Below are 54,946 nucleotides of genomic sequence, written 5' to 3'. Positions count from 1 at the left end.
GGGAGCGCGGCATTGAGCCGGGTGGCACAATCTACCGCCTGACCCCTCTCGGCCTCTCCGTCCGCGCCTCTCTCCACGACACGGTGCGGGGGGAGGGGGAGAATGTCTAGCGTCTACAGCGTGGCCGCGCTGGCCGAACATTGGGGCTGCGGCACCGACACCGTTTACTCGCTCATCAAGAGCGGCGATCTACCGGCGTTCAAGCTGGGCGGCCGGCTTCTCCGGGTCCGCGGCGACGAAGTGGAGAAGTTTGAATGCCGGACGACTACCGCCTCCAACGATACAGAGGCAAGCTCGCCATCGTCTGGGACAAAGACGGACGACGCCACCGACATTCGCTTGGAACGGCTGATCGAGCGTCCGCGGAAGCCGCAGCTCGTTCATTCTGGCAGCGACGCTCGGTAGGCGGCGATTACAGCAACGTGGGGTCCGTCGTGGAGGCTTACCTGACGGCGAAGTCGGAGATGGTGTCCCATCACAGGGCTGAAACGGCATGGAAGGCCGCAAAGCCGTTCTGGGACCGCCTGCCGATCGTGCGGGTCGATGAGACTGCCGCCCTCGATTACCGGAAGCGCCGGGCTCACTGTGCGGCCATAACCGTCCGGAATGAGTTGGCCGTAATACGGGCAGCGTTGAACTGGGGTGAGAAAAAGAAGCTGATCGACAAAGCCCCTTTCATCCAGATGCCGAAGCTCACGTCAAAGCCTGTCGGCCACCTCTCCAAGGCTCAATTCCGACAAGTGCTGGCAAAGGCCATAGCGCCCCACATTCAGCTATTCTTGAAGCTTGCGGTAGGGACGGGCGCACGAACCAACGCGATCCTCGATCTGACCTGGGACCGCGTGAACTTCGAAACCGGCCTGATCGACCTCAACCCCCGCGATCGCGTTCAGACATCGAAGTATCGGGCCACCGTTCCCATGAACGAGCAGCTACGCGAAAGCCTGATGGCCGCGAAGGAAGGCGCGATGAGTGACTATGTGATCGAGCATGGCCGTGGGAAGGTGCTGTCGATCAAGAAAGGCTTTGAGGCCGCGTGCCGTCGTGCCGGGGTGCAGGCCACGCCGCACATGATGCGTCATAGCGCCGCGGTGTGGATGGCGGAGAATGGCACGCCGATGTCGCAGATCGCGCGTTTCCTTGGCCACACCGACAGCGCAATTACAGAGAGGGTCTATGCGAGGTTCAGCCCGACCTTTTTGGCCAACGCGGCCGAGTCGCTGACGTACTAAAGGTTCACTTGGGCCTTGGAGCGCTGCACCGTTCGTGCTATCCAAGGTAGAAGAAATGGCGGAAATCCGCGGGTAATTACGGTGCCGGTTGCAGGAATCGAACCCGCGACCTTCGGTTTACAAAACCGCTGCTCTACCAGCTGAGCTAAACCGGCGTTGGCTCGCCCCATGCGACAAGCGGGGCGACTAGTCCAGAGGGGTCGTGCCGAGCGGGCGTCAGGGTCGCCGTTCGCGGCGCAGGCCGTCCCAATGCGCCAGCCGCTCCTTCAGCCGCGCCTCGAAACCACGCCCGGTCGGCTCGTAGAAGCGCTGCGGTTCGAGTTCGTCGGGCCAGTAGTTTGCGCCCGAAAAGGCATCCTCGGCATCGTGGTCGTAGGCATAGTCCGCGCCATAACCGATCTGCTTCATCAGCTTGGTCGGGGCGTTGAGGATGTTCGCGGGGGGCATCAGCGATCCCGTCTCCTTCGCCGACCGCCACGCCTTCTTCTGCGCCATATAAGCGGCGTTCGATTTGGGGGCGGTGGCGAGATACAGGCAGGCCTGCGCGATCGCGAGTTCGCCCTCGGGGCTGCCGAGGAAATCGTAGGTGTCCTTGGCGGCGATGCACTGGACCAGCGCCTGCGGGTCGGCGAGGCCGATATCCTCGACCGCGGCGCGGGTAAGGCGACGCAGCAGATAGAGCGGCTCTTCCCCCGCGGTCAGCATCCGCGCCAGATAATAGAGCGCAGCCTGCGGGTCCGAGCCGCGGATCGATTTGTGGAGCGCGCTGATGAGGTTGTAATGCCCCTCGCGATCCTTGTCGTAAATCGCGACGCGGCGCTGCAGGAAGTTCGACAGGCCGGCGGGATCGAGCGGCTCGGGCAGGTCGACCGAGAACAGCGTCTCCGCCTGGTTGAGTAGAAAGCGCCCATCGCCGTCGGCGCTGGCGAGCAGGGCGTCGCGCGCCGGCGGGGTAAGCGGCAGCGGGCGATCCTCCAGCACCTCCGCCCGGTCGATCAATTGTTCGAGCGCGGTGCGGCCGAGACGTTCGAGAATGAGCACCTGCGCGCGGCTGAGCAACGCGGCGTTGAGCTCGAACGAGGGATTTTCGGTGGTCGCGCCGACCAGCGTCACCGTGCCGTCCTCGACATAGGGCAGGAAACCGTCCTGCTGCGCGCGGTTGAAGCGGTGGATCTCGTCCACGAACAGCAAGGTGCGCTTGCCGATCCGGGCATGGTCGCGCGCTTCCGCGAATGCCTTCTTGAGTTCGGCGACGCCGGAGAACACCGCGGAGATCGCGACGAAGCGCAGGTCGACCGCATCGGCGAGCAGGCGGGCGATGGTGGTCTTGCCGGTGCCGGGCGGTCCCCAGAGGATCATCGACGACAGCCGCCCGGCGGCGACCATCCGCCCGATCGCGCCGTCCGGGCCGGTGAGATGCTCCTGACCGACGACGTCCGCCAGCGCGCGCGGGCGCAGCCGGTCGGCGAGCGGGGCATTGGCGCCGGGGGCATCCGGCACGGGGTCGGGCTCCAGCCCGGTCAGCAGATCTGCCATGCGATGCAGATAAGCGGAGCGGCCCGCTGCGTCACCCCGTCGCAGGGGATGGGTGACGCAGCGTTCCCGGATCAACGCAAGATTGCGCCAAGATATATCTCGAAAGCTCTTGCATTGATGTCGTTGCGATATATCTTGTGCGTATCGAGATAGAAAAAGGACTCACGATGTTTGGACATATGCACGGCCGCGGTGGACGCGGCTGCGGGCCGCGCGGCGGCTGGGAACATTGGGCGGCGCGTGCCGAGGGACGCTTCGAGGCGTTTCGCGATCATGGCCGCGGTGGCGGCGGCGGCGGCGGGCGCCGACGGATGTTCGATGGTGGTGAGCTGCGGCTGGTGCTGTTGAAGATGATCGCCGACGAACCGCGCCACGGCTATGAGCTCATCAAGGCGGTCGAGGAACTGACCGGGGGCGCCTACGCGCCGAGCCCCGGCATGGTCTATCCGGCGCTGACGATGCTCGCGGAGATGGAGCTGATCGCCGAGCAGCCGTCGGAGACGACGCGCAAGCGGTTCGGGGTGACCGAGGCAGGTACCGCGCATCTGGCGGAGCAGGCGGAACTGGTCGCGGCAATGCTGGCGCGGCTGGCAGCGGCGGGCGAGCATCGGGCGCGTAGCGACCGCGCGCCGATCCGGCGATCGATGCGCAATTTGCGCGACGTGGTCATGCAGCGGCTGGAGAGTGGGGAATTGTCCGACGACGCGGTGCACGAGGTGAGCGCGATGATCGACGCGGTCGTCCAGAAGATCGAGCGGCTCAAGTGAGCGTCTCCGTCGCACGGGTGCCGACCGGATCGGCGAGCCGCTACCTCCAGCAGTTGGCCAAGCACTGGAGCCACAAGATGGAGGTGGCCTTTACCGCGGAGGAGGGGACGATCGCCTTCCCCAACGGATCGCGGCTGGAGATGAAGGCGGACAGCGCGACGCTGGACGTGGTGCTGCACGTCCCGGACGGCGAGGACGTCGAGCGGATGCGCGGCGTGGTGGCAAGCCACCTCGACCGGTTCGCGTTCCGCGAGGCACCGCTGACGTTCGACTGGCGGGAGGGGTAGGGGCGTTTCCGCCTATCAGACGGATCCCGGTATCCGTCCGATAGGTGCGGCACCCGGTGACCGTGCGACACGGTGGACCCCGGTACAGACATCTGGCGCTCGCGCCGGCGCGCCCGCCTAGATCGGGATGACGTTAAACTGACGGACATTCGGATCAATCCGATGTCATCCTATTCTAGCGGCCGGCGTGTAGCTCCAGATACGTATCCAGCACGGTCTGGTTGGCCGTGTCCCAGCGATAGCCGTCCGCCCGTGCGGCACCGGCGGCGGCCATGGTGCGCTTGAGGGTGGGGTTGGCGACGATGCGGGCGATGGCGTCGGCATAGCCGGCGACGTCGGTGGGCGCGACGAGGAAGCCGGTGACGCCGTCCTCGACCAGATCGACCGCGCCGGTCGCGCGTGCGGCGACGACGGGGACACCGGCCGCCATCGCCTCGGTTGTCACGTTGCCGAACGTCTCGGTGATCGAGGGGTTGAAGAACACGTCCATCGACGCGACCGCGCGGCCGAGGTCGTTCCCCGACTGGAAGCCGGCGAAGATCGCACCGGGGGCCTGCTGCGCGAACCAGTCCTGTGCCGGCCCCTTGCCGACGACGAGCACCTTGTGCGGTACGCCGCGGCGGGTGAGCTGCTTGACGACCTCGGCGAAGACGTCGAGGCCCTTTTCCTTCACCAGCCGGCCGAGGAAGCCGATCGCGATCTCGTCGTCGGCGATGCCGAGGCCGCGGCGCCACGCATCGTCCCGCCGCGCCGGTGTGAAGCGGTCGTGATCGATCCCGCGCGACCAGATGGTGATCGGCGTGGTGACGCCCCAGTCCTGCAACAGCGTGCCCATGCTCGGGCTCGGCGGCATGACCCGGTCGACCCGGTTGTAGAAGCGGGTCATGATCGCCTTGATGACCGGTTCCAGAAAGCCGATGCGATAATAGCGGAAATAGGTTTCGAAGCGCGTGTGGAACGAGGCGACGCTGGGGATGCCCTGCCGGCGTGCCCAGCTGACCGCGCCATGGTTGAGCAGGTCGGGGGCGGAGACGTGGACGATGTTGGGCGCGAACGCCTCCAGATCGGCGCGGGTGGCGGCGGGCAGATAGCGCGCCAGCCGATATTCCTCTCGCCCCGCCGGCATCGGGATCGCCGGGACGGAGACGAGGTCGCCGACCGGGGCGAAGGCCGGGCGTTCGGTGGTCGGCGAATAGACGCGCACCGCGACGCCGTGGGCGAGCAGATGGCGCACGAGCAGGTTCAGCGCCTGATTGGCGCCGTCGCGGGTGTAATTGTAATTGCCGCTGAACAGCGCGACACGAAGGTCTGAAGGTTGCATGCTGGCGCGGGCCATAGCGTCGCGAATGTGGCGTGGCTATGTCGTGCGCTTCCACGACGGAGGCTATATTTATGACCGATGTGTCCGCCTTTCCGATCAGCACGCGCTGGCCGGCGCAGCATCCCGACCGCCTGCAACTCTATTCGCTGCCGACGCCCAACGGGGTGAAGGTGTCGATCATGCTGGAGGAGACCGGGTTGCCGTACGAGGCGCACAAGGTCGACTTCGCGCGCGACGACCAGAAATCGCCGGCGTTCCTGTCGCTCAACCCCAATGGCAAGATTCCCGCGATCGTCGATCCCGACGGGCCGGGCGGTGTGCCGTTCGGCCTGTTCGAAAGCGGCGCGATCCTGTTGTACCTGGCGGACAAGACGGGCCGGTTCGTGCCGATCGATCCGGCGGGACGCTGGCAGGCGATCCAGTGGCTGATGTTCCAGATGGGCGGCGTGGGGCCGATGTTCGGGCAGGTCGGCTTCTTCCACAAGTTCGCCGGCAAGGACTTCGAGGACAAGCGGCCGCGCGACCGTTACGTGGCCGAGGCGGCACGGCTGCTGGGGGTGATGGACGCGGCACTGGACGGGCGCGACTGGTTCCTGGGCGACGATTATTCGATCGCCGACATTGCGATGCTGGGCTGGGTCAACGGATTGACCGGCTTCTATGGCGCGGGCGATCTGGTCGGGTTCGAGCGGTTCGGCAATGTGAGGGCGTGGCTGGCGCGCGGACTGGCGCGGCCGGCGGTGCAGCGGGGGCTCAAGATCCCGGGGTGACGGCGACGCCGCTCGACCGTGCCGCGGCAGGCGCAGCATAGCCCGAAGTCGCATTTTCTGTTCCCCTCCCGTTCTCTTTCGGTTAGGGCGTTCCGCATGGCGAAACCCCAGAAGCGTTACGTGTGTCAGGCATGCGGATCGGTGTCGCCGCGCTGGGCGGGGCAGTGCGGCGATTGCGCGGAATGGAACACGATGGTCGAGGAGGCGGGGGCGGTGGTGACGCCGTTTCAGGCCAAGCACGACCTGCGCACCGGTGGGCGCACCGTGCAGCTGGTCGGGCTGGACGCCGACATCGTGCTGCCCGAGCGGATGGCGACGGGGATCGCCGAACTCGATCGGGCGCTGGGCGGCGGCTTCGTCGAGGGGTCGGCGACGCTGATCGGGGGCGATCCCGGGATCGGCAAGTCGACCCTGCTGCTGCAGGCGGCGGCAAAGCTGGCGTTGGCCGGGCGCAGCGTCGCCTATGTCTCGGGCGAGGAGGCGGCGGATCAGGTGCGGCTCCGTGCGCGGCGGCTGGGGCTGGGCAACGCGCCGGTGCAGCTCGCCGCGGCGACCTCGACCCGCGACATCCTGACGACGCTGTCGCTGGGGCCGCCGCCGGCGCTGCTGGTGATCGATTCGATCCAGACGATGCATTCCGACCTGATCGAGGGCGCGCCCGGGACGGTGAGCCAGGTGCGCGCGTCGAGTCAGGAGCTGATCCGCTTCGCCAAGGAGCGCGGCACCGCGCTGGTGCTGGTGGGGCATGTCACCAAGGACGGGTCGATCGCCGGGCCGCGCGTGCTCGAACATATGGTCGACACGGTGCTGGCGTTCGAGGGCGAGCGCAGCCACCAGTATCGCATCCTGCGCGCGATCAAGAACCGCTTCGGCGGGACCGACGAGATCGGCGTCTTCTCGATGCAGAGCGAGGGGCTGGAGGAGGTGTCCAACCCGTCCGCGCTGTTCCTGACCCAGCGCGACGAGGGGGTGACAGGGACGACGGTGTTCCCCGCGCTGGAGGGGACGCGACCGGTGCTGGTCGAGATCCAGGCGCTGGTCGTGCGGCTGGCGAGCGGCGCGACGCCGCGGCGCGCGGTGGTCGGCTGGGACAGCGGGCGGCTGGCGATGATCCTCGCCGTGCTCGAGGCGCGCTGCGGGCTGAGCTTTTCCAGCGCCGAAGTCTATCTCAACATCGCCGGCGGCTATCGCGTGCAGGACCCGGCGGCGGACATGGCGGTGGCGGCGGCGCTGATCTCGGCGCTGTCCGAGCGGCCGGTGCCGGTCGACGCCGTGGCGTTCGGCGAGGTGGCGCTCTCGGGCGAGGTGCGTCCGGTCGCGCATGGCGCGCTGCGGCTGAAGGAGGCGGCGAAGCTGGGGTTCGAACGCGCGCTGGTGCCGGCGGCGGTGGCGAAGGACGACAGCCCGTTGCGGCTGACGGGGTTCCGCACGCTGGGGCAGTTCGTGGACCATATGCTGGGGCGGGGCTGAGGCGCACCCTCACCCTTCCGGCGCTACGCGCCTCCCTCCCTCTCCCGACGGGAGAGGGACGAGACGGCGAAGCCGGCGACAGGCTGAGGGCGGGGCCCGCGGCGATCTGCATGCGCGGGACTAGCCGCAGGCCCCGCGCATCCCTATTCCCCCATCATGGGGCTGACCGCACTGGACATGATCGTACTCGTCGCCGTGGGCGGCGCCGCTTTGATGGGGTTGAAGCGCGGCTTCGTCACCGAGGTGTTGTCGCTGTTCGCGTGGATCGCGATCGTCGCGATGCTCAAGCTGTTCCACGTCGCGCTCGCCGCCAAGCTGGCCACCGTGATCGGCACGCCGTCGGGCGCGGCGGTGGGGGCGTTCACGGTGATCGCCGGCGGCACCTATCTGGGCGGCAAGCTGGTCGCCAATGCGATCGGCAAGCGGACGCGGCAGTCGATCCTGGGGCCGGTCGACCGCGCGCTGGGCTTCGGCTTCGGCGCGCTGAAGGGGCTCATCATCGCCAGCCTCGGCTTTCTGGTCGCCGCGCTGCTGGTCGATACCGCGCGCGGCGGGCCGGCGCAGCGACCGGCGTGGATGACCGATTCGCGCAGCTACAATCTGCTCAACGCGACGAGCGCGGGGATCGCCGATTTCGTCGACCGCCGCCGTCGCGGCCAGCCGGTGTTCGGCTCGCGGCAGAGCCTCGAGCGACCCGACAATGCGAGTGGCCAGCCATGAACGCCCCCCTGTACAATGCCGAGATCCTGCGGCTGGCGGCGTCGATCCCGCATCATGCGCGGCTCGAACATGCGGCGGCGACCGCCGAGAAGCGCTCGCCGATCTGCGGCAGCCGGGTGACGGTGGACGTCGGCGTCGACGACGACGGCCGGGTGAGCGAGGTCGGGCTGCTGGTCCGCGCCTGCGCGCTGGGGCAGGCGTCGTCGTCGCTGCTCGCCGCGCAGATCCTCGGCAAGACGCCCGAGCAGCTGGCCGACGCGCGCGATGCGCTGACCGCATGGCTGGCGGGCGAGGGCGTGATGCCGGACTGGCCGGGGATCGGCGTGTTCGAACCGGCGCTGACCTATAGCGCGCGCCATCCCTCGATCCGGCTGGCGTTCGAGGCGGCGGCCGAGGCCGCATTCGCCGCCCGCGAGGCCCGCGCGCATGCATGAGGCGGCCGAGGGCGTGTCGATGCTGCGCGACGGGATGATCCTGCTCGGATTCGGCCTCGCTTCCGTCCTGCTGTTCCGCAAATTGGGGCTGGGTGCGACGCTGGGGTTCCTCGTCGCCGGCGCGGTGGTCGGGCCGCATGTGCTCGGCCTCGTCGGCGATGCCGAATCGAAGATGGGAATCGCCGAGCTCGGCATCACCTTGCTGCTGTTCGTCGTCGGGCTGGAGCTCAATCCGACGCGGCTGTGGCGGATGAAGCAGGAGATTTTCGGCCTCGGGCTGTTGCAGGTCGTCGCCTGCGGCCTCGCGATCACCGCGGTGGTGTGGGGGCTGGCGCGCTTCTCGGTGCCGGCGGCGTTCGCGCTCGGCCTGCCGCTGGCGTTGTCGTCGACCGCGCAGGTGCTGCCGATGCTGCAATCCTCGGGCCGGATGCGGACACCGTTCGGCGAGCGGGCGTTCTCGATCCTGCTGTTCCAGGACCTGTCGATCGTGCCGCTCATCACGATCGTCGCGGCGATGAGCCGCAATCCCGCCGACGCCAACGGCCCGCCGGGATGGCTGCTCGCGGTCTATACCCTGCTCGCGGTGGCGGGGCTGATCCTCGCCGGGCGGTTCCTGCTGCGGCCGTTGTTCCGGCTGATCGGTAATCTCGGCGAGCGCGAGATGTTCGTGTTCGCCGCGCTGTTCACCGTCATCGCCAGCGCAGCGCTGATGGAATCGCTCGGGCTGTCGACCGCGCTCGGCGCGTTCATCGCGGGCGTGATGCTGGCGGACAGCCCGTACCGGCACGAGCTGGAGGCGGATGTCGATCCGTTCCGGTCGATCCTGCTCGGCCTGTTCTTCCTCGCGGTCGGCATGCTGCTCAACCTGCAGGCGATCGCCGACCGGCCGCTGCTCGTGCTGTCGATGGCGCTGGCGCTGATCGCGACCAAGACGGCGGTCATCACCCTGATCGGCATGGCGTTCAAGATGACGTGGCGCAGCGCGCTGGCGCTGGGGCTGTTGCTCAGCCAGGGCGGCGAGTTCGGCTTCGTGCTGTTCGCGCAGGCGCAGGCCGGGTTCCTCGTCGCGCCGGAGGCGGCGAGCCTGTTCGGGGCGATCATCACGCTGTCGATGGCGACGACGCCGTTCCTGATGGGCGCGACCAGGCGGTTCCGCGAGGAGCCGGTCGCCAAGGACCAGGCGCGCGACGGGCCGAAGGCGGACGGGGCGAATGCGATCATCGTCGGCTACGGCCGGTTCGGCCAGACGGTCGGGCAGATGCTGCTGGCGCAGGACATTCCGGTGACGCTGATTGACACCGATATCGAGATGATCGACATCGCCGGCGAATTCGGCGCCAAGGTCTATTACGGCGACGGCACCCGGGTCGACCTGTTGCGGCAGGCGGGCGCGGCGGAGGCGGAGCTGATCCTGTTCTGCATCGACGGCGACCAGATCGAACCCGACACGCTGGAGGGCGTCCACGAGGCGTTCCCGGATGCCGCCATCTACGTGCGCGCCTATGACCGGCGCGCGCTCATCAAGCTCAAGAAGACGTCGGCGGTCTATGTCGTGCGCGAGGTGCTCGAATCGGCGGTGAAGATGGCGCGGGTCGCGATGCGCGACCTCGGCATCGCCGGCGCCGACATTGATCGCGCGGAGGAAAAGTACCGGTCGCGCGACAAGGAACGGCTGCGCATCCAGATCGAGGCGGGCGACATTCGCGCGGCGCGATCGATGGTGGCGGAGCAGCAACCCTGGGGGAACGACCCGCGATGATCCTCGGCATCCTTGCGGCGCTGTCCGGCGCCATCGCGGTCGCGGCGGGCGCATTTGGCGCGCATGGCGCGAGCGGCGTCGCGCAGGAATGGCTGAAGACCGGCGGGCAATATCAGCTGGTCCACGCGGTCGCGGCGCTGGTGGCTTTGCGCATGAACGCGCCCGGGCCGGGCTGGCTGTTCGTCGTCGGCGGCACAGTGTTCGCGGGGACGCTCTATGCGATGGCGCTCGGCGCGCCGCACTGGTTCGGCGCGATCACCCCGATCGGCGGCGCGGCGCTGATCGGCGGGTGGCTGTGGCTGGCCTGGACGCTGCGCCACTGATCCTGCCGTCAGACGCGGAGATGCAACCGCGTCATCATCAGCATCACCGCATCCGTATCGCGCCCGAGCTTTTCGGCGATCCGGCCGACACTGTCCCCGCCGCCGAGCGCCTGACGCAGCGCGGTGATGTCGCCCTGCGTCCAGCGGCGATGGGCGGGCAGGGGATCGGCCGGCTCCATCCGCCGTCAGGCCTGCGCGCCGGTGGCCAGATCGGCCAGCGCGCGTTCGACCCGGGCCAGACCCACGTCGCTCGCGATCGCCAGATCGAGCGGGCGGGCGCCGAGCTGCGGATGATCCGCATTCAGGAACGCCATCACCCGGTCGCGATCGCCCAGCGCCGTCCAGGCGAGCGACATGACGCGCGCCTGACGTGCGGCGTCGAGCCGCGGCATCGGCGGGCGCGATTTGCGGAAGACGCGGCCGGGCTTGGTCCGGGTCGCGGGAACGGCGTCGTCGAGGGGCGCGCTCAACTGACGCGCGCCGACGACATGGGGGTGCCGCCGCCCGCCGCGCGCAGGCGGGCGATTCGGGTCGCATAGCCAAGGGTCAGGCCGCGATGCGCGGCGCGCGCTTCCCGCGACGCTGCGTCGGTCGACGCGGCCAGCGACAGCTGATGGCGATGGAAGAGATAGTTGAGATCGATGATGCGTCTCCGGCCGTAAGCGGGAGCACGATGGTCTCTCAGCCGGAGGCGCCTACGATCGGTTGCCTGCGATGGATCGCATATAGGCGCGGACGGGGTCGATGATAAGGGTGCGATGCGGGTGCGCCGCGGGGAGGCGACGCACGCGGATCGTCATTTGCGGATCGTGACCATCGCGACGGGATTGTCCTTGGTCGAGGCATTGGCGGCGATCGTCTTCGCCTTTTCCGCTTTGGGTTTGCGGACTTCCTTGTTCGACTTGCGCTGGCTTTTGGCCATCGGCTTCATCCTTCGGGGCGGTACGCCCGCACCCGGTCTACACCCGCGCAGCGCGATCACGGCACGAATAGCGCGCGGCTACCGCTTCCGCCGGCACGCGTCCGAGCAATAGACGACATTGTCCCAGTCCTTCGCCCATTTCTTGCGCCATGCGAACGGCCGTTCGCAGGCGGGGCAGATCTTCGTCGGCAGGTTTTGCTTGGCGATGCCGTTGGGCATCAGCGTGGCTGCGCGTCGAGGAAGGTCTGGACGTCGGCGAGGTCGACGTGTCTGTCGAGATAGGTTTGGCCGATGCCGCGGGCGAGGAGGAAGGGGAGGGTGCCCGCCGCCATCTTCTTGTCGTGGCGCATATGGTCGACCAGCGTCGCGCCTGCTGCGGCGATGCCGGCCGCGGCGAGGCCGTCGGGCAGGCCGACGTGGCGCCAGTGCGCGGCGACGCGATCCGCGTCCGCAGCGGGGCAGATGCCGTGCGCGACGGAGAAGGCGAAGGCGAGCGCGCAGCCCGCCGCGACGCCTTCGCCATGGATCAGCCGTTGCGAAAAGCCAGCCTCCGCCTCCAGCGCATGACCGAAGGTGTGGCCGAGGTTGAGCAACGCGCGCGTGCCGTTGGTTTCGTGTTCGTCGGCGGCGACGATCCGCGCCTTGGCGGCGACGGCGTGCGCGATAGCATGCTCGCGGGCGGCCGGGTCGCCGGCGATCAGCGCGGCACCGTTGGCCTCGCACCAGACAAAGAAGGCGGGATCGTCGATCAGGCCGTATTTGACGACCTCGGCATAGCCGGCGCGGACCTCGCGCGGGGGCAGCGTGTCGAGCACGTCCGGGTCGATCAGAACCATGGCGGGCTGATGGAAGGCACCGATCAGATTCTTGCCGGCCCGTGTGTTGATCGCGGTCTTGCCGCCGACCGAGCTGTCGACCTGCGCGAGCAACGTGGTCGGGATCTGCACGAAGCCGCAGCCGCGCTTGAGGATGGCGCAGGCGAAGCCGACGAGGTCGCCGACCACGCCGCCGCCCAGCGCCACGACATGATCGCCGCGTTCGATCCCGAGGTCGAGCAGGCGATCGCAGAGCGCGGCGAGCTGGCTCCAGCTTTTGGTCGCCTCGCCCGGCGGCAGCACGATCGCCTCGCTGCGGACGCCGGCCTCGGCCAGCGCGGCCTGCAGCGTCGCGCAATGCGGGCGGACGTTCTCGTCGGTGACGATCGCCATCGTGCGGCCGCGGGCGAGCGGGGCGAGGTGATCGGCGGCGCGGGCGAGCAGGCCCGCCGCGATCAGGATCGGATAGCTGCGGTCGCCGAGCGCGACCTCGATCTGGCGGGTCATGACCCGGCGACGTCCCCGGCGATATCGGGCGCGCGGTCGAGGCCGATCGCCGTCAGGATGGCGTTGACCGTGGTTTCGTGCGGCGATTTGTTGCTGGTGATGTGGATATGCGCCTCGGCGTAGATCGGGTTGCGGATGGTGGCGAGCTCGGCGAGCACCTGGCGCGGGTTGCGGCCGCGCAGCAGCGGGCGGGTATCGCGGCGGCCGACGCGCTCGGCGAGCACGTCGGGATGCGCGTGCAGCCAGACCGCGGTCGCCTCGGCGAGGATCAGCGCGCGCGTGTCGTCGTTGATGAAGGCGCCGCCGCCGGTCGCGATCACCTTTGGCCGGCCGTCCATCAGCCGGGCGATGACGCGGCGCTCGCCGTCGCGGAAATAGGGTTCGCCGAACCGTTCGAAGATCTCGGCGACGGTCATGCCGGCCGCCTCCTCGATCGCGGTGTCGGCATCGACGAAGGGCAGGCGCAGCCGGCCGGCGAGGCGGCGGCCGACGGTCGACTTGCCGACGCCCATCAGCCCGACCAGCACGATGGGCCGTTGCTGCGCGGACCGGTCGGGGCCGGCGATGGGGGGATGAGCGCTTTGCAACATGGACAGGGGCGCTATACAGCGGGTGAGGACGGGGCAAAAGCTCCGGTCGCGTTTTCGTCTTCCAAGGTACGCTATGTCCCGCTTGCTGCTCTCCGTCATCGTGCTCCTCGTGGTGGTGGTCGGCGGCCTGTTCCTGCTCGCCGGGCGGGCATCGGAACGGCCGCAGACCCATGTCGAGAAGGCCGTGACGCTTGCGAACCTCAGCTAAGGCGCGGGGGACGCTCTTCCTGCGCTGCGGCGTCGCTGCGGTCGCCCTGATCGCGGCGGGCCTGTCGGCCTATGGCCCGGCGACCGGGCAGGAACGTCCCGAATCGATCCTGCCGCCGGGCTTCGGCGAACCGGCGAGCCAGCCGACGCCGCGCACGACCGCGACGCCGCGCCCCGGAGCCAGCGCTCCTGTCGCAGCCGGTACGGCCGTACCGGCACCCGCCGCGACCGGCTTCGTGCAGCCGCTGCCCGGCGACAGCCCGACGCCGGTGGCGACCACGACACCCAGCCCGACCCCGACGGTCGATCCCGCGGTGCTGGCGCAATATGAGATGCCGGACTTCGCGCGCCGGTCGCTCGATCAGGTCGGTCCCGCCGGTCCGCGCGAGGGCGCGCTGTCCACGGACGCGTTCCGCGATGCGGATGGTCCGTACGTCGAGGCGCTGATGCGCCGCGTCGCAGCGCCGTTGCCGTCGCGCTGGTTGTCGATCCTGCTGCGGCGGACGCTGGTGGCGCGGCTCGATACGCCGCTGCACGTCAACGGTGCGGATTTCGCCGCCGAGCGGGCGTGGCTGCTGCTGCGGATGGGCGAGGCGGTGGGCGCGCGTGCGGTCGTCCAGAGCGTCGACAATGTTCATTACACCCCGAAACTGTATCAGGTCGCGATGAACAGCGCGCTGGCGACGGGCGATCCGGCGGAATTGTGCCCGATCGCCGAGGCCGGGCTGGCGGTGACGCGCGAGCGCGGCTGGTCGCTGGCGCAGGCGATGTGCGCCGGGCTTGCGGGCGAACCGGCGCGGGCGAAGGCCCTGATAACCAGCGCCCGCCGCCGCAAGCTGGCGACCGGCATCGACCTGCAACTCGCGCAGAAGGTGGTCGGCGCCGGCCCCGGCGGCGGGCAGGCGGTGACGATCGAATGGGCGGGCGTCGATACGCTCAACGCGTGGCGGTTCGGGCTGGCGGCCGCGACCGGCGTCACCATCCCCGATTCGATGCTCGCCACCGTCGGGCCGCAGACGCGCTACTGGTACGCGCTGTCGCCGGGCATCCCGCTCGCCGACCGGCTGGTGTCGGCGGAGGCGGCGGCGGCGCAGGGCGTGCTGTCCGCGGCGGCGCTGGTCGACCTGTATGGCGCGGTCGATGCCGCGAACGACATGCCGGGTACGGCGACCAGCACCGCGAACGACCTGCAGACGGCCTATACCGGCACGGACATCAACGCGCGGCTGACCGCGATGCGCAGCCTGTGGGGCAAGGCCGATCGCGCCGCGGACAAAGAGCCGGCCTATTCGCGGCTGGTGCTGACCGCGCGGGCGGCGGCGCGGTTGCCGGCGCGGCTGGGCGTCGAGGACGCGCGCTATCTGGTCGCATCGATGCTGACCGCGGGGCTCGATCGCAGCGCGGCGCGCTGGCGGGCGGCGGTGGAGGAAGGCGGCGATGCCTGGGCGATGATCGCGCTCGCCGATCCCGATGCCGGCGGCCGGATGAGCTATCGTGCGCTGTCGTCCTATACCGGGCGCGGCGATGCGGCGCTGAAGCAGCGGCTGTTCTTTGCCGGGCTGGCGGGGCTGGGGCGGTTGTCGGCCGAGGATATCGAGCGCGCGGCGGCGGCTCTGGACGTGCGGATCGGCGCGCAGAACAGCTGGACGCGGGCGATCGACCGCGCCGCGGCCGAGGGACGGCAGGGGACGGTGGTGCTGCTCGCGGCGATCGGCATGCAGACGCCGGCATGGCGCGGCGTGCCGCCCGCGATGCTCTACCGCATCGTCGGCGCGCTGCGCGCGGTCGGGCTGGAGGGCGAGGCGCGGATGATTGCCGCCGAGGCGCTGGCGCGGGTGTGACGATGGCCGCGGACCGCACGGCGATCGAGCGGTTCCTCGAGATGATGGCGGCGGAATCGGGTGCGGCGGCGAACACGATCGCGGCCTATCGCAGCGACCTGACGCTGGCGTCGGTGGCGCTGGACGGCGGGCTGGTCGCGGCGGATGCGGCGCGATTGCAGGCGCTCGCCGAGGACTGGCGCGCGCTGGCGCGCACCACGGTGGCGCGCAAGTCCGCGGCGTTGCGGCGGTTCTATGCCTTCCTGATGGACGAGGGGCATCGCGCGGACGATCCGGGCAAGGCGCTGCCGCGGCCCGGCACCGCGCGCGCGCTGCCCAAGGTGCTGAGCCATGCCGACGTCGACCGGCTGTTCGCGGCGATCGCGGAGCGGTCCGCGGGGGCGCAGCCGTTGCCGGGCGACCTGCGGCTCGCGGCGCTGGTCGAGCTGCTCTACGGATCGGGGTTGCGCGCGACCGAGCTGGTCAGCCTGCCGCGCAACGCCATCCATCCCGACCGGCCGTATCTGATCCTGAAGGGCAAGGGCGGGCGCGAGCGGCTGGTGCCGATCTCCGATCGCGCGCGCGCCGCGGTCGCGGCATGGCGGGCGCATGTCGCCGCCGACCGCGCCTGGCTGTTCCCGTCGGGCAAGGGCCACCTGTCGCGCATCCGCCTGTATCAGCTGATGAAGGCGCTGGCGGCGGACGCGGGCATCCCGCCCGACCGGGTCAGCCCCCACGTCCTCCGCCACGCCTTCGCGACGCACCTCCTCGCCGGCGGCGCCGACCTGCGCGCATTGCAAAACATGCTCGGCCACGCCGACATCGCCACCACCGAAATCTATACGCATGTCGACGCCAGCCGGCTGGTCGAGCTGGTCAACACCCGCCATCCGCTCGCCGACACGCCCTTGCGTTGACGCGACGCCGCGGCGCCCGTAACCGGCGCATCATGGCGAGCTTTCTCGAATTTGAAAAACCGATTGCCGAGCTGCAGGGGCGGATCGACGAACTCCGGGCGACCGCGGCGGACGGCACGATCGATATCGGCGCGGACCTCGCGCGGCTGCAGGCGAAATCGGACAAGCTGCTGCGCGATACCTTCGCCAAGCTGACCCCGTGGCAGAAGACGCAGGTCGCACGGCATCCCGAACGGCCGCACTTCAAGGATTATGTCGCCGGGCTGTTCGACGAGTTCGTGCCGCTGGCGGGCGACCGCGCCTTTGCCGACGATCAGGCGATCATGGGCGGCTTCGCGACGTTCCGTGGGCGCAAGGTCATGGTGCTCGGCCATGAAAAGGGCTCCGACACCGCGACCCGGCTGCGCCACAATTTCGGCATGGGCAAGCCCGAGGGCTATCGCAAGGCGATCCGGCTGGTCGAACTCGCCGACCGGTTCGGTCTGCCGGTGGTGACGCTGGTCGACACGATGGGCGCCTTTCCCGGCATCGAGGCCGAGGAACGCGGTCAGGCGGAAGCGATCGCGCGCTCGACCGAGGCATGCCTCGCGGCGGGCGTACCGGTGATCGCCGCGATCGTCGGCGAAGGCGGATCGGGCGGCGCGGTCGCGCTGGCGGCGGGCAATCGGGTGCTGATGTTCGAACACGCCATCTATTCGGTCATCAGCCCGGAAGGCTGTGCCTCGATCCTGTGGCGCACCGCCGACAAGGCCGCCGATGCGGCGGAGGCGATGCGGGTGACCGCGCAGGACCTCAGGACCTTCGGCGTGATTGATACGATCGTGTCCGAACCCCTGGGCGGCGCGCACCGCGATCCGGCGGAGGCGATCCGCCTGCTCGGCGATGCGCTGGCGACCGCCCTCGATTCGCTCGACCATCGCGACGCCGGCACGCTGCGGCAGGAACGGCGCGAGAAGTTCCTGGCGATGGGCCGCCTGTAACGGCCACGAAAAAGGGCGACGGAACCGAAGTTCCGCCGCCCGTTTCTCGTATCGATCGTGTCGGCGATCAGGTTGCCGACATGTTCGACGACACGTTGGTGAAGGTGGTCTTGAGCTTGTTGCCCAGGCCCTGCATCGCAGCAATGGCGGCGACGGCGATCAGCGCGGCGATCAGACCGTACTCGATGGCGGTCGCGCCCTTGCTGTTCTTGATGAACTTGCGAATCGTCTGCATTCCGGTCTCCATGTTCGAAACTTCAGTCACCCGGCTGAACCGGTGAACCGGAGCAGCGACGGCAGATGTACGAGGCCAAGGTTTCCAAAGATTTAAGCCGGGTAAGGTTTTTTGCCGGTCGCCCGCGGTCAGCCGGCGGCCTCGACCTTGCTGCTGACGTTGTTCCACACGTTGCTGTTGGCGCTGGCGACCTGTTTCAGCGCGACGACCATGACGATGACGATCAACGCGACGATCAGTCCATATTCGACCGCAGTGGCACCGCGCGAATCGCGCAATGCGGGGCGCAACCGGCCGGACAGGCGACGGAGGATCGAACGCGGGATCATGATCGTGCTGAATAACCGGGAAGGCTTAAGGAATGGCTGACGACACAACAGCTTGGTCGACGGTGGATGGGGTGCGATTGCTGCCGGTGGTGGCTGCGGCGCTGGTCGACCGACAGGGCCGGGTGCTGCTGCAACGCCGCCCGCCGGGCAAGCAGATGGCGGACCTGTGGGAATTCCCCGGCGGCAAGATCGAACCGGGCGAGGCGCCCGAGGCGGCGCTCGTGCGCGAACTGGCCGAGGAACTCGCGATCGGCGTCGATCCCGCGACGGTGACGCCGCTGACCTTCGCCAGTGCGGCATTGGGCGACCGGCATCTGCTCCTGTTGCTGTATCTGGTCCGCGACTGGCAGGGCGAGCCGCAGCCGCTGGAGGCGAGCGCGCTCGCCTGGGTGCATCCGTCGGCGATGCACGAGCTCGCCATGCCGCCCGCCGACGTGCCGCTGGTCGCCATGCTGGAGCGGCTGTTGTGAAATTCCGGGTCCGGATCGCGACAATCGGCGGTTGACGGGTCGCGCAAAACCGATCATCTGCGCGCCTCCCGACGTCGAGGCCCGATGGCGGAGTGGTGACGCAGAGGACTGCAAATCCTTGCACCCGGGTTCGATTCCCGGTCGGGCCTCCATTTTCCTCCGCGATATGCCTAGGCGTCGTTCTCCGGGCGGATCGTCACGCGATTGCGGTCACGATGGAGCAGCATCGGGCGCATCCGGATGCCGAGGCAGATCACCGTCGGCCAGAACAACGTGTTGAGGATATCCATCGTGGTATCCTCCCACCGCCATGAGCCGAACTGCAGCCGGTCCATCACCTCGTTGAACGCTTCGGCCAGGACGACGATCGACCAGGGGACGAAGCTGCCCAGCGAGCGCCGGGTGAGGATGCGGGCGATCATCAGCACCGCCATGCCGGCGTGGATGTGCAGGATGGTATCGGGCAGGCCGGTGCCGTCGCCGATCCAGTCGATGAATTGGTGATAGGTCGCAGGAATCATGCGCGCCCTTTAGGCGGTGGCGGCGGCGCTGGCCATCCGGACCGTTCCTGCGCTTGGCGCGGGACGATGCGCGCGATACAAGCCGCTTTGTCACGAAGTGTATTGCGCAGCTAATACGGTTGTGCGAGAGGGGTCATCATGAACATCAGCCTCGATAACAGCAATCTGGACCGCGCGGCGTCGGAGACGATGCGCCACGCGATGGTGTCGAGCCAGTTGCGCACCAATGCGGTCAGCGACCAGCGCATCCTGGTCGCGATGAACACGCTGCCGCGCGAGGATTACGTGCCCGCCGACGTCCGCAGCATCGCCTATCGCGATACGGCGCTGCCGGTCGCGGGCGGTCGGGCGATTAACCTGCCGATGGTTACCGGCCGGCTGCTGACCGAAGCCTATCTGGAACGTGGCGACCGCGTGCTGCTGATCGGCGCCGCGGGTGGCTATACCGCCGCGATCCTTGCCGAGATCGTCGCCGAGGTGGTCGCGGTCGAGGAGGATGCTTCGCTCGCGGCGCTGGCGCGCGAGGCGCTGGCCGGCACCGCGAACGTCCGCGTTGTCGAGGCGCCGCTCGCCGCGGGGGCCGCGGATCATGGTCCCTATGACGTGCTGGTGATCGACGGTGCGATCGAGCATGTCCCGGACGCGCTGGTCGGTCAGGTGAAGACCGGCGGCCGCGTCGTCACCGGGCTGGTCGAGAATGGCGTCACCCGCCTCGCCACCGGTCGCAAGACCGATGGCGGTTTCGGCCTGTCGGCGTTCCTAGACAGCGACTGCATCGTGTTGCCGGGCTTTGCGGTGCCGCAGGGTTTCAGGTTCTAGTTCATGCGTAACGGGGGGATGATGCGGGGATTGTTGCTGGGCGGTGCGGCGCTGCTGGGGCTTGCCGCGCCCGCGGAAGCGGAGACGCTGCGCGAGGCGCTCGCCAAGGCCTATGCATCCAACCCGACGATCACCGGGCAGCGCGCGGCCCAGCGCGCCACCGATGAGACGGTGCCGATCGCGCGTGCCAACGGCCTGCCGGGGGTCAACGCGACCGGATCGGTGACGGACAATTTCCTGCAGGCGAACAACAACTTCCTCAACCCCGAGCGCAATGCGGCCGGCGGGCTCAACCTGTCGGTGCCGATCTTTCAGGGCGGCGCGGTGAAGAATGCGGTGCGTGCGGCGGAAACGCGCGTCGATGCCGGTCGCGCGACGCTGCGCGGCACCGAGGCGACGACCTTCACCAACGTCGTCGCGGCCTATATGAACGTGATCCGCGACGAGGCGATCACCTCGCTCAACCAGCAGAACGTTCGTGTGCTCGAAGTGAACCTGCGCGCCAGCCGCGACCGGTTTCAGGTCGGCGACCTGACCCGGACGGACGTCGCGCAGTCGGAGGCGCGACTGGCGCTGGCGCGCGCGCAATTGCAGCAGGCCGAGGCGCAGCTGATCTCCAGCCGCGAGAATTACATCCAGATCGTCGGGACGCCTCCGGTCGCGCTCGAAGAGCCGCCGGTCCTGCCCAACCTGCCCAATTCGCCCGCCACCGCGGTCAGCGTCGCGCTCGACAACAATCCCAATCTGATCGCCGCGCGCCGGCAGGCCGATGCCAGCCGCTACGATATCAACGTCGCGCGGGCGAATCGCCTGCCGCGCGTGTCGGTCGTCACCGGCGCCAATTACTTCAACTATCTGGGGTCGCTGCCGGTCGCCAGCATCGCGCCCAATGCGGGGACCTCGGCGCAGGCCGGCGTGCAGCTGACGCTGCCGCTGTTCCAGGGCGGGCGGCCGGCGGCGCAGGTGCGGCAGGCGCAGGCGCAGCGCAGCGAGGCACTGGAGAATGCGACCGCGACCGAACGTGCCGTGATATCGCAGGCACGATCGGCCTATGCGATTTGGCAATCCTCGCAACAGGTGATCGCCTCGTCGGAGACGGCGGTGAACGCCAACAAGCTGAGCCTGGAGGGCGTGCGCGCCGAGAACAGCGTCGGCACGCGGACGATCCTCGACATCCTCAACGCCGAACAGGAATTGCTCAACAGCCAGGTGACGCTGGTGACGGCGCGGCGCGATGCCTATGTCGCCGGTTTCGCATTGCTCGCGGCGATGGGCAATGCCGAGGCGCGCGATCTGGGGCTGGACGGCGGCGCGCTCTACGATCCGGTGGCCAATTACCAGCGCGTGCGCCACCGTATCAACGATTTCGACAGCGATCCGGAACCGGTGCCGGTGGCGGTCACGACCGCGCAGACGCCGGCGCAAACCGCTGCGGTGTCGCGCCCGCTTGACCCGATGCTCGATACGCCGGTTGACAGGAGCCCCGGGTTAACCACAGGTGCGTCTTCGCCGAACCGACAGTGATCTGCCGGGACCGGTTACGGAAAAGGGCAGGGACGTCAGGGCAATGGGGGATATGAGCGCCGAGCCGTCGATGGAGGAGATCCTCTCGTCGATCAAACGCATCATCGCCGAGGAGGGGGAGGGCACGCAGGCGCGCAGCCGCCGTCCGCGCGCCGTGCCGCAGCCGATCGAGCCCGAGCCCGAAGAGGTGCTGGAGCTGAGCGACCCGATTCCCGAACACCGTTTCGAACCCGAGCCGGAGCCCGTCGCGCCGCGTGTGCAGGCGCCCGCGCCGCAGCCCGCCGTCCATAAACCGGCAGCGCCGCAGCCGATCGCAGCGCCGGCCGAAGCCGCGCCGCAACCGACGCGCGCGGCACCCGTTCAACCCGCGATGACCGAAGAACCGATCCTGTCCCAGCGTACCGCGGCCGCCAGCCTCGGTTCGCTGGAAACCCTGAGCAAACTGCTCGTCAAGCCGGAGCCGGAGAGCGACGGTACGCTCGAGGGGCTGGTGCGCGAGATGCTGCGCCCGATGCTGCGCGACTGGCTCGACACGCACCTGCCCGACATGGTGGAGACGCTGGTCGCGCGCGAGATCGCGAAGATTACCTCGCAGATGCGCTGAGCGGCCGATAGTCGCGCACCCTCGCCTGGCCCACGCCGGGCGGGCGGTGCGCGGCGCCACGGCGTTGCCCCATGCCGGCCGACGTGCTTAACCTGTCGCGCATGAAGACCTTTCTCGTCGCGAGCCTGCTCGCCACCGCCGCGCTGTCCACCGCGCCCGCCGCCGCCCGCCAGCTGACCATCGACGACGTTTCCATGCTCAGCCGCGTCGGCGCGCCGGGCGTGTCCGCGGACGGCCGGTGGCTGGTCTGGGCGCAGCGCGAAACCGACCTCGCCGCCAACCGCGGTCGCTACGACCTGTGGCGGCTCGACCTGTCGCGCAAGGGCGCCCGCCCCGAACCGTTGGTGGCCGAGGCCGAGGTCAATGAGAACGATCCGCAGATCGTCGGCGCGACCGTCTATTTCAGCTCCGACAAGGGTGGCGACGATGCGATCTGGTCGGTCCCCGTCACCGGCGGCGCGCCGCGCAAGCTGACCGGCTTTCAGGGCGGCTTCGGCGGGTTCAAGGTTGCGCCCACCGGTGACCGCATCCTCGTCTGGGCGGATCGCAAGCCCAATGCACCGAGTCTCGCGCCGGCGCTGGAGAAGAAGGACCCCAATGCCGGCGAGGGCCGCGTCTACGACCGGATGTTCGTGCGCCACTGGGATCGCTGGGTCGACGGCACGCATGCGCAGCTGTTCGTCCTGCCGCTGACCGCGGCGGGGGCGCCGGGCGACGGCGTTGCGATCGGCCACGGCCTCGACGGCGACGCGCCCTCGCGGCCGTTCGGCGGCGGCGAGGAGGTGTCGTGGAGCGCCGACGGCAAGACCGTCTATTTCGCGCTCCGAATCGCCGGGACGACCGAACCGCTGTCGACCAATCTCGACATCTGGTTCGCCCCCGCCGACGGATCGGCCGCGCCGGTCAACCTCACCGCCGCCAACCCGGCGACCGACAATCTGCCGACCGTGTCGCCGGACGGGCGCAGCCTCGCCTGGTTCGCGATGAAGCGGCCGGGGTTCGAGGCCGATCGGCAGGTGCTGATGCTGCGCGATCTCGCCACCGGGCAGGTGCGGGCGCTGACCGAGGGATGGGACCGGTCGGTCGGATCGATCGCCTGGTCGCCCGATTCGCGGCGGATCTACGTCACCGCGCAGGACACGCAGGAGAACCCGCTGTTCGCGGTCGATCCGGCGAGCGGCAAGGTGACGCGGCTGACGCAGGCGGGCCACGTCTCCGCGGTCGCGCCGACGCCGAAGGGCGTGGTGATCGCGATGAACAGCCTGACCGCGCCCGACGATTTCTATGCCGTCTCCGCCCGGGGCAAGGCCGCCCGGCTGACGCAGGTCAACGCCGCGAAGCTCGCTGGGATCGACATGCCGACCGTTTCGCGGTTCAGCTTCGCCGGTGCCAACAACGATACCGTCCGGGGCTATGCGGTGAAGCCCTATGGCAGCACCGGCAAGGTGCCGGTCGCCTTCATGGTCCATGGCGGGCCGCAGGGATCGAGCGACAACAGCTGGTCGTACCGCTGGAACCCGGCGGTGTTCGCGGGCGCCGGATACGGTCTAGTCGCGGTCGATTTCCACGGCAGCACCGGCTACGGACAGGCGTACACCGACGCGATCAGCAACAATTGGGGCGGCTGGCCGCTCGACGATCTGAAGGCCGGGCTGAAGGCGGCGACCGACCGGTTCGGCTGGCTCGACGGCAACCGTGCATGCGCGCTCGGCGCATCCTATGGCGGCTATATGATGAACTGGATCGCGGGGCAGTGGCCCGACCGGTTCGACTGTATCGTCCAGCATGACGGCGTCTTCGATGCGCGCGCCATGGCGTACGAAACCGAGGAATTGTGGTTCGACGAATGGGAGCATGGCGGCAAGGCCTATTTCCAGGACCCCGCGGCCTATGAAAAGTGGAACCCGGTTCTTTACGTCCAGAACTGGAAGACGCCGATGCTGGTCATCACCGGCGAAAAGGACTTCCGCATCCCCTATACGCAGGGGCTTGCCGCCTTCACCGCGTTGCAGCGGCGCGGCATCCCGTCGCGCCTGCTGGTCAACCCGAACGAGAACCATTGGGTGCTCAAGCCCAAGAATTCGCGGCAATGGTATCGCGAGGTGATCGGCTGGATGGACCGGTGGACCGCGGCGCAGTGACGATGCGCAGGGGGTGACGAACCGCACGCACCCCCGCTAAGGGGCGGGGATGACCGAGCTCGCTAAGACCTTCGACCCCGCCGCCATCGAACAGCGCTGGTACGACCATTGGGAAACCGAGGGGCTGTTCCGCCCGGACCGACCGGGCGCGGAGCCGTGGACGATCGTCAACCCGCCGCCCAACGTCACCGGCTCGCTCCACATCGGCCATGCGCTCGACAATACGCTGCAGGATATCCTGACGCGGCACGCGCGGCTGAAGGGCAAGGACGCGCTCTGGGTGGTCGGCACCGACCATGCCGGCATCGCGACGCAGATGGTGGTCGAGCGGCAGATGGCGCTCCGCCAGCAGAAGCGCACCGACTTCACCCGCGAGGAATTCGTCGCCAAGGTCTGGGACTGGAAGGCGGAAAGCGGCGGCGAGATCACGCGCCAGCTCCGCCGGCTTGGCTGTTCGATGGACTGGGCGAACGAGCGGTTCACGATGGACGAGGGCTTTTCGAAAGCGGTCCTCAAGGTGTTCGTCGAGCTGCACCGCCAGGGGCTGCTCTATCGCGACAAGCGTCTGGTGAACTGGGACCCGGGCCTCGGCACCGCGATCAGCGACCTCGAGGTCGAGACGCGCGAGATCAAGGGCCAGTTCTGGCATCTGCGCTATCCGCTCGACGACGGATCGGGCTTCATCGAGGTCGCGACGACGCGGCCCGAGACGATGCTCGCCGACATGGCGGTCGCGGTGAACCCGGAGGATGCGCGCTACACCGCGCTGATCGGGCGACACGTGCGGCTGCCGATCACCGGCCGGTTGATCCCGATCGTCGCCGACGAGCATGCCGATCCCGAACTGGGGTCGGGCGCGGTGAAGATCACGCCGGGGCATGACTTCAACGATTTCGAGGTCGGCCGCCGCGCCGGGATCGAGGCGCGCGACATGCTCAACATGCTCGATGCGAGGGCGCAGGTCGTCCAGACCCGCGACGGCCTGATCCCCGACGATCTGCTCGGCCTGACGACCGCGGAGGCGCGCAAGGCGGTGGTCGCGCGGCTCAAGGCGGACGGCGTCCTGATCCCGCACGTCGACAAGGACGGCGCGGAACATGACGCCGAGCCGCGGACGATCCAGACGCCTTATGGCGACCGGTCGGGCGTGGTGATCGAACCGTGGCTGACCGATCAGTGGTATGTCGATGCGGCGACGCTGGCGAAGCCCGCGATCGAGGCGGTGCGTTCAGGCGCGATCCAGATCGTGCCCAAGACGTGGGAGAAGACCTTCTTCAACTGGATGGAGAACATCCAGCCGTGGTGCGTCAGCCGGCAATTGTGGTGGGGCCACCAGATCCCGGCATGGTTCGCTGACGACGGCCGCATCTTCGTCGCGGAAACCGAGGCGGAGGCGCAGGCCGAAGCCGGCCCGGGCGTCGCGCTGGTCCGCGATCCCGACGTACTCGACACGTGGTTCTCTTCGGCGCTCTGGCCGTTCGCGACGCTAGGCTGGCCGGAGAACGGCGATGCGGCGCTCGGCGGACGCTACCCGAACGACGTCCTGATTTCAGGCTTCGACATCCTGTTCTTCTGGGATGCGCGGATGATGATGCAGGGCATCCACTTCATGAAGGACGTGCCGTTCCGCACGCTCTATCTGCACGGGCTGGTGCGCGCGGCGGATGGCGCCAAGATGTCCAAATCGAAGGGCAATACCGTCGACCCGCTCGGGCTGATCGACACATACGGCGCCGATGCGCTGCGCTTCTTCATGGCGGCGATGGAAAGCCAGGGCCGCGACATCAAGATGGATGAGAAGCGGGTCGAGGGTTATCGCAACTTCGCGACCAAGCTGTGGAACGCGAGCCGCTTCTGCCAGGCGAACGGCATCGGCGGGTCGACGACGCTGGAGGCGCCGGCGGCGTCGCTGGCGGTCAACACATGGATCATCGCCGAGACGGTCCGGACCGTGCAGGCGGTCGACCTTGCGCTCGCCGACTACCGGTTCGACGGCGCGGCGAATGCGATCTACCAGTTCGTCTGGAGCCGCTTCTGCGACTGGTATCTCGAGCTCATCAAGCCGGTGTCGGTCGGCGAGGAGCGCGGGGTGATCGATCCCGAGAGCAAGGCGGTCGCCGGCTGGGTGCTCGACCAGATCCTCGTGCTGCTCCACCCGTTCATGCCGTTCATCACCGAGGAACTGTGGCATGCGATGGCGCCGCGGAGCCACGACCTGATCGTCGCGCAATGGCCGATGGCGGATGCGCGCAGCCTCGATCCGGCGGCGGAGCAGGAGATCGACTGGCTGATCCGGCTGGTCGGCGAGATCCGCGCGGCACGCACCGAGCTGAACGTCCCGCCGGGCGCGCGCCTGCCGCTGCATGTGCGCGACGCGGGCACGCAGACGGCGGAACGTCTGGCGCGCCAGTCGACGGTGCTGGCGCGGCTCGCCCGGGTCGAGCGCGCCGACGGCGACGCCACTGGCGGCGCGGCGCAGGTCGTGGTGGACGAGGCGACCTTCGTGCTGCCGCTGGAGGGCGTCATCGACCTCGATGCGGAGCGCACGCGCCTGACCAAGGCGATCGCCGCGGCGGAGAAGGAGCGTGACGGCCTCGCCGGCCGCCTCGGCAATCCGAGCTTCGTCGAGCGCGCCAAGCCGGAAGCGGTCGAGAAGGCGCGGGCCGACCATGCCGACAAGGCGGCGGAGGCCGAACGGCTGTCGGCGGCGCTGGCGCGACTGGGGTAGCCGGCGCGCTCGGCCGCGGATCGCGCGGGCCGAGATTTCCGACCCTTGCGCTCTGACCGATAGGATGCCGACGTGCCGAAACCGCAGCGCGACCTGACCTCCGGTGCGATCGGCGGCACCTTGCTGGCCTTTGCGCTGCCGACGCTGGGGTCGAACATCCTCCAGTCGCTCAACGGCTCGATCAACGCGATCTGGGTCGGGCGCTTCCTCGGCGAGGGCGCGCTGGCGGCGACGTCGAACGCCAACATCATCATGTTCCTGATGTTCGGCGCGGTGTTCGGCTTCGGCATGGCCGCGACCATCCTCGTCGGGCAGAGCTTCGGCCGCCGCGATGTCGAGGGCGGGCGCCGCGCGTTCGGCGCCGCGATCGGGCTGGTGCTGGCGGGATCGGTCGGGATCGCGATCCTCGGCTGGCTGTTCTCGGCGCAGATCCTGCGCCTGCTCGCCACGCCCGGCGATGCGATGGCGCTGGCGGAGGCGTATCTTCAGGTCATCTTCCTCGGCCTGCCCGCCTCGATGCTGCTCGTGCTCGTCATGATGGGATTGCGTGGCACCGGCGATTCGCTGACGCCCTTGTGGTTCATGGCGCTGAGCGTGCTGCTCGACAGCGGTCTCAACCCGTTGCTGATCGCCGGGATCGGGCCGTTCCCGCGGCTCGGCATTGCCGGCTCGGCCTGGGCGACGCTGATCGCCAACCACCTCGCGCTCGCCGGCCTCGTCGCCTATGTCTATGCGAGGGACCTGCCGATCCGCCTGCGTGGCCACGAGTTCGGCTGGATCCGGCCGGGACGCGAACTCGCGGGCACGATCGTCCGCAAGGGCCTGCCGATGGGTGCGCAGATGCTGGTGATGTCGTCGGCGGGGCTGACGATGGTCGGGCTGGTCAACCGGCAGGGCGTCGACACCGCGGCGGCCTATGCGGTGTCGCAGCAATTGTGGACCTATATCCAGATGCCGGCGCTGGCGATCGGCGCCGCGGTCAGCGCGATGGCGGCGCAGAATATCGGCGCGAACCGCTGGGATCGCGTCGCCAGCATCACCCTCTTCGGCGTGCTCTACAATATCGCGCTGACCGGCGTGATGGTCGCGATGGTCATCCTGTTCGACCGGCAGGTGATGACGCTGTTCGTCCCCGATACCAGCCCGGCGCTGCCGATCGCGCGCCATATCCAGCTGATCGCGAGCTGGAACTTCGTCGTCTTCGGCGTGACGATGGTGCTCTTCTCCACCGTGCGGGCGAACGGCGCGGTGCTGGCGCCGCTGCTGTTCCTGTTCATCTCGATGTATCCTGTCCGCATCGGTTTCGCGCTCGGCGCGCGCGGCTGGCTGGGGGTGGATTCGCTCTGGTGGAGCTTTCCGGTCGGATCGGTGGTCAACCTCGCGATGGCCGGGCTCTACTATCGCTACGGCAACTGGCGGCGCGGCAACCTGGTCGTCGCGCCCGATGCCGAGGAGGCGCACGAGCACAGTCATACGGTGGCGGAGCCGGGCGGGCGGTTGCAGCCGAGCGGCTGAGCGCGGTTGTCCTCGACCTCCTGCCGGGAGAGGATGCGTCCCGTCAGGCCGGGACCATCACCTCGATCACCCCGGCGGCAACCTTCGCGGTGACCGGTGTGTGCGCCAGCACCTCACCGTCGATCGAGATCGGCATCGACGGCCGCGTATCGATCTTGAGCGACTTGCCTGCGAAGGTGACCGTGTCCTGATGCCGCGAATCGTGGCCGAAGAAGCTCGCCGCCCAATTCTTCGCCAGCGTTCGCTTGTAGCGGCCGGTCACCGCCTGCACGACGATCTCGCCCGAATTGATGCTCGCCTCGTCCACCAGCCAGGTGCCGCCGTGATAGGGGCCGTTGCTGATTCGCACCTCGACCACCCGCATCGTCTTCACCGCGTTGCCGTCGTCGACGGTGAGGATGAACGGCTTGAACCGCGCGAACTGCCACGTCGCCCAACCGAGATAGCCGATCCGCCCCAGCACCTTCTTGAGGCCGTGCGGCACCGTCTCGGCGATCTGCGGGCTGATTCCCATCGCGGCGCAATTGGCGAAATAATCGCCATCGATCATGCCGAGGTCGATGCGCTTGGGCCGGCCGGTGCGGATCGCCTCGACCGCGCCCTCGACGTCGAGCGGTAGCCCGAGCGTCCGCGCGAAGCTGTTGGCGGTGCCGAGCGGCAGGACGCCCAGGACGACGCCCTTGCCGACGAGCAGGTCGACGAGGCCGCTGACCGTGCCGTCGCCGCCGCCCAGGATCACCAGTTGCGGCTTTTTCGCCAGCGCGGCGTTGACCGTCCGTTCCAGATCCTCGGGATCCTCGACCGCATGCGCGTCCACCGGGAAGGGCAGGCCCTTCATTGCCGCGCAGGCGCGCTTGAACAGCTTCTGTCCCCGGCGCGACTTGGCGTTGACGATCAGAGCGGCAGACGTGAATTGGGTCATGGGGTTCCGATCGGTTACGCCTGCGCAACGCTTGGCAAGTGCGCTGCGATCCCTCAAAGCCGCCGCACATCTTTAAGTGGATACGTCATGACCGCTGCCTATCCCGCGCTGCGCCTGCGCCGCACCCGCGCCTCCGCCTGGAGCCGCCGGATGCATGCCGAAACCGTGCTGACGCCGGCGGACCTCATCTGGCCGCTGTTCATCGTCGAGGGCGAGGGCGTGGAACAACCGATCGCCAGCCTGCCCGGCGTATCGCGCTGGTCGGTCGACCAGATCGTCGCCCGGGCCAGGGAGGCGCGCGACCTCGGGATCCCGTGCGTCGCGCTATTCCCGTACACACCGGCGCACCTCAGGACCGAGGACGGACGCGAGGCGCTCAATCCCGACAATCTGATGTGCCGGGCGACGCGCGCGATCAAGGATGCGGTGCCGGAGGTCGGCGTGCTGACCGACGTCGCGCTCGACCCCTATACCAGCCACGGCCATGACGGTCTGGTCGATGCGGCGGGCTATGTCGTCAACGACACGACCGCGGACCTGCTGATCCATCAGGCGGTCAACCAGGCGCGCGCGGGCGCCGACGTCATCGCGCCGTCCGACATGATGGACGGCCGCATCGGCATGATCCGCGCCGCGCTGGAAGGCGAGGGCGCGCATAACGTCCAGATCATGAGCTATGCGGCGAAGTACGCGAGCGGCTTCTACGGCCCGTTCCGCGATGCGGTCGGCAGCCGGGGGCTGCTCAAGGGCGACAAGAAGACCTATCAGATGGACGCCGCCAACTCCGAGGAGGCGCTGCGCGAGGTTGCGCTCGATCTGGCCGAAGGCGCGGACAGCGTCATGGTCAAACCGGGGCTGCCCTATCTCGACATCATCCTGCGGGTGAAGCAGCGGTTCGAAGTGCCGGTGTTCGCCTACCAGGTGTCCGGCGAGTACGCGATGCTGGAGGCATCGGTCGCGGCGGGCGCCGGCGAGCGCGACGCGCTGGTGCTCGAAACGCTGATGGCGTTCAAGCGCGCCGGCTGTTCGGGCGTGCTCACCTATCATGCGGCGCATGCGGCGCGACTGCTGAACGCATGATCGCGACCGCGCGCCTGATCCTGCGGCCGTGGCGCGATGCCGATCGCGCGCCGTTCGCCACGATCAACCGCGATCCGGCGGTGACGCGGTGGCTCGGCGGCCCGAAGGACGCTGCGGACAGCGATGCGATGATCGAGCGCCAGCGGGCGATGCAGGCCGATCGGGGCCATTGCTTCTGGGCAGTCGAACGTCGCGACGACAGTCGGCTGATCGGCTTCTGCGGGCTGCGGATCGGCGGTCACGCCGGCACCCCCGTGCATGACGAGCTGGAGATCGGCTGGCGCTTCGCGGCGGATTGCTGGGGGCAGGGCTATGCCCGCGAGGCGGCCGAGGCGTGCATCGCCTGGGGATTTGCCAACACGGATCGTAACCGGATCGTCGCCTGGACCGTTCCCGGCAATGCGCCGTCTTGGGGCCTGATGCTGCGGCTGGGCATGACCCCGCGGCCACAGCTCGATTTCGATCACCCGCAATTCGCCAGCGATCATCCGCTCTGCCGCCATGTCGTCTATGCGATCGACCGCGCCGGATGAGCGCGACGATGTCGACCCGTGCCTGCCGGATCACGTTCGTCGGCACGATCCTGACGGGATCGTTCCTGCTGTTCCTCGTCCAGCCGATGGTCGCGCGGATGGCGTTGCCGCGGCTGGGCGGGGCGCCGGCGGTGTGGAATTCGGCGATGCTGGTCTACCAGACGCTGCTGCTCGGCGGATACGCCTATGCCCATGCGCTGGCGCGGATACGGCCGTGGGTGCAGGCGGCGGTGCATCTCGGCGTGCTGCTGCTCGGCGTGATCTGGTTGCCGATCGGGCTCGCGCTCGGCGACGGGCCGCCGGCGGTGACCCCGGCGCTGTGGGTGCCGTGGCTGTTTGGCGCGTCGATCGGGCCGCTGTTCTTCGCGGTGTCGGCGCAGGCACCCCTGGTGCAACGCTGGTTCAGCATCGCCAGCCGCGGCGGCGATCCCTATGCGCTCTATGCTGCGTCCAACCTCGGCAGTTTCGGCGGGCTGATCGCTTACCCCCTGCTGGTCGAGCCGCTGCTGCCGCTGCGCCAGCAGAGCTGGCTGTGGACCGGCGGCTATGTCCTGCTGATCGCGCTCGTCGCGCTGTGTGCGCTGCGCCTGCCCCGCGCCGCGACCGGCGAAACCGCGCGGCCGACCAGCGTGCCGGCGACGCGCGCCCGGGTGCTGCACTGGATCGCGCTCGCGCTGGTGCCGTCCGGGCTGATGCTGGCGACCTCGACCTATATCACCACCGATATCGTCGCGATGCCGCTGCTGTGGGTGCTGCCGCTCGGCCTGTACCTGCTCAGCTTCACCATCGCTTTCGCCGCCAATCGCGAGATCGCCGACCTGCTGACGCGGATCGCGCCGATCACCATCCTGCTGTTCGGCGGGATCATGATCGGCGGCGTCAGCCAGATGCCGATCGCCAACCTCGGCATCGCGCTCATCCTGCTGTTCATGGTGTCGGTCGCGCTGCACACCCGGATGTACCGGCTGCGGCCCGATCCCGACCGGCTGACCGGATTCTATCTGGCGATGGCGTTCGGCGGTGCGCTGGGTGGGGTGTTCGCAGGGCTGGTCGCACCGGTGGTGTTCGACTGGACCTATGAATATCCGATCCTGATCTTCGCGGCGGGGCTGCTCGTGCCGCAGGTCTATCTGACCGCCGGTATCCGCCGGCTGTGGATGACGCCGTCGCGGCGGCGGAGCGCGCAGGGCGTGATCGTCGCGGTGCTGCTGCTGTTCGCCGGCCTGACCTTTTGGGGGCCGGCGGAGATGTTCGGCGACGGTCATCAGGGGCTGACCTTCATCGCCATCGCGGCGATCGGGATCGTCTCGGTCGGTGCGCGCTGGACCTATGCGCTGATCCTCGCGGTGACGCTGGTGATCTTCGGCGGCTGGCGTGCGGTCGAGCTGTCGCTGGAAACGGGCGCGCGGACGCGGAGCTATTTCGGCGTCTACACCATTCGCGACCGCACCGGCGTACGCGAGCTCGACCATGGCACCACCGTCCATGGCATCCAGTTCACCGGCAATCCGGTGCTCGAACGGCTGCCGACCACCTATTATGCGCCACCGTCGGGCATCGGTCAGGCGATGGGGGCGCTCGACCGGCTGTACGGCCGCGGCGCCCGGGTCGGCGTCGTCGGGCTGGGGACGGGGACGCTCGCCTGCTATGCGCAGCCGGGGCAGCACTGGCGCTTCTACGAGATCGACCCGGCGGTGATCCGCATCGCGCGCGACACCGGCCAGTTCACCTATCTCAAGAACTGCCTGCCCGATCCGGTCATCCGGATCGGCGACGCCCGCCTCAGTATCGAGCGCGATGCCCCCGCGAGCCTCGACCTGCTGACGCTCGACGCCTTTTCGTCCGACGCGATCCCGATGCACCTGATGACCCGGGAGGCGTTCGCGGCCTATGCATGGGTGCTGCAGCCGCGCGGGCTGCTGCTGGTGCATATCTCCAACCGCTTCCTCGATCTGGAGCCGGTCGTGGCGGCGCTCGCCGCGGACGGTGGCTGGCAGGCGACGAAGCTCTACTACCAGCCGCCGAAATATACCGCGGTCGCCTCGGCGAGCCAGTGGATCGCGGTATCGCGCGATCCGGCGACGCTCGCGGCATTGACGGCCGGCGACCCGCAATGGGCGGCGCTGACCCGCCGGGCGGGGCTGGAGGCGTGGACCGACGATTATTCGACGATCCTGCCGCTGCTGAAGTGGAAACCCTAGGCGGCGGGGAGCGCGGCCTGCAGCCGGTCGATCGTCGTGCTTTGCCGCTGCGTCTCGGCGGCGATCCGGTCGTGCAGGGCGGCGAGCGACGGATAGGGGGGCAGGAGCTGCGCGGCGCGGTCGCTGGCGAGTCCGTCGGCATCGGTCAACAGCGACGACGTCTGCGCCCGCCAGTCGTCGAGCTGCGCCAGCGCGGTTTGCGCATCGAGCCATGCATCGCTACCGACCGGCTTGCCGCGCGCGCGTGCACCCGCAGTCTCCGCCTTGGCGGCGTCGGCGGTGAACCCGGTGGTCGTGCCGTCCAGCGACCGGCCAAGCGCGACGATCCGTGCGTCGAGCGCCGGATCGGGCTTGGCTTCGACGATCGGCACCTCGGGTTCGGCGAAGCCAAGTTGCTCGACCGCGCGCGGGGCGAGCGAGGGATAGGCCGTCGTGTCGCGCGTGCACCCGGCGAGCGAGAGGGCGACGAGGGCGAGCGCGGCGGCGGTTTTCATGCATATGCGTCTATGGGAGCCAAGAAAATGACGCAACGCACTTGCGCCTTCCCAAGCGTCTGCTATCAGCGCGCCTCCGATGTGCGCCCGTAGCTCAGCTGGATAGAGCATCAGACTACGAATCTGAGGGTCGGACGTTCGAATCGTTCCGGGCGCACCAGGAATTCCCCCGCTTCAAGCCTTTCGCTTGGCGGGGGTTTTCGTATCCGGCTTACGCGGCGCGCAAGCGGTCCGACGATTTTTGCACGGGCGACGGGGTGGCATCGCCGGTTGGGCACGTTAGACCATCGCCATGATCCGACGCATCCTCTCCTTCTTCGAACCCTTCATCCTGATGCTGCTCGGCACGGTGGTGCTCGCCAGTCTGTTGCCGGCGCGGGGCCAATGGGCGGTGATCGCCGGCTATGCCGCCGACATCGGCATCGTCCTGTTGTTCTTTCTCCACGGCGCCAAGCTGTCGCGCGCGGCGATCTGGGAGGGCGCACGCAACTGGCGGCTGCATGCGGCGGTGTTCGCGACGACCTTCGTCGTCTTTCCGCTGCTCGGCATCGCCTTGTCCAACATGCCGGGGCTGGCCGCGCCGGTCGCGTCTGGGCTGCTGTTCCTGACATTGCTGCCGTCGACCGTGCAATCCTCGATTGCCTTCACCGCCATCGCCCGCGGCAACGTCGCCGCGGCGGTGTGCAGCGCATCCTTCTCCAACCTCATCGGTATCATCCTCACCCCCGCTCTCGTCGCGCTGCTGATGCAAGGGGTCGGCGGGCAGGGGGGCGGCATCTCGCTGTCGGCGGTCGAATCGATCGTGCTGCAACTACTGGTGCCGTTCGTTGCAGGACACCTGCTACGGCCGTGGATCGGCGGTTTCGTGGCACGGCAGAAGACCTTGCTGACCTTCGTCGATCGCGGTTCGATCCTGCTGGTCGTCTACACCGCCTTCGGCGCGGCGGTGGTCGAGGGCCTGTGGTCCCGCGTATCGGGGTTCGACCTCGCGCTCATCTCGATCGTCTGCACGCTGCTGCTCGGGATCGTGCTGGCGATGACGTGGTTTGCCGGGCGCGCGCTCGGCTTCACCCGCGAGGATGCGATCGTGCTGCTGTTCTGCGGGTCGAAGAAGAGCCTCGCTTCGGGCGTGCCGATGGCTGGCGTGCTGTTCCCGGCGGCGCAGGTCGGTGCGGTGCTTCTGCCGGTGATGCTGTTCCACCAGATCCAGCTGATCGCCTGCGCGGTGATCGCCCGCCGCTATGCCGATGCGGCGAGCGTCGCCGAGGGCGAGGCTATCGCGTAGCGGCGATCGCGGCGAGGACCTGTTCCGCCAGCTCGGGGCGGCAGATCAGCAGGTCGGGCAGCAGCGGGTTGGCGCAATTGTAGACAAGCGGGCTGCCGTCGATCCGCGAGGCGTGGAGGCCGGCGGCGAGCGCCACCGCAGCCGGCGCGCAATTGTCCCATTCATACTGGCCGCCGTCGTGCAGGTAGATGTCGGCGCGGCCGTCGACCACCGCCATCGCCTTGACCCCGGCCGATCCCATGCCGACCCGCGTCGTCGCCAGCGCCACCCCGACGCGCTCCACCATGTCGGTCGCGCGGGTGCGGCTCACCACCATCCGCGGCGGCACCGCGCAGGCACGCGTACCGCAGGCAGCATCGGCCGTCGTGTAGATCCGCCCGGTCGTCGGCACCGCGACCGCGCCCACCGCCGGCCGGCCGCCGATCGCCAGCCCGATGTGGACCGCCCAATCGTCCAGCCCCTCGGCATAGTCGCGCGTGCCGTCGAGGGGATCGACGATCCACACCCGTTGCGCCGCGCAGCGGGCGGTGTCGTCGATCGATTCCTCGGACAGGATGAAATCGTCCGGCCGGGCGGCGCGCAGGCGGTCGAGGATCAGCGCGTTCGCCTCGCGGTCGCCAGCGTCGCCCAGCGCCTTGCCCTGCTCGGTGCCGCGGTCGCGGATCGCGAGCAGCAGCGCACCGGCTTCCTGCGCGACGGCACGCGCCAGATCGACGTCGCTCTGCTCAAGGGCGGTCACAGTTCGAAACTCCACACGCCAAGCACATGCTCGACGATCCGTTCGGCCGCAGCTTCGGCGGTTTCGGACCGCGTGTCGATGCGGATCTCGGGCCGCTCCGGCGCTTCATACGGACTGGAGATGCCCGTGAAATGCGCGATCTGGCCGGCGCGTGCCTTGGCATACAGGCCCTTCACGTCGCGCGCCTCCGCCGCCTCGATCGGCGTATCGACGAAGATTTCGACGAATTCGCCCGCGGGCATCAGGCCGCGTACCATGTCGCGCTCGGCACGGAATGGCGAGATGAAGGCAGTCAGTACGATCAGCCCGGCATCGGTCATCAGCCGCGCGACCTCGCCGACGCGGCGGATATTCTCGATCCTGTCGGCGTCGCTGAAACCCAGGTCCCGGTTGAGGCCGTGACGCACGTTGTCGCCGTCGAGCAGGAAGCTGTGCCGGCCGAGCGCGTGCAGCTTCTTTTCGACCAGATTGGCGATCGTCGACTTGCCCGAGCCCGACAGGCCAGTGAACCAGAGCAGGCGGGGCGACTGACCCTTCTGCCGCGCATGCGCCTCCCGCGTGATGTCGACCGATTGCCAATGGACGTTCTGCGCGCGCCGCAGCGCGTGGTGGATCATGCCCGCCGCGACGGTGGCATTGGTCTCGCGGTCGATCAGGATGAAGCCGCCGAGTTCGTGGCTGTCGGCATAGGGCGCGAACACCAGCGGTGCGTCGGTATAGACCTCCGCGACACCGATGTCGTTCAGCGCCAGCGTCTTGGCGGACAGATGCGCCTGCGTGTTGACGTCGACGACATGGCTTGGCGGCTGGACGGTCGCGCCGACCGTGCGCGCGCCGAGCTTCAGCCAATAGCCGCGGCCCGGCACCAGCGCGGTGTCTGCTAGCCAGACGATCGTCGCCTCGAACTGGTTGGCGGCCTCGGGCGGGGCATCGGCGGCCGCGATCACATCGCCGCGCGAACAATCGACCTCGTCGGCAAGCACCAGCGTCACCGCCTCGCCCGCCACGGCGCCATCGCGGTCGCCGTCCAGCGTGACGATCCGCGCGACCGTCGTCGTCCTGCCGGACGGGACGATGCGCACCGTATCGCCGACGCGGACCTGCCCGCCGGCGATCGTGCCGGCGAAACCGCGGAAATCGAGGTCGGGGCGGTTAACCCATTGCACCGGCAGCCGGAACGGCCCCGCCGCGGCGCGATCGGTATCGACCGGGATCGTCTCCAGATGCGGCAGCAGCGCTGGGCCGTCATACCAGGGCATCGCGTCCGACCGCGTCGTAACGTTCGCACCGCTCAGGCCCGACAGCGGGATGGCGGTGAAGGCGGCGATGCCGATGCTGGCGGCGAAATCGGCATAATCGTCGACGATCGCATCGAACGTCGCCTGATCGTGCCCGACCAGATCCATCTTGTTCACCGCCAGCACGATCTGGCGGATGCCGATCAGGTGCGCGAGGAACGAATGGCGCCGCGTCTGCGTCAGCACGCCCTTGCGCGCGTCGATCAGGATCACCGCGCAATCGGCGGTCGAGGCGCCGGTAATCATGTTGCGGGTATATTGTTCGTGGCCGGGGGTATCGGCGACGATGAACTTGCGCCGGTCGGTCGCGAAGAAGCGATAGGCGACGTCGATCGTGATGCCCTGTTCGCGCTCGGCGGCAAGGCCGTCGACCAGCAGCGCGAAGTCGATATTCTGGCCCTGCGTGCCGACGCGGCGGCTGTCCGCTTCCAGCGCGGCAAGCTGGTCCTCGAAGATCGTCTTCGAATCGTACAGCAGGCGGCCGATCAGCGTCGACTTGCCGTCGTCCACCGACCCGCAGGTGATGAAGCGCAGCATCGTCTTGTGTGCATGCGTATCGAGATAGGCGTGGATATCCTCGGCGATCAGCGCATCTGGAGTGTAGGCGGTCATCAGAAATAGCCCTCGCGCTTCTTCTTCTCCATGCTCGCCGCCTGATCGTGATCGATCGCGCGGCCCTGCCGCTCGCTGGTGGTGGTCAGCAGCATCTCCTGGATGATCGCGGGCAGCGTCGCCGCCTCGCTCTCGACCGCGCCGGTGAGCGGGTAGCAGCCGAGCGTGCGGAAGCGGATCGAGCGTTCCACCGGCACCTCGCCCGGATGGAGTCGGAAGCGGTCGTCGTCGACCATCAGCAGCATACCGTCGCGCTCGACCGTCGGCCGTGGCGCGGCGAAGTAAAGCGGGACGATCTCGATCCCCTCGGCAAGGATATATTGCCAGATGTCGAGCTCGGTCCAGTTGGAGATCGGAAAGACGCGGATGCTCTCGCCGCGGTGGATGCGGGCGTTGTAGAGGTTCCACAATTCGGGGCGCTGCGCCTTGGGATCCCAGCTCTGGCTTGCCGAACGGAACGAGAAGATGCGTTCCTTTGCCCGGCTCTTCTCCTCGTCGCGGCGGGCGCCGCCGAAGGCGACGTCATAGCCGCCCGCCTTCAGCGCCTGCTTCAACCCCTCGGTCTTCCACAGGTCGGTGTGGCGGCCGCCATGATCGAACGGGTTGATCCCCGCGGCCACCGCGTCCGGGTTCTTGTGGACGATCAGGTCCATGCCGGCGTCCGCCGCCGCCTTGTCGCGCAGGTCGTACATCGCGCGGAATTTCCACGTCGTATCGACATGGAGCAGCGGGAAGGGCGGCCTGGCGGGAAAGAAGGCCTTCTTGGCGAGGTGCAGCATCACCGCCGAATCCTTGCCGACGGAATAGAGCATCACCGGGCGTTCCGCCTCGGCGACGACTTCGCGCAAAATGTGAATGCTCTCGGCCTCAAGCCGCTGCAAATGGGTCAACCCGGTCATGACGTTGCAGATAAGCACCCCGACGGGGGATGCGACGAACTTATCCTTGGGGGCGCTTCTAGTCTTCCTGCCGCCGCTCGACCGCGTCGAGCAGCACGCCGCCGACCATGAACACCGCGACCGGGCAGCAGGCGAAGAGCAGCCAGCCGCCGACGCCGGGATATTGCTGGAGGTAATGCACGCCGCGTTCCACCGCGCCGAGACCGAGGCCGTAGATGATGAGGAAGGCCTCGAACTTGGTCTTGATGGTGAAGAGGCGCTTGATCCGGGTCCACATACGCAAAAGTTAAGCAAGCTGTGGACCAGTGGCGGAAAACCGCCATTCCCCGGTTACCCGACGTGGTTAACTGTCAGGTAATCCGACAGATCGAGCGCCTCCAGCAGGTGGGCATGCGCCGTCTCGATGGCGCGGACCAGCGCCGGATCGCCGAGGGCGGCCGGATCGATCGTCTCGGGCCACGATTGCCGCACCACCGCGCCGATAGCATCGAGCCGTGCCGCGTCGACGAGGAAGCGCCGATCGATCGTCGCGGGGTCGGCGACGACGCGCAGGCGCAGGCAGGCGGGGCCGCCGCCGTTCGCCATCGACTGGGTGACGTCGACCGTTTCGACCCGACGGATCGGCCCGTTGCCGGCGAGATGCCGTTGCAGCCAGCCCCAGACCGCGGCGTTGGCGCGCGCTTCGGTGGGGACGATCAGCGTCGGTCCGGCCGCGGTCGACACCAGTTGCGCGTTGAACAGATAGGAGGCGATGGCATCGGCGAGGCTGACTGCGCTCGCCGGCACCTCGACGATCTCGACCTCGGGCAGCAGCCGGACGAGGTCGGCATAAAACCCTGCCTTGTCGGCAAAGGCCTGTTCGTGCGCGAACAGCACGCGTTCGTTGGCGACCGCGACGACGTCGTTATGGAACGCGCCCGCGGCGATGGCGTCCGCGGATTGCTGGACGAACAGGGTGCGGGCCGGATCGAGCCGATGCGCGCGGGCGATCGCCTCGCTCGACTGCGGGTGCTGGCGGGCAGGGAACGGCCCGCCGGGAAGGGTGTAGACGAACACCTCCACTCCTGGGGCATCGTGCGAGGCGGCGAGCCGCATGTGGTTGGCCGCCCCCTCGTCACCGAACGGCGCTGGCACCGGGCCGTGGACCGCGAAGGCGTCGTCGGCGAAGGCGGTGCGCAATTGCGCCAGCGTCTCCGGCCATTCGTGGCTGCGGTGCGGCATCGTCATCAGATTGGCGACAGAGAGATGGCAGCGCCCGTCCGCGGTATCCGGCGCAGGCGAGACGGTCGCGGCATTCGCCGCCCACATCGCCGAGGCCGACATCGCCTGCGCTCGCAGCAACGGCGGTGCCTCGGCGTGCGTCGTGGCGAGCGCCGCGAGCCAGCGATGGTCGGGCCGGCGGTGCGGCAAGAGGATCCCCTGCACCAGCCCGAGCGCCAGATTGGCCCGCATCTTGTCGAGCCCCTGCAGCGCCGCGGCGCGCGGCTGCGACACACGGCCGGCATGCGCGGTCGCAGCCAGATTGCCCGCCGACAGGCCGGCATAGTTGTGACTCGGCCCGACGATCCCGTCGAAATTGATCTCGGTCAGCATGGCCGTCACCAGCGCGGCACGTGGAGGACGACGTCGTCCTCGGCCACCGCCAGCGTGTCGGCGCAGCCGCGCGAGAGGACGATGCCGTCACCTACTTCCCGCACCAGCCCGAAAGCGCAGCGAAAATCGCCGAGCCGCCCCACCGCCACCAGCGATTCGCTGCCGCCGTCGTCATCGATCGCGACGATAGTTTGTTCGCGCGCCTCGGTGATCGACCGCACCTGATCGGTGCGCGCAGTCATCGTCGGGCCGCCATCGAAGATGTCGACATAATGTTCGTAGTGGAACCCCTCATTCTCCAGCATCCGCATCGCTGCGCGGCCGCTGGGGTGGGGCAGGCCGATCGCGGATCGCGCCGCTTCGGACAGCATCGCGGTATAGATCGGGTGCTTGGGCATCAGGTCGGCGATGAACTGGTGGCCGTTGGTCGCATTGAACTGGTCGGCGTCCTGGAAATTCATCCCGAAGAAGCGCCCGGCGAGGCCGTCCCAGAACGGCGATCCCCCCGCCTCGTCGATGATCCCGCGTAATTCGGCGAGGATGCGGTCGGCGAAGCGCGCGCGATGCGCGCGGATAAACAGATAGCGGCTACGCGCCAGCAGCAGGCCGAGCCCGCCAGCACGCTCGCCGGGGTGCAGGAACAGCCCGCCGACTTCGCACGCCCCCTCCAGATCGGTGGTGAGCGCCAGCATCTCGGCGCGAAAGGTGCGCGCCAGCTCCCTGCTGTGCTGGGTCAGCGTGCCGAGGCGATAGGAGTAGAAGGGATGCTGCTGCCCGACCTGCGTGAACAGCTGGCAGGTGCCGCGGACCTCGCCCGTCGCGGCGTTTTCCAGCATCAGCACGAACAGTTCGTCCGTCACCGGCCCGTCGGCACGCGCGAAGGCGGCGCCGCTGCGGTCGAGCTTGGCGGCGAGCGCCTTGCGATCGGGCGGTAGATTGGTGAAGCCACCGCCGGTCAACTTCGCCATTTCGTAGAGGTGCTGGAGGTCGCCGGCACGCGCGGCCCTGATGCGGAATGTCATGGCCGTCCTTTGGCTGCGATGCGGCTGATGGTGAGCGCCGACAGCGTGGCGCGTTCGGCGAGGCTTGCGACGATCATATATTCGTCGGGCGAATGGATCGCGCCGCCGCGCACCCCCATCGTGTCGACTACCGGTACGCCCGCGGCGGCGATATTGTTGCCGTCGCAGACCCCGCCGGTTGCGCGCCAGCCGATGGCAAGGCCGAGGTCGGCCCCCGCGTCGGCGACCAGCCCGAACAATCGCTCCGCGCCGGCGTCGATCGGTTTGGGCGGGCGGTTGAAGCCGCCATGAACGGTGATGGCGACGTCGTGCGCGGCGGCGATCGCGGCGACGGCGTCGTCGATCGCCGCCCGCGCCTGTGCGATCGCGGCGGCGGCGACCGGGCGGAAGTTGATGCGCAGGATCGCCAGATCGGGCACGACATTGTTGGGACCGCCGCCGTCGATCCGTGCCGGATTGACCGCGAGTCCGGGGCCACGCGCATCGGCGAGCCGCACCGCAAGTGCCGCCGCGGCGACGATCGCGTTGCGGCCGTCGTCGGGGTTGCGCCCGGCATGCGCGCTGCGGCCACGCACGACGATCGAGAAATTGCCGGTGCCGCCCCGCGCGCCCGCCAGCGTCCCATCGGCGAGCGCGGGTTCGTAGGTGAGCGCCGCCACCTTGCCCGCTGCGGCGCGTGCGAGCAGCCCGGCGGACGACAGCGAACCGGTCTCCTCGTCGGCATTGATGACGACCTCATAGCCCAACTGCTTGGCGGCCGGCGACGCCTCGATCGCGGTCAGCGCCGCCAGCATCACCGCGAGGCCGCCCTTCATGTCGGCGGTGCCGGGTCCGTTGATCGTGCCGTCGTCGCGGGTGGTCAGCGTTTGGAACGGGTGATCGACGGGGTAGACCGTGTCCATATGGCCAGTGAACAGCATTTGCACTGGCGCCTGCGGTCGCACCGCCAGATGCAGGTGGCGGCCGTGCTCCAGCGTCGTGACGCTGCCGTCCGCACCCACCGCCGGCACCGGTTCCGCCTCGACCAGAGTGATCGTGCCGGGCAGGGGGGAGAAGGCGTCGCCGAGCAGGGTCGCCATCCGCGCGACACCGGCAAGGTTGCGCGTGCCGCTGTTCACCGCTGCCCAGGTTTCGACCTTACGCAGCATCGCCGCCTGGTCGATGCGGTCGACGAGCGCGCATTCGTTCGTGGGTAATCCTCTCATTGCGCCGATGCTAGACGAAGCAGCGGGCAGGGGGAACCGCCAGTCCCTAGAAGCTGTAGACCAGCGAGGCACGACTGGTGGTGTCGGTCGACACCGATCCCGCCGGCGGCATGCTTTCATACTGGACGTTGTAGGACAGCGCTGCAGAGAGCGGCCCGATCAGCTTGGCGTTGACCGCGGTGGTGCCGCTGAGCGTCGAGTTCGAGCTCTGCACATAGGCCGCGGCATTCTGCGTCACCGACAGGCCGGGCAGCAGCTTCCAATTGAACGCCAGCGTGCCGCGTGCGGCGACGTTGCTCTGTTCGGTCTGGTCGGTGAAGGCGGTCTGGCGGAAGGCGGGGCCGAGTTCGACGTCTAGGCGGATCGCCGGCGACTTGATCGCGCTATAGCCGACCCCTGCCGATGCCGAGTAACGGTTGAAATAGCCGAGGAACCGGTCCGCCTCATATTGCGCCGCCCCATAGACGTAGAGACGGTCGTCGATCTTGTAATTGGGTTCGTAGCTGGCGAGGTAATGTTCGCGCGTCGTGATGTTGGCGTTTTCCTGATAATCCGCCTGCGCATGGAATTTGTGGCGCCATTGCAGACCCTCGCGCGTCAGGTCGAGCACCGCCGAGCCGCCCTTGCTGTCGGTATTGCCGGTGGTGATGTATCCGCCCAGTTCGGCGCGACCGCTCCACAGGTCGAACATGCTCGCCTGCCGGATCGTCGTCTGCCGCGCCTGCGCCCGGTCGTTACGCCATTTCTGTGCGATGGCGAGCACCGCATCGGCGCTCGCCGGGTCGGCGAGGCGCGCGTATTTCACCACTACCGAGACGTCGCCGTCGTTGCCACTGTCGATCGCGGCGTCGAGCATGGAACGGATCGCCGCGGGGATCGGCACCCGGCTCTCGTCGGGCGCGTCGTCGGCGGCAGCGGCAACCGACGGGAACGAGGCCAGCAGGACGGCGATCAGGGGGAGGAGAGCACGCACACCCAAGGCTCTACCGCGTGCGGTTACTCAGGAAACCCCAAAACGTCTCAGGTCGTTTCGTCTGCGGCGAGATGAGGCGCGAATGCGGCGAGCACGTCCTCGTACAGGGCACGCTTGAACGGCACGATCATCGCCGGCAGGTCGGCCGGATCGCTCCATCGCCATGCGCGGAATTCCCGATGCGCGGTGTCGATATCCACGTCGCTGTCCTCGCCGAGGAAGCGGAACAGGAACCAGCGCTGGCGCTGGCCGCGCCATCTGCCCTTCCATACCTTGCCGATCATATCCTCGGGCAGGTCGTAGAACAATTCGTCGGGGGCCTCGGCGATCAATTCGACATGATCGGGCGCGACGCCGGTTTCCTCGCCCAGTTCGCGGATCGCGGCGGTATAGGCGTCTTCGCCGGGATCGATCCCCCCCTGTGGCATCTGCCAGGCCTCCAGCGTCGAATCGATCCGCTGGCCGACGAACACCTGACCCGCGCGGTTGACCAGCATGACGCCTGCGCAGGGGCGATAGGGCAGGTCGCTCATGCCCCCGCCGCCTGCGCCATAACGCGCGCGCCCTCAGCCTCTCCGATCGCGTCCTTCAGCGCGGCCAGATAGGCGGCGACGTCGCCCGCACTGGAGGGGATTGCCTTGCGCAGGGTGACGAAGCCATGGACGTTGCCCACGGCCTCGCGGAACGTCACCGGCACGCCGGCCTGCACCAGTGCGGCGGCGTAGGCGCGTCCCTGATCGCGGATCGGATCGAGGCTGGCGGTGACGATCACCGCGGGGGGCAGCCCCTCCAGCCGGCCGATCAGCGGCGATCCGCGGCTGTTCGCCACATCGGCGGCATAAGCGTCCGAGAACCACAGCATCGTGTCGCGGGTGAGCAGGAAGCCGTCGGCGAACTCGTCGAACGAGGGATAGGGTTTCGACGTGTCGGCGGCGGGATAGATCGGCGCCTGTACGATCACCGGCACCGCGGCGGGCTGGTCGCGCAGGTCCATCGCTGCGACGATCGTCAGCGTGCCGCCGGCGCTGTCGCCGCACAGCACCAGCCCGGTAACGCTGCGGCCGAGCTCTGCGGGGCTGTCCGCCACCCAGCGCGCCGCCGCCTCGCAATCGTCTGGCGCCGCAGGCCAGCGATCCTCCGGGGCGAGCCGATAGTCGACCGAGACGACGGGCAGGTCGAGCACGCGCGCCATCTCCGCGCAGAGGCTCGCATGCGTGTCGATATTGCCGATGACGAAGCCGCCGCCGTGATAGAAGACCATCGCCGGTCCCGGCTCGCGACGCTCGCGCGCGTCGAACAGGCGGGCGGGGATCACGCCGGCGGGGCCGGGGATCGACAGGTCGCGGATCACCGCCAGATCGCCCAGCGGCACATCGGCGACGTCTTTCATCGCATGATACACCTGCCGCGCCGCCTCCGGCGTCATCTGATGCGTGCGCGGCCCGGGCATCGCATTGAGATAGTCGAGAAATCCGCGGACGTCGGGGCGGACGTAGGGCGTATCGGTCATGCGGTTCTCTCTCCAGTGGCGCTTGGGTGGCGCCGGTTGCGACCCTAATTAGGTGGCGTGATCGCGATCGTCCATCATCCCGCCTATGTCGCGCCCGCCCCGGCACGCTCCACCTATCGCTGGAACAAGAACGGCCTGATCCGCGACCTTTTGATCGCACAGGGCGACCGGGTGGCGTGGCATACATCCGAACCGATGCCAGCGGCGTGGCTGGAGGCGGTGCACGACGCCGATTACGTCGCCGAGGTGCTGGAGGCGCGCGTGCCTGCGCCCAAGACGCGGCGGATCGGCTTTCCGGTGACGCCGGAGGTGGCGGCGCGCGCGCAGGCGGTGCCGGGAGGGACGTGGCTGGCGGCGCGGCTGGCGCTGGAGCATGGTTTCGCCGCGAACACCGCGGGCGGCAGCCACCATGCGCTCAGCGACACCGGCGCGGGCTATTGCGTCTTCAACGACCTCGCCGTCGCGGCCGTGCGCCTGATCGAGGAGGGGACGGTCGATCGGCTGGTGGTGGTCGATTGCGACGTCCATCAGGGTGACGGCACCGCCGCGCTGCTCGCCGGCCGGCCGGGAATCGCGACCTATTCGATCCATGCCGAAAAGAACTTTCCGGCGCGGAAGGCGCATTCGACGCTGGACGTGCCGCTGGCGGACGGGCTGGGCGACGACGCCTATTGCGCGGTGCTGGCCGAGACGCTTGCACCGTTCCTTACCGAGCACCGGCCGCAGCTGATCCTGTATCAGGCGGGGGTCGATCCCTTTGCCGGCGACCGGCTCGGACGGCTGTCGCTGAGCCTCGACGGGCTGGCCCGGCGCGAACGGCTGATCGCGCGGCTGGCCGCGGGGGTGCCGCTCGCGAGCACGGTCGGCGGCGGCTATGGCGACGATGCGCTGGAGATCGCGCATCGCCATGTCGCCGCGATCCTGACGCTGGGCGAAGCGTTCGCGGCCGCACGGGCGCGCTGACGCGGGCGCGCTTGGCCCTTCCCCAATCCGCCAAGCTGCGGCATGAGCGCGCCCGACATGCCCCGGGACACAGTACAGCAACGCGCGCTCGCCCCCGTCTTCCACCGCTTCCTCGACCGGATCGACGCCGGGCTGGCGACCGGGGGGATCGAGGCGCGCCTGCCCGACGGCACCCACCGTCTGCTCGGCGGGCGGAAACCCGGGCCGGTGCCGATCGTCACGCTGCATCGCTGGCGTGCGCTGGTCAGGCTGGCAACCGGCGGGTCGGTCGGCTGGTATCGCGCCTGGGCCGCCGGTGACTGGTCGAGCCCTGACCCGGTGCCGCTGTTCGACCTGTTCATGCGCAACCGCGTCGCGCTTGCCGGGACCGCGCGGGCGGGCGGGCTGTCGAAACTGCTGCTGCGCGGCTGGCATGCGCTGCGCCGCAACGACCGCGACGGATCGCGCCGCAACATCGCCGAGCATTACGACCTGGGCAACGATTTCTACCGCGCATGGCTGGACCCGAGCCTGACCTATTCGAGCGGGATCTTCGAGTCCTGCGATACGCTCGCCACGGCGCAGGCGCGCAAGCTCGCCGCGGTCCTCGACCGGACCGGGACGGAGCCGGGCGACACGATCCTGGAGATCGGCTGCGGCTGGGGCTCGTTCGCCGCCGCGGCATCGGCGGGGGGGCGCAAGGTCCATGCGCTGACGCTGTCGACCGAGCAGAAGGCGGCGGTCGACGCCATGGCGCTGCCCGGCGTCACGGTGGCGCTGACCGATTATCGCGACGTCGCCGGGACGTTCGATGCGATCGCGAGCATCGAGATGGTCGAGGCGGTCGGCCAGGCCTATTGGCCGGTCTATTGCGACACGCTGGCGCGGCTGCTGAAGCCCGGCGGGCGTGCCGCGATCCAATATATCAGCATCGCCGACGACGTCTTCGAACGCTATGCACAGGGCGTCGACTTCATCCAGCGCTACGTCTTTCCGGGCGGCATGCTGCTGTCCGAGAGCCGGTTCCGTGCCTTGTGCGAGGCAAGCGGGCTGGCATGGACCGACCATCACAGCTTCGGCCTCGATTATGCGCAGACGTTGCGTCATTGGCGCGAGCGCTTCGACAATGCCGACAAGGCCGGGCAATTGCCCGCGCGGCTGGATGCGCGGTTCCGCGATCTGTGGCGCTATTACCTGATGTATTGCGAAGGGGGTTTTCGCGGTCGCGGTATCGACGTCGCGCAGGTGACGTTGGTCCGGCAGGGCTGAGCCGCCGGACCCGCGCCGTCAGCCCACCCGCTCGCGATGTCCGGCGCTGAACCCGGCGATCGCCAGCGCGACGATCCGCTCCGCGACCGTCTCGGGCGGCTTGACCGACGCCGGGTCCTCGCCCGGATAGGCACGCGCGCGCATCTTGGTCCGCGTCGCGCCCGGATCGAGGATCGCGGTGCGGATGCCGCTGATGTCGCTCGTCTCGTCGCCATAGGCACCGAGGATCGTCTCGAACGCCGCCTTGGAGGCGCCATAGGCACCCCAATAGGCGCGCGCGTTGCGGCCGACGCTGGAGGTGACGCCGATCACCTTCGCCGCCGGGGCCTTGCGCAGCATCGCGTCAAACGCCTGGATCATCGCGACCTGCGCGCTGACGTTGAGCGTCAGCACCTGCGCCAGCTCCTTGGGGTCGATCGCCGGCACCGCGGCGAGGCTGCCGAGCATGCCGGCGTTGAGCACCAGCACGTCGAGCGCCTGCCAGCGTTCGCCGACCGCCGAGGCCAGCCGCGCGATGCTGTCGGTCTGCGTCAGGTCGAGCGGCGCGATCGTCGCCGATCCGCCGGCGTCGAAGATCGTCTCCTCGACCGCCTCCAGATCCTTGGCGGTGCGGGCGGTGAGCACGACATGCGCGCCCGCCGCGCCCAGAGCGATGGCGGTGGCGGCGCCGATGCCGCGGCTCGCGCCGGTCACCAGCGCGAGTTGGTTTGCAAGAGGCTTGGTCATCGGTTGTGCGTCAGTTGACCCGCTCGGCGAGCATCGCGAACTGGTCGACGGTGACGCTGTCGTCCTGGTCGGTCAGCGAGGTCGGATAGTCGCCGGTGAAGCAGGCGTCGCAATATTTCGGCCGGATGTCCGCGCGCTTCGCCTCGCCCAGCGCCTTGTACAGGCCGTCGATCGAGACGAACGACAGGCTGTCGGCGTGAATGAAGTCGGTCATGCCGCCGACGTCGTGCTTGGCGGCGAGCAGCTTGGCGCGTTCGGGCGTGTCGACGCCGTAGAAGCAGCTGTGCCGGGTCGGCGGGCTGGCGATGCGCATATGCACCTCGGCCGCACCGGCATCGCGCATCATCTGCACGATCTTGAGGCTGGTGGTGCCCCGCACGATCGAATCGTCGACCAGCACGACCCGCTTGCCCTTGATGAGCGCGCGGTTGGCATTGTGCTTCAGCTTGACGCCCAGATGACGGACCTTGTCGCCCGGCTGAATGAAGGTGCGGCCGACGTAATGCGAGCGGATGATGCCGAGTTCGAACGGAATGCCCGATTGCTGGGCGTAGCCGATCGCGGCGGGGACGCCCGAATCGGGCACCGGGATGACGAGGTCGGCCTCGACCGGCGATTCGATCGCGAGCTGCGCGCCGATTTCCTTGCGGACGGTATAGACCGACTGGTCGCCCGCGATCGAATCGGGGCGGCTGAAATAGACCCATTCGAAGATGCACGGCCGCGGCGCCATCGGCGCGAACGGGCGAATCGAGCGGACTTCCCCGTTCTGGACGATGACCAGCTCGCCCGGTTCGACCTGCCGTTCGAAGGTCGCGCCGCAGACATCGAGCGCCACGGTTTCGGAGGCGAAGATCACCGCGCCGTCCAGCCTGCCCATCACCAGCGGCCGGATGCCGAGCGGATCGCGGCAGGCGATCATGCCTTCGGGCGTCATCACGACGAGGCTGTAGGCACCCTCGATCTGCTTCAGCGCATCGATGAAACGGTCGAGCAGCGTGCGATAGTTGGACGTCGCGACGAGGTGGATGATCGTCTCGGTATCGCTGGTCGACTGGAAGATCGAACCGCGCCGGATCAGCTCGCGACGCAGCTTCATCGCGTTGGAAATGTTGCCGTTATGCGCGACTGCAAAGCCGCCGCTGGCCAGTTCGGCATAGAGCGGCTGGACGTTGCGCAGCGCGGTTTCGCCGGTGGTCGAATAGCGGACGTGGCCGACCGCCGATTCGCCCGGCAGCGCGCGGATCACGTCGTCACGATCGAAATTGCCGGCGACATGCCCCATCGCGCGATGGGTGTGGAAATGATGGCCGTCGAAGCTGCTGATGCCGGCGGCCTCCTGCCCCCGGTGCTGCAGGGCGTGCAGGCCGAGCGCGACGAGGGCCGCAGCGCTGTCGCTGCCGGATACGCCGAACACGCCGCACTCCTCGTGCAGTTTGTCGTCGTCGAAGGGATGTGTGGTCAGCATGGTGGCGGGGGCTCACTTCGTGCGGGTGGCCATATAGAAACGCATTCCGCGTTTGTCGCCTGCTTGTAACACGGAAAAACGAACCGTTTTGCGATTGCCGCGTTCTGGGCGCCGACGAGGAGAGGTCGCATGGCGAAGGATCACGGCGCGCAGATCAAGGACGACGCGCTTTACGACGAACTGCGCAAACAGGGGGCATCGAAGGAAAAGGCGGCGCGGATCGCCAATGCGAAGGCAAACGGCCCGCTCGCCCATCGCGGCGACCGGCTCGAGGAGCGGACCAAGGCCGAGCTGTTGAAGGAGGCGCGCGACATCGGGATCGCGGGGCGATCGACGATGGACAAGGCGGCGCTGGCGAAGGCTATCCGTGGTCATCGGTGACGGTCCGCCGCCCGGTCATCGATAGGCTTCATCCGCTTCGGACCTCCCTCTCCTTTCGTGGGGAGGGGGAGGCCAGTTACGCGGTAACGACGCCTATTTGGCCGGCGGGGTCGGTGCTGGAGCGGGGGCCGGCTCCGTCTTGCGTCGCACGCCGCCGAGCACCTCCGTGTCCCGCGCCGCGGGCGGTGCGGTCAGCAGCACCTGCTGCTTCATGCACTCGCGCCGGTCGACACGCTTCGCCTGCGCGCAATTCCACAGCATCTTGTCGATCCCCGCGTCGCGGTCGCGATAATAACTAAACGTCATCGTCGCGACCTGTTCGGCGGAGAGCGGCAGGCTGGTCGGCGTCGCCGCGGCATCGGACCAGGCGGAGAATTTGCAGACCTTGCGCGACGCGCAGGCATGGGTGGCGATCAGCGGATAGATGCCGGGCAGCGCGTTGGCGGGCAGGGTGACGAGCAGGCTGTCCGGGTCCGCCGCGCCGCCGGTGACCGGTGCCGCTTCGGGCGGGGCAGGCTCACCGTCGAGCAGGCCGAGCGCGGCCGATGCCTCGAACAGCGCCGCATCGGCATCCGCCATCGCGACCGCGGTCTTGTGCGCGTCCGACAGCGGCGCGAGCTGCGCGATCACCGGCTCGGACGAGCTGACCGTGCGGTTGAACGCCGGCGGGGTGCCCCACCAGCCGGTCCAGCGGAAGAACAGATGGCTGTGCACCGCGACGACCTTGTCGAGGCTCGCCTGCCAATAGGGCACGACCCAATCGGTATGGTAATGCGTCGCATAGCCGACCGGACGGTAGACCGAACCGTTGAGCGCTAGTGTCGCGACGTCGCGCGCGCGGCGCCAGGCGTCGCCGGTGGGCGTCCAGCGGGTCAGCGCATGGTCGCAGCTGAAGCTGAACTGACAGCCCGTGCTGCGTTCCTCGCCCTCGAAGATCACGCCGCAGACGGTCTTGGGAAAGGCGGGGTGGCGCAACCGGTTGAGCACGACCTGCGCGACCGCGCGTTCACCCTCGCTGTCGTCGCCCGCTTCATACAACACGCCCGCCGCCATGCAGTCGAGCGCGCGGGCACGATCCTCCTCGCTGCCGGCGAAGCGGAACGGCCGCGCCGGCGGGTTGGGCAGGGTCGAGAACGGCACGCCGGCGTTGAACGCCTTGGCATCCTCCGGCGACAGGTCGACGAATTCCACCGGCTCGACCGGCGGCAGCTCGGCCGCCGGGACGACGCGGCGCGGCAGGACGAGGCGCTTGTGCGCCGGGACGGGCATCGCGGGCGGATGGGTGACGATCAGCGCCGGAACGGCGACCGCCACGAGGGCCGTCGCCGTCAGCACGGCACGCAGCCACATCGGACTGCGCGCTTCGGGGGAGATGCTCACTGTTCGGGCAGGAAGTCCGGGACCGACAGATAGCGTTCGCCGGTGTCGTAGTTGAAGCCGAGCACACGGACGCCGTCGGGCAGGTCGGGCAGCTTCTGCAAGATCGCCGCCAGCGTCGCGCCGGACGAGATGCCGACCAGCATGCCCTCTTCCGCCGCGGAACGGCGCGCCATGTCCTTGGCAACTGCGGCGTCGACCTCGATCACGCCGTCGAGAGCCTGGGTGTGGAGGTTGCGCGGGATGAAGCCGGCGCCGATGCCCTGGATCGGGTGCGGGCCGGGCTGGCCGCCGGCGATGACGGGCGAGGCGGCGGGTTCGACCGCGAAGACCTTGAGGTCCGGCCAGTGCTTCTTCAGCGCCTCGGCGACGCCGGTGATATGGCCGCCGGTGCCGACACCGGTGATGATGACGTCGATCGGCGTGTCGCGGAAGTCGTTGAGGATCTCCTGCGCCGTCGTCCGGACATGCACGTCGATGTTCGCGCCATTCTCGAACTGCTGCGGCATCCATGCGCCGGGCGTCTGGTGAACCAGCTCGAGCGCACGCTCGATCGCGCCCTTCATGCCCTTCTCCCGCGGCGTCAGATCGAAGGTCGCGCCATAGGCCAGCATCAGCCGGCGGCGTTCCAGCGACATCGATTCGGGCATGACGAGGACGAGCTTGTAGCCCTTGACCGCGGCGACCATCGCGAGGCCGACGCCGGTGTTGCCGCTGGTCGGTTCGATGATCGTGCCGCCGGGTTTGAGGTCGCCGTTCGCCTCCGCCGCCTCGATCATCGCCAGCGCGATGCGATCCTTGATCGAGCCGCCGGGGTTGGAGCGTTCGGATTTGATCCACACTTCGGAATCGGGAAACAGCTTGGACACGCGGACGTGCGGCGTGTTGCCGATCGTTTCCAGGATGGTTCTGGCCTTCATGGCTTGGCTTCTCCGTGTTGGGGTTCGACCTGTAACATGTCGGGGGGATCGAAGGTCCGCGCCCGTTTGAGCTCGGGGAACAGACGCGCCCATAGCAGGGTGACGCAGATCGCCGCCACGCCGCCGAACGCGACCGCGCCGACCGGACCGAGCAGCGAGGCGAGCAGGCCGCTTTCCGCCTCGCCGAGCTCGTTCGAGGCCGAGATGGTCAGCTGCGACACCGCGCTGACCCGGCCGCGCATCGCGTCGGGGGTATGGAGCTGGATCAGCGACTGGCGGACGTAGACCGACACCATGTCCGCGCCGCCCGCGACGATCAGCGCCGCGACGCTAAGCGGGAAGGACGTCGACACGCCGAAGGTCAGGATCGCCAGCGCGAAGACGATCACCGCGACCAGCATCTTGACGCCGACGTTGGAATTCATCGGCCGGAACGAGAACCACACCGCGGTTACCGCCGCGCCGATGCCCATGCCGGCGGCGAGCAGCCCCAGCCCCTGCGCGCCGACATGCAGGATGTCGCGGGCGTAGATCGGCAGCAGCGCGGTCGCGCCCGCCAGCAGCACGACGAACAGGTCGAGCGTGATCGCCGCCAGCACCAGCCGGTTGTTGGCGACATAATGGAAGCCGTCGAGGATGCGGGCGAGCGGCCGGCGATCCTTCTGCGCCGGCGGCTGCGGCACCGGGCCGATCGTGAACATCGTGACGAGCGCGAGGACGAACAGGCCGGTGATCGTGGCATAGGCGACGTCGGGGTGGATCGCGTAGAGCAGGCCGCCGACGCTTGGCCCGGCGATCGATCCGACCTGCCACGCGATCGAGGAGATCGCGATCGCGGTCGGCAGGCTCTCGCGCGGCACCAGATTGGGGGCGAGCGCCGAATAGGCGGGGCCCGTGAAGGCGCGGGCGATGCCGATCAGCACCGCCGCCCCGAACAGGAAGGGCAGCGAAAGGTCGCCGAGATAGGTCAGCACGCCGAGCATCGCCGCGACAAGCCCGATCAGCGCCGTCGTCGCACGGACGATCCAGCGCCGGTCGACGCTATCCGCGACCAGTCCGGTGATCGGGGTCAGCAGGAACAGCGGCACGAACTGCGCCGCGCCGATCATCCCCAGCATGAAGGCCGATCCGCGCACGTCCATCGTCTCGCGCGCCAGGCCATAGACCTGCCAGCCGATGACGATAGCGAGCGCGGTCTGCGCAATCGTGCCGGACAGCCGCGACAGCCAGTAGCTGCGGAAATTGGCGATACGGAACGGATGGGTGGCCATGTCGCGCGAAGCTTTGGCGCGGGAGCGGGGGAAGGGCAACATAGTTGGTCTATCCATGGCCGATGATCCGTGCGGTTCCGCCGCGGACGTGTCCCGCCCGGAAACGCTACGTCACAGCCAACGTGCGCCAGGGAATTGATGTTCTGGCGGAACCCGGCCTATAGGCTGCGTCACATCCCCAGGACCGTTGAGGTATTACGTGGCCAAATCGCCTGCTCCTCCCGCCGTACCGCTCAGCAATCGCGAGCGTCCCGCCGATCCCAAGCCGTTCGAGGCGACCAAGGAGCAGTTGCTCGACTTCTACAAGCACATGCTCCTCATCCGCCGTTTCGAGGAGAAGGCGGGCCAATTGTACGGGCTCGGTTTCATTGGCGGCTTCTGCCACCTCTATATCGGCCAGGAAGCGGTCGCGGTCGGCCTGCAGTCGGCGCTGGACGGCGACAAGGATTCGGTCATCACCGGATATCGCGACCATGGCCACATGCTCGCCTATGGCATCGATCCCAAGGTCATCATGGCCGAACTGACCGGCCGGGCCGCGGGCATCAGCCGCGGCAAGGGCGGGTCGATGCACATGTTCTCGACCGAACATAAGTTCTACGGCGGCCACGGCATCGTCGGCGCGCAGGTCAGCCTCGGCACCGGCCTCGCCTTCGGTCACAAGTACAGCAACGACGGCGGCGTCTGCCTCGCCTATTTCGGCGATGGCGCGGCCAACCAGGGCCAGGTCTACGAGAGCTTCAACATGGCGGAGCTGTGGAAGCTCCCGATCATCTTCGTGATCGAGAACAACCAGTACGCCATGGGCACCTCGGTCAATCGCGCCTCGGCCGAGGACCAGCTGTATCGCCGCGGCGAAAGCTTCCGCATCCCCGGCATCCAGGTCGACGGCATGGACGTGCTCGCCTGCCGCGGTGCCGCCGAGGAGGCGCTCGCCTGGGTCCGCGCCGGCAAGGGGCCGGTCATCCTCGAGATGAAGACCTATCGCTATCGCGGCCATTCCATGTCCGACCCCGCCAAGTACCGCAGCCGCGAAGAGGTGCAGGGGGTTCGCGACAAGTCCGACCCGATCGAGCACGTCAAGAAGCTGCTGGAAGCCGAGGGCGTCACCGAGGCCGATCTCAAGTCCATCGAACAGGAAATTCGCAAAACCGTGAACGAAGCCGCCGATTTCGCCGAAGGCACGCCCGAGCCAGACGAGGCCGAGCTGTATACCGACGTGCTGGTGGAGAGCTACTGAGATGGCGATCGAGATCAAGATGCCCGCGCTGTCCCCCACCATGGAGGAAGGCACGCTCGCCAAGTGGCTCGTGAAGGAAGGCGATACCGTCAAGTCCGGCGACATCATGGCCGAGATCGAGACGGACAAGGCGACGATGGAGTTCGAAGCCGTCGATGAAGGCACGATCGGCAAGATCGTCATCGCCGAGGGCACCGACAACGTGAAGGTCGGCGACGTCATCGCCGTGCTGATCGAGGAGGGCGAAAGCGCCGATGCCGCGACGTCGGCACCGGCGGCGACCAAGGACGACAGCCCGAAGTCGGACGCCAAGGCGGACGAGCAGAAGCCCACCGATGCGGTCGAGGATTCGGCGCATCCGGCGCAGGAGAAGGTCGAGACCGGTGCGCGCCAGCTGTTCGACGCCGCGAAGAACGACGGCGTCCAGGACCCGGCGATCCCCGAGGGCACCGAGATGGTGAAGACTACCGTTCGCGAAGCGCTGCGCGATGCGATGGCGGAGGAGATGCGCAAGGACGACCGCGTCTTCGTGATGGGCGAGGAAGTCGCGCAGTATCAGGGCGCCTACAAGGTGACGCAGGGGCTGCTCGACGAGTTCGGCGACCGCCGCGTGATCGATACGCCGATCACCGAATATGGCTTTGCCGGCGTCGGCACCGGTGCGGCGATGGGCGGCCTGAAGCCGATCATCGAATTCATGACGTTCAACTTCGCCATGCAGGC

59 protein-coding genes and 3 tRNA genes (1 of these 62 running past the window's edge) are annotated in these 54,946 nt (G+C 68.5%); 33 read left to right on the top strand and 29 right to left on the bottom strand.

All coding sequences use genetic code 11. The annotated features are described in order from the left end of the window. The 3 genes in view from B2515_RS07850 to B2515_RS07840 are tightly spaced (at most 29 nt apart) and all read left to right on the top strand, a layout consistent with a single transcriptional unit that may run on beyond the window. Positions 1 to 110, top strand: partial view of a hypothetical protein gene (locus B2515_RS07850; protein WP_293875516.1) — the end only. Its footprint begins 223 nt before the window's first position; 110 of the gene's 333 nt are visible here — the last part of the coding sequence; the start codon falls outside the window, past its left edge; it ends in the stop codon at positions 108 to 110. A 10-nt stretch (positions 111 to 120) separates the two neighbouring features. Next, positions 121 to 405 carry a helix-turn-helix domain-containing protein gene (locus tag B2515_RS07845; protein ID WP_293875515.1) on the top strand — a complete coding sequence of 95 codons (285 nt, stop codon included), beginning with the start codon at positions 121 to 123 and terminating at the stop codon, positions 403 to 405. 29 nt (positions 406 to 434) lie between these two features. Further along, positions 435 to 1,232: a tyrosine-type recombinase/integrase gene (locus tag B2515_RS07840; protein WP_293875514.1), complete on the top strand. Its 798-nt coding sequence runs from the start codon at positions 435 to 437 to the stop codon at positions 1,230 to 1,232. Between the two features lie 82 nt (positions 1,233 to 1,314). On the opposite strand, the gene B2515_RS07835 is transcribed toward B2515_RS07840, so the two are convergent. Next, positions 1,315 to 1,387: transfer RNA gene (locus B2515_RS07835), tRNA-Thr, on the bottom strand. A 61-nt stretch (positions 1,388 to 1,448) separates the two neighbouring features. Next, entirely contained in the window at positions 1,449 to 2,768 is a 1,320-nt protein-coding gene (locus B2515_RS07830; protein ID WP_293875513.1) for a replication-associated recombination protein A, read from the bottom strand. A 167-nt stretch (positions 2,769 to 2,935) separates the two neighbouring features. Between B2515_RS07830 and B2515_RS07825 the strand changes: the two genes are divergently transcribed. Further along, complete coding sequence (locus B2515_RS07825) at positions 2,936 to 3,535, top strand: PadR family transcriptional regulator (RefSeq protein ID WP_293875512.1); 600 nt, start codon at positions 2,936 to 2,938, stop codon at positions 3,533 to 3,535. Next, complete coding sequence (locus B2515_RS07820) at positions 3,532 to 3,822, top strand: DUF2218 domain-containing protein (RefSeq protein ID WP_293875511.1); 291 nt, start codon at positions 3,532 to 3,534, stop codon at positions 3,820 to 3,822. The genes B2515_RS07825 and B2515_RS07820 overlap by 4 nt, the downstream gene beginning before the upstream one ends. Before the next feature lie 175 nt (positions 3,823 to 3,997). Here the strand turns inward: B2515_RS07820 and B2515_RS07815 are convergent, their stop codons facing one another. Further along, complete coding sequence (locus B2515_RS07815) at positions 3,998 to 5,143, bottom strand: glycosyltransferase family 4 protein (protein ID WP_293875510.1); 1,146 nt, start codon at positions 5,141 to 5,143, stop codon at positions 3,998 to 4,000. 71 nt (positions 5,144 to 5,214) lie between these two features. Between B2515_RS07815 and B2515_RS07810 the strand changes: the two genes are divergently transcribed. The 6 genes from B2515_RS07810 (at position 5,215) to B2515_RS07785 (ending at position 10,619) form a co-directional block, all read left to right on the top strand. Next, positions 5,215 to 5,913 (top strand): glutathione S-transferase family protein, encoded by a 699-nt coding sequence (locus B2515_RS07810; RefSeq protein ID WP_293875508.1) that lies wholly within the window; start codon positions 5,215 to 5,217, stop codon positions 5,911 to 5,913. Between the two features lie 96 nt (positions 5,914 to 6,009). Then, a complete protein-coding gene (gene radA / locus B2515_RS07805) occupies positions 6,010 to 7,383 on the top strand; it encodes a DNA repair protein RadA (protein ID WP_293875506.1) in 1,374 nt (457 codons plus the stop codon). A 156-nt stretch (positions 7,384 to 7,539) separates the two neighbouring features. Further along, the gene (locus B2515_RS07800; protein ID WP_293875504.1) at positions 7,540 to 8,103 is read left to right on the top strand and encodes a CvpA family protein; all 564 of its coding nucleotides are present in this window, start codon (positions 7,540 to 7,542) and stop codon (positions 8,101 to 8,103) included. Beyond that, positions 8,100 to 8,537 (top strand): iron-sulfur cluster assembly scaffold protein, encoded by a 438-nt coding sequence (locus B2515_RS07795; protein ID WP_293875502.1) that lies wholly within the window; start codon positions 8,100 to 8,102, stop codon positions 8,535 to 8,537. The genes B2515_RS07800 and B2515_RS07795 overlap by 4 nt, the downstream gene beginning before the upstream one ends. Then, the gene (locus B2515_RS07790) at positions 8,530 to 10,296 is read left to right on the top strand and encodes a cation:proton antiporter (protein WP_293875500.1); all 1,767 of its coding nucleotides are present in this window, start codon (positions 8,530 to 8,532) and stop codon (positions 10,294 to 10,296) included. Before B2515_RS07795 ends, B2515_RS07790 begins: the two co-directional genes overlap by 8 nt. Further along, positions 10,293 to 10,619, top strand: coding sequence for a DUF423 domain-containing protein (locus B2515_RS07785; protein ID WP_293875498.1), 327 nt, complete (start codon positions 10,293 to 10,295; stop codon positions 10,617 to 10,619). The genes B2515_RS07790 and B2515_RS07785 overlap by 4 nt, the downstream gene beginning before the upstream one ends. Before the next feature lie 8 nt (positions 10,620 to 10,627). Here B2515_RS07785 and B2515_RS07780 read toward each other — a convergent pair whose 3' ends face one another. From B2515_RS07780 to B2515_RS07755, 6 genes are all read right to left on the bottom strand, one after another. Further along, complete coding sequence (locus tag B2515_RS07780) at positions 10,628 to 10,798, bottom strand: hypothetical protein (RefSeq protein WP_293875496.1); 171 nt, start codon at positions 10,796 to 10,798, stop codon at positions 10,628 to 10,630. Positions 10,799 to 10,804: 6 nt separating this feature from the next. Next, the gene (locus B2515_RS07775; protein WP_293875494.1) at positions 10,805 to 11,089 is read right to left on the bottom strand and encodes an antitoxin Xre/MbcA/ParS toxin-binding domain-containing protein; all 285 of its coding nucleotides are present in this window, start codon (positions 11,087 to 11,089) and stop codon (positions 10,805 to 10,807) included. 326 nt (positions 11,090 to 11,415) lie between these two features. Continuing rightward, complete coding sequence (locus B2515_RS07770; protein WP_293875492.1) at positions 11,416 to 11,541, bottom strand: hypothetical protein; 126 nt, start codon at positions 11,539 to 11,541, stop codon at positions 11,416 to 11,418. A 78-nt stretch (positions 11,542 to 11,619) separates the two neighbouring features. Then, entirely contained in the window at positions 11,620 to 11,760 is a 141-nt protein-coding gene (locus B2515_RS07765) for a DUF2256 domain-containing protein (protein WP_293875490.1), read from the bottom strand. Beyond that, entirely contained in the window at positions 11,760 to 12,863 is a 1,104-nt protein-coding gene (gene aroB, locus B2515_RS07760; RefSeq protein ID WP_293875488.1) for a 3-dehydroquinate synthase, read from the bottom strand. The genes B2515_RS07765 and aroB overlap by 1 nt, the downstream gene beginning before the upstream one ends. Continuing rightward, complete coding sequence (locus B2515_RS07755; protein ID WP_293875486.1) at positions 12,860 to 13,453, bottom strand: shikimate kinase; 594 nt, start codon at positions 13,451 to 13,453, stop codon at positions 12,860 to 12,862. Before B2515_RS07755 ends, aroB begins: the two co-directional genes overlap by 4 nt. Before the next feature lie 73 nt (positions 13,454 to 13,526). Between B2515_RS07755 and B2515_RS07750 the strand changes: the two genes are divergently transcribed. Genes B2515_RS07750 through B2515_RS07735 form a run of 4 tightly spaced genes read left to right on the top strand, consistent with a single transcriptional unit; the run spans position 13,527 to position 17,377 of the window. Continuing rightward, positions 13,527 to 13,661 (top strand): hypothetical protein, encoded by a 135-nt coding sequence (locus B2515_RS07750; protein ID WP_262826702.1) that lies wholly within the window; start codon positions 13,527 to 13,529, stop codon positions 13,659 to 13,661. Next, entirely contained in the window at positions 13,645 to 15,501 is a 1,857-nt protein-coding gene (locus B2515_RS07745; protein WP_293875481.1) for a hypothetical protein, read from the top strand. The genes B2515_RS07750 and B2515_RS07745 overlap by 17 nt, the downstream gene beginning before the upstream one ends. Before the next feature lie 2 nt (positions 15,502 to 15,503). Then, complete coding sequence (locus B2515_RS07740) at positions 15,504 to 16,397, top strand: tyrosine recombinase (protein ID WP_293875479.1); 894 nt, start codon at positions 15,504 to 15,506, stop codon at positions 16,395 to 16,397. Positions 16,398 to 16,429: 32 nt separating this feature from the next. After that, the gene (locus B2515_RS07735; protein WP_293875477.1) at positions 16,430 to 17,377 is read left to right on the top strand and encodes an acetyl-CoA carboxylase carboxyltransferase subunit alpha; all 948 of its coding nucleotides are present in this window, start codon (positions 16,430 to 16,432) and stop codon (positions 17,375 to 17,377) included. A gap of 67 nt (positions 17,378 to 17,444) precedes the next feature. On the opposite strand, the gene B2515_RS07730 is transcribed toward B2515_RS07735, so the two are convergent. Beyond that, the gene (locus B2515_RS07730; RefSeq protein ID WP_293875475.1) at positions 17,445 to 17,612 is read right to left on the bottom strand and encodes a Flp family type IVb pilin; all 168 of its coding nucleotides are present in this window, start codon (positions 17,610 to 17,612) and stop codon (positions 17,445 to 17,447) included. Positions 17,613 to 17,740: 128 nt separating this feature from the next. Further along, on the bottom strand, positions 17,741 to 17,941 hold the full coding sequence (locus B2515_RS07725; protein ID WP_293875473.1) for a Flp family type IVb pilin: 201 nt from the start codon (positions 17,939 to 17,941) through the stop codon (positions 17,741 to 17,743). Positions 17,942 to 17,973: 32 nt separating this feature from the next. Between B2515_RS07725 and B2515_RS07720 the strand changes: the two genes are divergently transcribed. After that, positions 17,974 to 18,411 carry a (deoxy)nucleoside triphosphate pyrophosphohydrolase gene (locus tag B2515_RS07720; protein WP_293875471.1) on the top strand — a complete coding sequence of 146 codons (438 nt, stop codon included), beginning with the start codon at positions 17,974 to 17,976 and terminating at the stop codon, positions 18,409 to 18,411. A gap of 78 nt (positions 18,412 to 18,489) precedes the next feature. After that, a tRNA-Cys gene (locus tag B2515_RS07715) sits at positions 18,490 to 18,563 on the top strand. An 18-nt stretch (positions 18,564 to 18,581) separates the two neighbouring features. Here B2515_RS07715 and B2515_RS07710 read toward each other — a convergent pair. After that, the gene (locus B2515_RS07710; protein ID WP_293875469.1) at positions 18,582 to 18,932 is read right to left on the bottom strand and encodes a hypothetical protein; all 351 of its coding nucleotides are present in this window, start codon (positions 18,930 to 18,932) and stop codon (positions 18,582 to 18,584) included. A gap of 138 nt (positions 18,933 to 19,070) precedes the next feature. On the opposite strand from B2515_RS07710, the gene B2515_RS07705 reads away from it, so the two are divergent. From B2515_RS07705 to B2515_RS07680, 6 genes are all read left to right on the top strand, one after another. Further along, a complete protein-coding gene (locus B2515_RS07705) occupies positions 19,071 to 19,751 on the top strand; it encodes a protein-L-isoaspartate O-methyltransferase family protein (protein ID WP_293875467.1) in 681 nt (226 codons plus the stop codon). 18 nt (positions 19,752 to 19,769) lie between these two features. After that, positions 19,770 to 21,275, top strand: coding sequence for a TolC family outer membrane protein (locus B2515_RS07700; RefSeq protein WP_293875830.1), 1,506 nt, complete (start codon positions 19,770 to 19,772; stop codon positions 21,273 to 21,275). Positions 21,276 to 21,318: 43 nt separating this feature from the next. Further along, positions 21,319 to 21,879 carry a DUF2497 domain-containing protein gene (locus B2515_RS07695; RefSeq protein WP_293875465.1) on the top strand — a complete coding sequence of 187 codons (561 nt, stop codon included), beginning with the start codon at positions 21,319 to 21,321 and terminating at the stop codon, positions 21,877 to 21,879. 101 nt (positions 21,880 to 21,980) lie between these two features. After that, entirely contained in the window at positions 21,981 to 24,020 is a 2,040-nt protein-coding gene (locus tag B2515_RS07690) for an alpha/beta hydrolase family protein (RefSeq protein WP_293875463.1), read from the top strand. A 49-nt stretch (positions 24,021 to 24,069) separates the two neighbouring features. Then, positions 24,070 to 26,748, top strand: a complete 2,679-nt coding sequence (locus B2515_RS07685) for a valine--tRNA ligase (RefSeq protein WP_293875461.1) — start codon at positions 24,070 to 24,072, stop codon at positions 26,746 to 26,748. A 72-nt stretch (positions 26,749 to 26,820) separates the two neighbouring features. Further along, on the top strand, positions 26,821 to 28,263 hold the full coding sequence (locus B2515_RS07680; protein WP_293875459.1) for an MATE family efflux transporter: 1,443 nt from the start codon (positions 26,821 to 26,823) through the stop codon (positions 28,261 to 28,263). Between the two features lie 43 nt (positions 28,264 to 28,306). On the opposite strand, the gene B2515_RS07675 is transcribed toward B2515_RS07680, so the two are convergent. Then, positions 28,307 to 29,185, bottom strand: coding sequence for a diacylglycerol/lipid kinase family protein (locus tag B2515_RS07675; protein ID WP_293875457.1), 879 nt, complete (start codon positions 29,183 to 29,185; stop codon positions 28,307 to 28,309). Between the two features lie 87 nt (positions 29,186 to 29,272). On the opposite strand from B2515_RS07675, the gene hemB reads away from it, so the two are divergent. From hemB to B2515_RS07660, 3 genes are read left to right on the top strand one after another with little or no spacing between them, the layout of a single operon-like run. Next, a complete protein-coding gene (gene hemB / locus B2515_RS07670; protein ID WP_293875455.1) occupies positions 29,273 to 30,265 on the top strand; it encodes a porphobilinogen synthase in 993 nt (330 codons plus the stop codon). After that, a complete protein-coding gene (locus tag B2515_RS07665) occupies positions 30,262 to 30,798 on the top strand; it encodes a GNAT family N-acetyltransferase (RefSeq protein ID WP_293875453.1) in 537 nt (178 codons plus the stop codon). The genes hemB and B2515_RS07665 overlap by 4 nt, the downstream gene beginning before the upstream one ends. Beyond that, a complete protein-coding gene (locus B2515_RS07660) occupies positions 30,795 to 32,999 on the top strand; it encodes a spermidine synthase (RefSeq protein ID WP_293875451.1) in 2,205 nt (734 codons plus the stop codon). The genes B2515_RS07665 and B2515_RS07660 overlap by 4 nt, the downstream gene beginning before the upstream one ends. Here the strand turns inward: B2515_RS07660 and B2515_RS07655 are convergent. After that, complete coding sequence (locus B2515_RS07655; protein WP_293875449.1) at positions 32,996 to 33,493, bottom strand: hypothetical protein; 498 nt, start codon at positions 33,491 to 33,493, stop codon at positions 32,996 to 32,998. The two genes, B2515_RS07660 and B2515_RS07655, sit on opposite strands and share 4 nt — an antisense overlap. Positions 33,494 to 33,576: 83 nt before the next feature. Here B2515_RS07655 and B2515_RS07650 point away from each other — a divergent pair. Continuing rightward, positions 33,577 to 33,653, top strand: a tRNA-Arg gene (locus B2515_RS07650). Between the two features lie 132 nt (positions 33,654 to 33,785). Then, positions 33,786 to 34,778, top strand: coding sequence for a bile acid:sodium symporter family protein (locus B2515_RS07645; protein ID WP_293875447.1), 993 nt, complete (start codon positions 33,786 to 33,788; stop codon positions 34,776 to 34,778). On the opposite strand, the gene B2515_RS07640 is transcribed toward B2515_RS07645, so the two are convergent. Genes B2515_RS07640 through B2515_RS07595 form a run of 10 tightly spaced genes read right to left on the bottom strand, consistent with a single transcriptional unit; the run spans position 34,768 to position 44,629 of the window. Next, positions 34,768 to 35,517 carry a 3'(2'),5'-bisphosphate nucleotidase CysQ gene (locus B2515_RS07640; protein ID WP_293875445.1) on the bottom strand — a complete coding sequence of 250 codons (750 nt, stop codon included), beginning with the start codon at positions 35,515 to 35,517 and terminating at the stop codon, positions 34,768 to 34,770. The genes B2515_RS07645 and B2515_RS07640 overlap by 11 nt on opposite strands. Continuing rightward, positions 35,514 to 37,427: a sulfate adenylyltransferase subunit CysN gene (gene cysN, locus B2515_RS07635; protein ID WP_293875443.1), complete on the bottom strand. Its 1,914-nt coding sequence runs from the start codon at positions 37,425 to 37,427 to the stop codon at positions 35,514 to 35,516. The genes B2515_RS07640 and cysN overlap by 4 nt, the downstream gene beginning before the upstream one ends. Next, on the bottom strand, positions 37,427 to 38,326 hold the full coding sequence (gene cysD, locus B2515_RS07630; RefSeq protein ID WP_293875441.1) for a sulfate adenylyltransferase subunit CysD: 900 nt from the start codon (positions 38,324 to 38,326) through the stop codon (positions 37,427 to 37,429). The genes cysN and cysD overlap by 1 nt, the downstream gene beginning before the upstream one ends. A 58-nt stretch (positions 38,327 to 38,384) precedes the next feature. Continuing rightward, on the bottom strand, positions 38,385 to 38,603 hold the full coding sequence (locus B2515_RS07625; protein ID WP_293875439.1) for a hypothetical protein: 219 nt from the start codon (positions 38,601 to 38,603) through the stop codon (positions 38,385 to 38,387). A gap of 53 nt (positions 38,604 to 38,656) precedes the next feature. Continuing rightward, the gene (locus B2515_RS07620; protein ID WP_293875437.1) at positions 38,657 to 39,919 is read right to left on the bottom strand and encodes an N-succinylarginine dihydrolase; all 1,263 of its coding nucleotides are present in this window, start codon (positions 39,917 to 39,919) and stop codon (positions 38,657 to 38,659) included. 5 nt (positions 39,920 to 39,924) lie between these two features. Further along, positions 39,925 to 40,941, bottom strand: coding sequence for an arginine N-succinyltransferase (locus B2515_RS07615; protein WP_293875435.1), 1,017 nt, complete (start codon positions 40,939 to 40,941; stop codon positions 39,925 to 39,927). Then, positions 40,938 to 42,146 (bottom strand): hydrolase, encoded by a 1,209-nt coding sequence (locus B2515_RS07610; protein ID WP_293875433.1) that lies wholly within the window; start codon positions 42,144 to 42,146, stop codon positions 40,938 to 40,940. Before B2515_RS07610 ends, B2515_RS07615 begins: the two co-directional genes overlap by 4 nt. Positions 42,147 to 42,192: 46 nt before the next feature. Then, on the bottom strand, positions 42,193 to 43,119 hold the full coding sequence (locus tag B2515_RS07605) for a DUF481 domain-containing protein (protein ID WP_414711375.1): 927 nt from the start codon (positions 43,117 to 43,119) through the stop codon (positions 42,193 to 42,195). A 47-nt stretch (positions 43,120 to 43,166) separates the two neighbouring features. After that, positions 43,167 to 43,652 (bottom strand): RNA pyrophosphohydrolase, encoded by a 486-nt coding sequence (locus B2515_RS07600; protein ID WP_293875431.1) that lies wholly within the window; start codon positions 43,650 to 43,652, stop codon positions 43,167 to 43,169. Then, positions 43,649 to 44,629, bottom strand: a complete 981-nt coding sequence (locus B2515_RS07595) for an alpha/beta hydrolase (RefSeq protein ID WP_293875429.1) — start codon at positions 44,627 to 44,629, stop codon at positions 43,649 to 43,651. Before B2515_RS07595 ends, B2515_RS07600 begins: the two co-directional genes overlap by 4 nt. 57 nt (positions 44,630 to 44,686) lie before the next feature. On the opposite strand from B2515_RS07595, the gene B2515_RS07590 reads away from it, so the two are divergent. Continuing rightward, a complete protein-coding gene (locus B2515_RS07590; protein WP_293875427.1) occupies positions 44,687 to 45,592 on the top strand; it encodes a histone deacetylase family protein in 906 nt (301 codons plus the stop codon). Between the two features lie 57 nt (positions 45,593 to 45,649). Then, on the top strand, positions 45,650 to 46,840 hold the full coding sequence (locus tag B2515_RS07585; RefSeq protein ID WP_293875425.1) for an SAM-dependent methyltransferase: 1,191 nt from the start codon (positions 45,650 to 45,652) through the stop codon (positions 46,838 to 46,840). Positions 46,841 to 46,858: 18 nt separating this feature from the next. On the opposite strand, the gene B2515_RS07580 is transcribed toward B2515_RS07585, so the two are convergent. Both B2515_RS07580 and purF read right to left on the bottom strand, forming a co-directional pair. Continuing rightward, positions 46,859 to 47,566: an SDR family NAD(P)-dependent oxidoreductase gene (locus B2515_RS07580; RefSeq protein ID WP_293875423.1), complete on the bottom strand. Its 708-nt coding sequence runs from the start codon at positions 47,564 to 47,566 to the stop codon at positions 46,859 to 46,861. A 10-nt stretch (positions 47,567 to 47,576) separates the two neighbouring features. Then, a complete protein-coding gene (purF, locus tag B2515_RS07575) occupies positions 47,577 to 49,034 on the bottom strand; it encodes an amidophosphoribosyltransferase (protein ID WP_293875421.1) in 1,458 nt (485 codons plus the stop codon). A gap of 129 nt (positions 49,035 to 49,163) precedes the next feature. On the opposite strand from purF, the gene B2515_RS07570 reads away from it, so the two are divergent. After that, a complete protein-coding gene (locus tag B2515_RS07570) occupies positions 49,164 to 49,415 on the top strand; it encodes a DUF7218 family protein (RefSeq protein ID WP_293875419.1) in 252 nt (83 codons plus the stop codon). 93 nt (positions 49,416 to 49,508) lie between these two features. On the opposite strand, the gene B2515_RS07565 is transcribed toward B2515_RS07570, so the two are convergent. Genes B2515_RS07565 through B2515_RS07555 form a run of 3 tightly spaced genes read right to left on the bottom strand, consistent with a single transcriptional unit; the run spans position 49,509 to position 52,983 of the window. Then, on the bottom strand, positions 49,509 to 50,765 hold the full coding sequence (locus B2515_RS07565) for a cell wall hydrolase (RefSeq protein ID WP_293875417.1): 1,257 nt from the start codon (positions 50,763 to 50,765) through the stop codon (positions 49,509 to 49,511). A gap of 26 nt (positions 50,766 to 50,791) precedes the next feature. After that, a complete protein-coding gene (gene cysK / locus B2515_RS07560) occupies positions 50,792 to 51,712 on the bottom strand; it encodes a cysteine synthase A (protein WP_293875415.1) in 921 nt (306 codons plus the stop codon). Then, the gene (locus B2515_RS07555) at positions 51,709 to 52,983 is read right to left on the bottom strand and encodes an MFS transporter (RefSeq protein WP_293875413.1); all 1,275 of its coding nucleotides are present in this window, start codon (positions 52,981 to 52,983) and stop codon (positions 51,709 to 51,711) included. Before B2515_RS07555 ends, cysK begins: the two co-directional genes overlap by 4 nt. A gap of 199 nt (positions 52,984 to 53,182) precedes the next feature. Here B2515_RS07555 and pdhA point away from each other — a divergent pair, with 199 nt between their 5' ends. Continuing rightward, positions 53,183 to 54,223: a pyruvate dehydrogenase (acetyl-transferring) E1 component subunit alpha gene (gene pdhA, locus B2515_RS07550; protein WP_293875828.1), complete on the top strand. Its 1,041-nt coding sequence runs from the start codon at positions 53,183 to 53,185 to the stop codon at positions 54,221 to 54,223. Position 54,224: 1 nt separating this feature from the next. After that, on the top strand, positions 54,225 to 54,946 hold a 722-nt coding region (locus B2515_RS07545; RefSeq protein WP_293875827.1), incomplete at its 3' end, for a biotin/lipoyl-containing protein.

The organism is Sphingomonas sp. UBA978 (genome assembly GCF_002292295.1).
In the GTDB taxonomy this organism is placed as follows: domain Bacteria; phylum Pseudomonadota; class Alphaproteobacteria; order Sphingomonadales; family Sphingomonadaceae; genus Sphingomonas.
This window is presented reverse-complemented; position numbering and strand designations above follow the sequence as displayed.

Coding starts and splice junctions, on each gene's coding strand:
- B2515_RS07830 (WP_293875513.1), bottom strand. CDS start 2,768: ATGGCAGATCTGCTGACCGGGCTGGAGCCCGACCCCGTGCCGGATGCC.
- B2515_RS07825 (WP_293875512.1), top strand. CDS start 2,936: ATGTTTGGACATATGCACGGCCGCGGTGGACGCGGCTGCGGGCCGCGC.
- B2515_RS07815 (WP_293875510.1), bottom strand. CDS start 5,143: ATGCAACCTTCAGACCTTCGTGTCGCGCTGTTCAGCGGCAATTACAAT.
- B2515_RS07810 (WP_293875508.1), top strand. CDS start 5,215: ATGACCGATGTGTCCGCCTTTCCGATCAGCACGCGCTGGCCGGCGCAG.
- radA (WP_293875506.1), top strand. CDS start 6,010: ATGGCGAAACCCCAGAAGCGTTACGTGTGTCAGGCATGCGGATCGGTG.
- B2515_RS07800 (WP_293875504.1), top strand. CDS start 7,540: ATGGGGCTGACCGCACTGGACATGATCGTACTCGTCGCCGTGGGCGGC.
- B2515_RS07795 (WP_293875502.1), top strand. CDS start 8,100: ATGAACGCCCCCCTGTACAATGCCGAGATCCTGCGGCTGGCGGCGTCG.
- B2515_RS07790 (WP_293875500.1), top strand. CDS start 8,530: ATGCATGAGGCGGCCGAGGGCGTGTCGATGCTGCGCGACGGGATGATC.
- B2515_RS07785 (WP_293875498.1), top strand. CDS start 10,293: ATGATCCTCGGCATCCTTGCGGCGCTGTCCGGCGCCATCGCGGTCGCG.
- B2515_RS07780 (WP_293875496.1), bottom strand. CDS start 10,798: ATGGAGCCGGCCGATCCCCTGCCCGCCCATCGCCGCTGGACGCAGGGC.
- B2515_RS07770 (WP_293875492.1), bottom strand. CDS start 11,541: ATGGCCAAAAGCCAGCGCAAGTCGAACAAGGAAGTCCGCAAACCCAAA.
- B2515_RS07765 (WP_293875490.1), bottom strand. CDS start 11,760: ATGCCCAACGGCATCGCCAAGCAAAACCTGCCGACGAAGATCTGCCCC.
- aroB (WP_293875488.1), bottom strand. CDS start 12,863: ATGACCCGCCAGATCGAGGTCGCGCTCGGCGACCGCAGCTATCCGATC.
- B2515_RS07755 (WP_293875486.1), bottom strand. CDS start 13,453: ATGTTGCAAAGCGCTCATCCCCCCATCGCCGGCCCCGACCGGTCCGCG.
- B2515_RS07750 (WP_262826702.1), top strand. CDS start 13,527: ATGTCCCGCTTGCTGCTCTCCGTCATCGTGCTCCTCGTGGTGGTGGTC.
- B2515_RS07740 (WP_293875479.1), top strand. CDS start 15,504: ATGGCCGCGGACCGCACGGCGATCGAGCGGTTCCTCGAGATGATGGCG.
- B2515_RS07735 (WP_293875477.1), top strand. CDS start 16,430: ATGGCGAGCTTTCTCGAATTTGAAAAACCGATTGCCGAGCTGCAGGGG.
- B2515_RS07730 (WP_293875475.1), bottom strand. CDS start 17,612: ATGCAGACGATTCGCAAGTTCATCAAGAACAGCAAGGGCGCGACCGCC.
- B2515_RS07725 (WP_293875473.1), bottom strand. CDS start 17,941: ATGATCCCGCGTTCGATCCTCCGTCGCCTGTCCGGCCGGTTGCGCCCC.
- B2515_RS07720 (WP_293875471.1), top strand. CDS start 17,974: ATGGCTGACGACACAACAGCTTGGTCGACGGTGGATGGGGTGCGATTG.
- B2515_RS07710 (WP_293875469.1), bottom strand. CDS start 18,932: ATGATTCCTGCGACCTATCACCAATTCATCGACTGGATCGGCGACGGC.
- B2515_RS07705 (WP_293875467.1), top strand. CDS start 19,071: ATGAACATCAGCCTCGATAACAGCAATCTGGACCGCGCGGCGTCGGAG.
- B2515_RS07700 (WP_293875830.1), top strand. CDS start 19,770: ATGATGCGGGGATTGTTGCTGGGCGGTGCGGCGCTGCTGGGGCTTGCC.
- B2515_RS07695 (WP_293875465.1), top strand. CDS start 21,319: ATGGGGGATATGAGCGCCGAGCCGTCGATGGAGGAGATCCTCTCGTCG.
- B2515_RS07690 (WP_293875463.1), top strand. CDS start 21,981: ATGAAGACCTTTCTCGTCGCGAGCCTGCTCGCCACCGCCGCGCTGTCC.
- B2515_RS07685 (WP_293875461.1), top strand. CDS start 24,070: ATGACCGAGCTCGCTAAGACCTTCGACCCCGCCGCCATCGAACAGCGC.
- B2515_RS07675 (WP_293875457.1), bottom strand. CDS start 29,185: ATGACCCAATTCACGTCTGCCGCTCTGATCGTCAACGCCAAGTCGCGC.
- hemB (WP_293875455.1), top strand. CDS start 29,273: ATGACCGCTGCCTATCCCGCGCTGCGCCTGCGCCGCACCCGCGCCTCC.
- B2515_RS07665 (WP_293875453.1), top strand. CDS start 30,262: ATGATCGCGACCGCGCGCCTGATCCTGCGGCCGTGGCGCGATGCCGAT.
- B2515_RS07660 (WP_293875451.1), top strand. CDS start 30,795: ATGAGCGCGACGATGTCGACCCGTGCCTGCCGGATCACGTTCGTCGGC.
- B2515_RS07655 (WP_293875449.1), bottom strand. CDS start 33,493: ATGAAAACCGCCGCCGCGCTCGCCCTCGTCGCCCTCTCGCTCGCCGGG.
- B2515_RS07645 (WP_293875447.1), top strand. CDS start 33,786: ATGATCCGACGCATCCTCTCCTTCTTCGAACCCTTCATCCTGATGCTG.
- cysN (WP_293875443.1), bottom strand. CDS start 37,427: ATGACCGCCTACACTCCAGATGCGCTGATCGCCGAGGATATCCACGCC.
- cysD (WP_293875441.1), bottom strand. CDS start 38,326: ATGACCGGGTTGACCCATTTGCAGCGGCTTGAGGCCGAGAGCATTCAC.
- B2515_RS07625 (WP_293875439.1), bottom strand. CDS start 38,603: ATGTGGACCCGGATCAAGCGCCTCTTCACCATCAAGACCAAGTTCGAG.
- B2515_RS07620 (WP_293875437.1), bottom strand. CDS start 39,919: ATGCTGACCGAGATCAATTTCGACGGGATCGTCGGGCCGAGTCACAAC.
- B2515_RS07615 (WP_293875435.1), bottom strand. CDS start 40,941: ATGACATTCCGCATCAGGGCCGCGCGTGCCGGCGACCTCCAGCACCTC.
- B2515_RS07610 (WP_293875433.1), bottom strand. CDS start 42,146: ATGAGAGGATTACCCACGAACGAATGCGCGCTCGTCGACCGCATCGAC.
- B2515_RS07600 (WP_293875431.1), bottom strand. CDS start 43,652: ATGAGCGACCTGCCCTATCGCCCCTGCGCAGGCGTCATGCTGGTCAAC.
- B2515_RS07595 (WP_293875429.1), bottom strand. CDS start 44,629: ATGACCGATACGCCCTACGTCCGCCCCGACGTCCGCGGATTTCTCGAC.
- B2515_RS07585 (WP_293875425.1), top strand. CDS start 45,650: ATGCCCCGGGACACAGTACAGCAACGCGCGCTCGCCCCCGTCTTCCAC.
- B2515_RS07580 (WP_293875423.1), bottom strand. CDS start 47,566: ATGACCAAGCCTCTTGCAAACCAACTCGCGCTGGTGACCGGCGCGAGC.
- purF (WP_293875421.1), bottom strand. CDS start 49,034: ATGCTGACCACACATCCCTTCGACGACGACAAACTGCACGAGGAGTGC.
- B2515_RS07570 (WP_293875419.1), top strand. CDS start 49,164: ATGGCGAAGGATCACGGCGCGCAGATCAAGGACGACGCGCTTTACGAC.
- B2515_RS07565 (WP_293875417.1), bottom strand. CDS start 50,765: ATGTGGCTGCGTGCCGTGCTGACGGCGACGGCCCTCGTGGCGGTCGCC.
- cysK (WP_293875415.1), bottom strand. CDS start 51,712: ATGAAGGCCAGAACCATCCTGGAAACGATCGGCAACACGCCGCACGTC.
- B2515_RS07555 (WP_293875413.1), bottom strand. CDS start 52,983: ATGGCCACCCATCCGTTCCGTATCGCCAATTTCCGCAGCTACTGGCTG.